54 protein-coding genes, 1 riboswitch and 1 other annotated feature (2 of these 56 cut by a window edge) are annotated in these 57671 nt (G+C 36.9%); of the genes, 11 read left to right on the forward strand and 43 right to left on the reverse strand.

The window, feature by feature from the left end:
* From AB3H93_RS08150 to AB3H93_RS08170, 5 genes are all read right to left on the reverse strand, one after another.
* Nucleotides 1-168: the 5' end (the start) of a hypothetical protein gene (locus AB3H93_RS08150; protein ID WP_034700608.1), read on the reverse strand. Its footprint begins 297 nt before the window's first position; 168 of the gene's 465 nt are visible here — the first part of the coding sequence; the start codon lies at nucleotides 166-168; its stop codon lies beyond the left edge, outside the window.
* Nucleotides 169-496: 328 nt separating this feature from the next.
* Entirely contained in the window at nucleotides 497-1387 is an 891-nt protein-coding gene (gene rsmA, locus AB3H93_RS08155) for a 16S rRNA (adenine(1518)-N(6)/adenine(1519)-N(6))-dimethyltransferase RsmA (protein WP_368020413.1), read from the reverse strand.
* Complete coding sequence (gene rnmV, locus AB3H93_RS08160; protein ID WP_010720769.1) at nucleotides 1380-1946, reverse strand: ribonuclease M5; 567 nt, start codon at nucleotides 1944-1946, stop codon at nucleotides 1380-1382. Before rnmV ends, rsmA begins: the two co-directional genes overlap by 8 nt.
* A complete protein-coding gene (locus AB3H93_RS08165; protein ID WP_010720770.1) occupies nucleotides 1939-2715 on the reverse strand; it encodes a TatD family hydrolase in 777 nt (258 codons plus the stop codon). Before AB3H93_RS08165 ends, rnmV begins: the two co-directional genes overlap by 8 nt.
* A 162-nt stretch (nucleotides 2716-2877) precedes the next feature.
* Nucleotides 2878-4197, reverse strand: a complete 1320-nt coding sequence (locus tag AB3H93_RS08170) for an APC family permease (RefSeq protein ID WP_161651994.1) — start codon at nucleotides 4195-4197, stop codon at nucleotides 2878-2880.
* A 172-nt stretch (nucleotides 4198-4369) separates the two neighbouring features.
* Between AB3H93_RS08170 and AB3H93_RS08175 the strand changes: the two genes are divergently transcribed.
* Nucleotides 4370-4957, forward strand: a complete 588-nt coding sequence (locus AB3H93_RS08175) for a hypothetical protein (protein WP_368020414.1) — start codon at nucleotides 4370-4372, stop codon at nucleotides 4955-4957.
* A gap of 178 nt (nucleotides 4958-5135) precedes the next feature.
* Here the strand turns inward: AB3H93_RS08175 and ribE (AB3H93_RS08180) are convergent, their stop codons facing one another.
* Genes ribE (AB3H93_RS08180) through ribD form a run of 4 tightly spaced genes read right to left on the reverse strand, consistent with a single transcriptional unit; the run spans nucleotide 5136 to nucleotide 8466 of the window.
* A complete protein-coding gene (ribE, locus tag AB3H93_RS08180) occupies nucleotides 5136-5597 on the reverse strand; it encodes a 6,7-dimethyl-8-ribityllumazine synthase (RefSeq protein WP_368020415.1) in 462 nt (153 codons plus the stop codon).
* An 18-nt stretch (nucleotides 5598-5615) separates the two neighbouring features.
* Nucleotides 5616-6791, reverse strand: coding sequence for a GTP cyclohydrolase II (gene ribA, locus AB3H93_RS08185; protein ID WP_368020416.1), 1176 nt, complete (start codon nucleotides 6789-6791; stop codon nucleotides 5616-5618).
* Entirely contained in the window at nucleotides 6788-7408 is a 621-nt protein-coding gene (ribE, locus tag AB3H93_RS08190; protein WP_053766321.1) for a riboflavin synthase, read from the reverse strand. The genes ribA and ribE (AB3H93_RS08190) overlap by 4 nt, the downstream gene beginning before the upstream one ends.
* On the reverse strand, nucleotides 7393-8466 hold the full coding sequence (gene ribD, locus AB3H93_RS08195; protein WP_368020417.1) for a bifunctional diaminohydroxyphosphoribosylaminopyrimidine deaminase/5-amino-6-(5-phosphoribosylamino)uracil reductase RibD: 1074 nt from the start codon (nucleotides 8464-8466) through the stop codon (nucleotides 7393-7395). The genes ribE (AB3H93_RS08190) and ribD overlap by 16 nt, the downstream gene beginning before the upstream one ends.
* Before the next feature lie 109 nt (nucleotides 8467-8575).
* A riboswitch (FMN riboswitch) is annotated at nucleotides 8576-8709 on the reverse strand.
* Between the two features lie 344 nt (nucleotides 8710-9053).
* Here ribD and AB3H93_RS08200 point away from each other — a divergent pair.
* Nucleotides 9054-9680, forward strand: coding sequence for a helix-turn-helix domain-containing protein (locus AB3H93_RS08200; RefSeq protein WP_010720777.1), 627 nt, complete (start codon nucleotides 9054-9056; stop codon nucleotides 9678-9680).
* Between the two features lie 72 nt (nucleotides 9681-9752).
* Here the strand turns inward: AB3H93_RS08200 and AB3H93_RS08205 are convergent, their stop codons facing one another.
* From AB3H93_RS08205 to metG, 4 genes are all read right to left on the reverse strand, one after another.
* On the reverse strand, nucleotides 9753-9950 hold the full coding sequence (locus AB3H93_RS08205; protein WP_368020418.1) for a P-loop NTPase fold protein: 198 nt from the start codon (nucleotides 9948-9950) through the stop codon (nucleotides 9753-9755).
* A 278-nt stretch (nucleotides 9951-10228) separates the two neighbouring features.
* Complete coding sequence (locus tag AB3H93_RS08210) at nucleotides 10229-11071, reverse strand: nucleotidyl transferase AbiEii/AbiGii toxin family protein (RefSeq protein WP_034700623.1); 843 nt, start codon at nucleotides 11069-11071, stop codon at nucleotides 10229-10231.
* Between the two features lie 12 nt (nucleotides 11072-11083).
* A complete protein-coding gene (locus AB3H93_RS08215) occupies nucleotides 11084-11677 on the reverse strand; it encodes a type IV toxin-antitoxin system AbiEi family antitoxin domain-containing protein (RefSeq protein WP_010737159.1) in 594 nt (197 codons plus the stop codon).
* 572 nt (nucleotides 11678-12249) lie between these two features.
* Nucleotides 12250-14259 (reverse strand): methionine--tRNA ligase, encoded by a 2010-nt coding sequence (metG, locus tag AB3H93_RS08220; protein ID WP_010720780.1) that lies wholly within the window; start codon nucleotides 14257-14259, stop codon nucleotides 12250-12252.
* Nucleotides 14260-14690: 431 nt separating this feature from the next.
* On the opposite strand from metG, the gene AB3H93_RS08225 reads away from it, so the two are divergent.
* Both AB3H93_RS08225 and AB3H93_RS08230 read left to right on the forward strand, forming a co-directional pair.
* Nucleotides 14691-14969, forward strand: coding sequence for a hypothetical protein (locus AB3H93_RS08225; protein ID WP_010720781.1), 279 nt, complete (start codon nucleotides 14691-14693; stop codon nucleotides 14967-14969).
* A gap of 102 nt (nucleotides 14970-15071) precedes the next feature.
* Nucleotides 15072-15893, forward strand: coding sequence for an NUDIX hydrolase (locus AB3H93_RS08230; RefSeq protein WP_010737158.1), 822 nt, complete (start codon nucleotides 15072-15074; stop codon nucleotides 15891-15893).
* Nucleotides 15894-16203: 310 nt separating this feature from the next.
* Here AB3H93_RS08230 and AB3H93_RS08235 read toward each other — a convergent pair whose 3' ends face one another.
* Genes AB3H93_RS08235 through opp3b form a run of 5 tightly spaced genes read right to left on the reverse strand, consistent with a single transcriptional unit; the run spans nucleotide 16204 to nucleotide 21223 of the window.
* Complete coding sequence (locus tag AB3H93_RS08235; RefSeq protein WP_034700625.1) at nucleotides 16204-17211, reverse strand: RNA-guided endonuclease TnpB family protein; 1008 nt, start codon at nucleotides 17209-17211, stop codon at nucleotides 16204-16206.
* A 13-nt stretch (nucleotides 17212-17224) separates the two neighbouring features.
* A complete protein-coding gene (locus AB3H93_RS08240) occupies nucleotides 17225-18181 on the reverse strand; it encodes an ABC transporter ATP-binding protein (protein ID WP_010720784.1) in 957 nt (318 codons plus the stop codon).
* A complete protein-coding gene (locus AB3H93_RS08245) occupies nucleotides 18156-19232 on the reverse strand; it encodes an ABC transporter ATP-binding protein (protein ID WP_010720785.1) in 1077 nt (358 codons plus the stop codon). Before AB3H93_RS08245 ends, AB3H93_RS08240 begins: the two co-directional genes overlap by 26 nt.
* Nucleotides 19233-19237: 5 nt before the next feature.
* A complete protein-coding gene (locus AB3H93_RS08250) occupies nucleotides 19238-20281 on the reverse strand; it encodes an ABC transporter permease (protein WP_010737155.1) in 1044 nt (347 codons plus the stop codon).
* Nucleotides 20282-21223 (reverse strand): oligopeptide ABC transporter permease, encoded by a 942-nt coding sequence (gene opp3b / locus AB3H93_RS08255; RefSeq protein ID WP_010720787.1) that lies wholly within the window; start codon nucleotides 21221-21223, stop codon nucleotides 20282-20284. It lies immediately after the preceding gene.
* A gap of 83 nt (nucleotides 21224-21306) precedes the next feature.
* Between opp3b and AB3H93_RS08260 the strand changes: the two genes are divergently transcribed.
* Nucleotides 21307-21651 (forward strand): DUF3899 domain-containing protein, encoded by a 345-nt coding sequence (locus tag AB3H93_RS08260; RefSeq protein WP_010720788.1) that lies wholly within the window; start codon nucleotides 21307-21309, stop codon nucleotides 21649-21651.
* Between the two features lie 79 nt (nucleotides 21652-21730).
* Here AB3H93_RS08260 and AB3H93_RS08265 read toward each other — a convergent pair whose 3' ends face one another.
* Together AB3H93_RS08265 and aac(6') are read right to left on the reverse strand one after the other, a co-directional pair.
* Nucleotides 21731-23395 carry a peptide ABC transporter substrate-binding protein gene (locus AB3H93_RS08265; protein WP_010720789.1) on the reverse strand — a complete coding sequence of 555 codons (1665 nt, stop codon included), beginning with the start codon at nucleotides 23393-23395 and terminating at the stop codon, nucleotides 21731-21733.
* 353 nt (nucleotides 23396-23748) lie between these two features.
* Nucleotides 23749-24297: an aminoglycoside N-acetyltransferase AAC(6')-Ii gene (aac(6'), locus tag AB3H93_RS08270; RefSeq protein ID WP_081128496.1), complete on the reverse strand. Its 549-nt coding sequence runs from the start codon at nucleotides 24295-24297 to the stop codon at nucleotides 23749-23751.
* A gap of 550 nt (nucleotides 24298-24847) precedes the next feature.
* Between aac(6') and AB3H93_RS08275 the strand changes: the two genes are divergently transcribed.
* A complete protein-coding gene (locus AB3H93_RS08275) occupies nucleotides 24848-25459 on the forward strand; it encodes a hypothetical protein (protein ID WP_179299845.1) in 612 nt (203 codons plus the stop codon).
* Nucleotides 25460-25710: 251 nt separating this feature from the next.
* Here AB3H93_RS08275 and rlmN read toward each other — a convergent pair whose 3' ends face one another.
* From rlmN to AB3H93_RS08305, 6 genes are all read right to left on the reverse strand, one after another.
* On the reverse strand, nucleotides 25711-26784 hold the full coding sequence (gene rlmN, locus AB3H93_RS08280; RefSeq protein ID WP_010720792.1) for a 23S rRNA (adenine(2503)-C(2))-methyltransferase RlmN: 1074 nt from the start codon (nucleotides 26782-26784) through the stop codon (nucleotides 25711-25713).
* 250 nt (nucleotides 26785-27034) lie between these two features.
* Nucleotides 27035-29476 (reverse strand): DNA translocase FtsK, encoded by a 2442-nt coding sequence (locus AB3H93_RS08285; protein WP_034700630.1) that lies wholly within the window; start codon nucleotides 29474-29476, stop codon nucleotides 27035-27037.
* 346 nt (nucleotides 29477-29822) lie between these two features.
* Nucleotides 29823-31259: a glycoside hydrolase family 1 protein gene (locus AB3H93_RS08290; RefSeq protein ID WP_207427188.1), complete on the reverse strand. Its 1437-nt coding sequence runs from the start codon at nucleotides 31257-31259 to the stop codon at nucleotides 29823-29825.
* A 272-nt stretch (nucleotides 31260-31531) separates the two neighbouring features.
* The gene (locus AB3H93_RS08295) at nucleotides 31532-32350 is read right to left on the reverse strand and encodes an amino acid ABC transporter substrate-binding protein (protein ID WP_010720795.1); all 819 of its coding nucleotides are present in this window, start codon (nucleotides 32348-32350) and stop codon (nucleotides 31532-31534) included.
* 16 nt (nucleotides 32351-32366) lie between these two features.
* On the reverse strand, nucleotides 32367-33002 hold the full coding sequence (locus tag AB3H93_RS08300) for an amino acid ABC transporter ATP-binding protein (RefSeq protein ID WP_010720796.1): 636 nt from the start codon (nucleotides 33000-33002) through the stop codon (nucleotides 32367-32369).
* 11 nt (nucleotides 33003-33013) lie between these two features.
* Nucleotides 33014-33655, reverse strand: a complete 642-nt coding sequence (locus tag AB3H93_RS08305) for an amino acid ABC transporter permease (protein ID WP_010720797.1) — start codon at nucleotides 33653-33655, stop codon at nucleotides 33014-33016.
* 200 nt (nucleotides 33656-33855) lie between these two features.
* Nucleotides 33856-34086, reverse strand: a binding site (T-box leader).
* Nucleotides 34087-34178: 92 nt separating this feature from the next.
* On the opposite strand from AB3H93_RS08305, the gene AB3H93_RS08310 reads away from it, so the two are divergent.
* On the forward strand, nucleotides 34179-34664 hold the full coding sequence (locus AB3H93_RS08310; RefSeq protein WP_010720798.1) for a prolyl-tRNA synthetase associated domain-containing protein: 486 nt from the start codon (nucleotides 34179-34181) through the stop codon (nucleotides 34662-34664).
* Between the two features lie 231 nt (nucleotides 34665-34895).
* Here AB3H93_RS08310 and AB3H93_RS08315 read toward each other — a convergent pair whose 3' ends face one another.
* From AB3H93_RS08315 to AB3H93_RS08325, 3 genes are all read right to left on the reverse strand, one after another.
* The gene (locus AB3H93_RS08315; RefSeq protein ID WP_126343260.1) at nucleotides 34896-36968 is read right to left on the reverse strand and encodes a DNA topoisomerase III; all 2073 of its coding nucleotides are present in this window, start codon (nucleotides 36966-36968) and stop codon (nucleotides 34896-34898) included.
* Nucleotides 36901-37278 (reverse strand): DUF1033 family protein, encoded by a 378-nt coding sequence (locus AB3H93_RS08320; RefSeq protein ID WP_010720800.1) that lies wholly within the window; start codon nucleotides 37276-37278, stop codon nucleotides 36901-36903. Before AB3H93_RS08320 ends, AB3H93_RS08315 begins: the two co-directional genes overlap by 68 nt.
* 123 nt (nucleotides 37279-37401) lie before the next feature.
* Complete coding sequence (locus tag AB3H93_RS08325) at nucleotides 37402-37968, reverse strand: TetR/AcrR family transcriptional regulator (protein ID WP_368020419.1); 567 nt, start codon at nucleotides 37966-37968, stop codon at nucleotides 37402-37404.
* Nucleotides 37969-38117: 149 nt separating this feature from the next.
* Between AB3H93_RS08325 and AB3H93_RS08330 the strand changes: the two genes are divergently transcribed.
* Nucleotides 38118-39419 (forward strand): multidrug efflux MFS transporter, encoded by a 1302-nt coding sequence (locus tag AB3H93_RS08330; RefSeq protein ID WP_368020420.1) that lies wholly within the window; start codon nucleotides 38118-38120, stop codon nucleotides 39417-39419.
* A gap of 112 nt (nucleotides 39420-39531) precedes the next feature.
* Here AB3H93_RS08330 and AB3H93_RS08335 read toward each other — a convergent pair whose 3' ends face one another.
* From AB3H93_RS08335 to AB3H93_RS08375, 9 genes are all read right to left on the reverse strand, one after another.
* Entirely contained in the window at nucleotides 39532-40659 is a 1128-nt protein-coding gene (locus tag AB3H93_RS08335; RefSeq protein WP_368020421.1) for an aminotransferase, read from the reverse strand.
* A gap of 432 nt (nucleotides 40660-41091) precedes the next feature.
* Entirely contained in the window at nucleotides 41092-42213 is a 1122-nt protein-coding gene (gene mnmA / locus AB3H93_RS08340) for a tRNA 2-thiouridine(34) synthase MnmA (RefSeq protein ID WP_010720804.1), read from the reverse strand.
* Between the two features lie 1277 nt (nucleotides 42214-43490).
* Nucleotides 43491-44102, reverse strand: a complete 612-nt coding sequence (locus AB3H93_RS08345) for a hypothetical protein (RefSeq protein WP_368020422.1) — start codon at nucleotides 44100-44102, stop codon at nucleotides 43491-43493.
* Between the two features lie 110 nt (nucleotides 44103-44212).
* Entirely contained in the window at nucleotides 44213-44491 is a 279-nt protein-coding gene (locus tag AB3H93_RS08350) for a hypothetical protein (RefSeq protein ID WP_081128482.1), read from the reverse strand.
* Nucleotides 44492-44529: 38 nt separating this feature from the next.
* Entirely contained in the window at nucleotides 44530-44814 is a 285-nt protein-coding gene (locus AB3H93_RS08355) for a hypothetical protein (RefSeq protein WP_368020423.1), read from the reverse strand.
* A 98-nt stretch (nucleotides 44815-44912) separates the two neighbouring features.
* Nucleotides 44913-45692, reverse strand: coding sequence for a hypothetical protein (locus AB3H93_RS08360; protein WP_368020424.1), 780 nt, complete (start codon nucleotides 45690-45692; stop codon nucleotides 44913-44915).
* 230 nt (nucleotides 45693-45922) lie between these two features.
* On the reverse strand, nucleotides 45923-46462 hold the full coding sequence (locus AB3H93_RS08365; RefSeq protein WP_368020425.1) for a hypothetical protein: 540 nt from the start codon (nucleotides 46460-46462) through the stop codon (nucleotides 45923-45925).
* Between the two features lie 179 nt (nucleotides 46463-46641).
* On the reverse strand, nucleotides 46642-47274 hold the full coding sequence (locus tag AB3H93_RS08370) for a hypothetical protein (RefSeq protein WP_368020426.1): 633 nt from the start codon (nucleotides 47272-47274) through the stop codon (nucleotides 46642-46644).
* 28 nt (nucleotides 47275-47302) lie between these two features.
* On the reverse strand, nucleotides 47303-47467 hold the full coding sequence (locus AB3H93_RS08375; RefSeq protein WP_185068162.1) for a hypothetical protein: 165 nt from the start codon (nucleotides 47465-47467) through the stop codon (nucleotides 47303-47305).
* A 471-nt stretch (nucleotides 47468-47938) separates the two neighbouring features.
* Between AB3H93_RS08375 and AB3H93_RS08380 the strand changes: the two genes are divergently transcribed.
* Nucleotides 47939-48100, forward strand: a complete 162-nt coding sequence (locus AB3H93_RS08380; protein WP_368020427.1) for a hypothetical protein — start codon at nucleotides 47939-47941, stop codon at nucleotides 48098-48100.
* Nucleotides 48101-48261: 161 nt separating this feature from the next.
* Here AB3H93_RS08380 and AB3H93_RS08385 read toward each other — a convergent pair whose 3' ends face one another.
* Nucleotides 48262-48873, reverse strand: coding sequence for a metallophosphoesterase (locus AB3H93_RS08385; RefSeq protein WP_368020428.1), 612 nt, complete (start codon nucleotides 48871-48873; stop codon nucleotides 48262-48264).
* 697 nt (nucleotides 48874-49570) lie between these two features.
* Between AB3H93_RS08385 and AB3H93_RS08390 the strand changes: the two genes are divergently transcribed.
* Nucleotides 49571-53431, forward strand: coding sequence for a bacterial Ig-like domain-containing protein (locus AB3H93_RS08390; protein WP_368020429.1), 3861 nt, complete (start codon nucleotides 49571-49573; stop codon nucleotides 53429-53431).
* A gap of 95 nt (nucleotides 53432-53526) precedes the next feature.
* The gene (locus AB3H93_RS08395; RefSeq protein WP_010720815.1) at nucleotides 53527-54303 is read left to right on the forward strand and encodes a hypothetical protein; all 777 of its coding nucleotides are present in this window, start codon (nucleotides 53527-53529) and stop codon (nucleotides 54301-54303) included.
* Between the two features lie 124 nt (nucleotides 54304-54427).
* Here the strand turns inward: AB3H93_RS08395 and AB3H93_RS08400 are convergent, their stop codons facing one another.
* The 4 genes from AB3H93_RS08400 to AB3H93_RS08415 form a co-directional block, all read right to left on the reverse strand.
* Nucleotides 54428-54769: a DUF1831 domain-containing protein gene (locus AB3H93_RS08400; protein ID WP_010720816.1), complete on the reverse strand. Its 342-nt coding sequence runs from the start codon at nucleotides 54767-54769 to the stop codon at nucleotides 54428-54430.
* A gap of 75 nt (nucleotides 54770-54844) precedes the next feature.
* Nucleotides 54845-55975: a cysteine desulfurase family protein gene (locus AB3H93_RS08405; RefSeq protein ID WP_368020430.1), complete on the reverse strand. Its 1131-nt coding sequence runs from the start codon at nucleotides 55973-55975 to the stop codon at nucleotides 54845-54847.
* Nucleotides 55976-56151: 176 nt separating this feature from the next.
* Nucleotides 56152-57126, reverse strand: a complete 975-nt coding sequence (locus AB3H93_RS08410; protein ID WP_010720818.1) for a ribose-phosphate diphosphokinase — start codon at nucleotides 57124-57126, stop codon at nucleotides 56152-56154.
* 81 nt (nucleotides 57127-57207) lie between these two features.
* Nucleotides 57208-57671, reverse strand: the 3' portion of a protein-coding gene (locus tag AB3H93_RS08415; protein WP_178305715.1) for a dihydrolipoamide dehydrogenase. The gene runs 385 nt beyond the window's last position; the window shows 464 of its 849 coding nt (coding positions 386-849); the start codon falls outside the window, past its right edge; its stop codon occupies nucleotides 57208-57210.

Genomic DNA, 57671 nt, shown 5'->3' on the forward strand with positions numbered 1-57671 from the left:
TTCTGCTTTCTTTTCATTTGATAAATCGTTGTAGTATTTGTCAAATTCGTTTGTGGCGGTAAAGTTTGTAGCTTTTTCTGAAGCAAATACATTGGTAACAGGGGCAATTGATCCGCCAACGGTAATCAATGTTAACCCCAAAACAATCGATTGGTTCATTTTGTTCATTACCTCACCCTTCTTTCTCCTTAGTAATCAAAATAAGTTCTAAAAATTCATCGTGTTCATTTATGATTATAGTATCGTTTTATTCTAAAAAAATTTATTTTCATAAGAAACTATTTTTCGGTCTAAACCGTTAGCCATTCTTAAATACATGAACGATTATGATCTTAAACTGAGATTACAGGAATCGGGTTACAGTAGTCATTTACTTATTTTTCAATTAGTGATGACCATCCAACTCATTTTATTGGACTTAGATAAACAAAACGCCTAAAAGCTAGCATGCTAGACTTTTAGGCGTTTTGCTTTCTTTATTGAATTAGATTAGAACTTAATTTTTCTCGCTCAGCTCTTCCATTGCATTACTTAATGCAGCAAATTCGGCTAATGAGAGGGTTTCTCCACGACGTTTAGGATCGATGTTAGCTTTTTCTAAACTAGTCGTTAACCAAGCTTTCGTTGCTTCATCTTTGCCATATGAAGATTGTAAGTTATTCCATAATGTTTTTCTTCGTTGCTGAAACGCTGCTTTTGTCAATCGGAAAAATGCCTTTTCATCAGTAACCGCTACAGCTGGTTGCTTTCTTCTGGTTAGTTTCAAGATAGCTGAATCGACATTCGGTTGCGGAACAAAAACAGTCTTAGGTACGATGAAAGCAACAGATGCTTCCATAAAATACTGTACAGCGATTGATAATGAGCCATATGCTTTTGTACCAGGCTTAGCAGAAATACGGTCAGCGACTTCTTTTTGCATCATCACAACCATTTCTTCTACTTGCAGATCTGATTCTAAGAAATGCATCATGATCGGTGTCGTAATATAATAAGGTAAATTTGCAACAACTTTGATCGGTAAATCTTGTTCAAAATAGGTTGTTGCTGCCTGATCTAAATTAGTTTTTAAAATATCTTGATGAACAATAGTCACATTAGGATAAGGAGCTAACGTATCTTTTAACACAGGAATCAAGCGATCATCGATTTCAAAGGCAACAACTTGATTGGCATTACGTGCTAGTTGTTCCGTCAACGCTCCAATACCTGGACCAACTTCGATGACATTTGTTTGTTGATCGATTTCGCCAGTTTCCACGATTTTTCTTAAGATATTTGGCTCAGTCAAAAAATTTTGACCTAAACTTTTTTTAAATGAAAATCCATGTTTCAATAAGATTTCTTTTGTTCTAGAAGGTGTCGCAATATCACGCTGTTCACTCATGTTGTTCCTCCACTTTTTTCATTGCTTGGGCAAATTCTTCTGGTGTGATCCGAAACATTTTTAAACGCTTCTCCAGTTGTTTCCCATTGGTATAACCAATTCTTAATTCGTCCCCTAATTTTTCACGTTTTTCTTTTGCTTGCGCTCCCGCTATTAAACCATGAGAAATCAGCACTTGTCTAGTAATTTCCGTTTCGTCTTCCTCAAAAGATGGGGTGATTACTTTTTTCAATGCTTCTAAGATGGCCTCGTCACTAGCATGTTCAACGCCAAGACTTCCTTGTTTTTTGGGACGTGCTTGCTGACGAGGTAAGAAAGCATGTTTTGCCTGAGGAACGACTTCCATGATCGTCTTGCGGATTTTCTCGCCCGAAAAATCAGGATCAGTAAAGATGATTACACCACGTGTTTCCTGCGCATGTTCAATCTGCATGAGTATTTCATCATTGATCGCTGAACCAATCGTTTCGATCGTGTCGACGTCGACTACTTCTTGGAGTCTTCTAGTATCGTCTTTTCCCTCAACGACTACAATTTCTTGGATTTTTAATTTAGTCATTTTCAGCGATCCTAAATAGACGATGAGCATTTTTCCAAGTTTGGAGCGCCACTTCTTCTACCGGAAGATTACGTAATTCGGCAATTTTTTCAACTGTATAACGGGTATAACCTGGCTCGTTTCGTTTCCCACGATAAGGTACTGGAGCTAAGTAAGGCGCATCCGTTTCTACTAGCAATCGATCGAGTGGAACATGAGTGGCTGCTTCTTGAACATCTTGCGCTTTTTTGAAAGTCACGACCCCACTAAATGAAATGTGCATTCCTAAATCAAGAAATCGTTTGGCCCATTCAAAATCGCCACTAAAACTGTGCATGATTCCACCAATATCACGAATATCTTCTTCTTTTAAAATTTGATAAGTATCTGCTAACGCTTCCCTGGTATGGATACTGATCGGCAGATTCATTTCTTTCGCAATCGCAATTTGTCTACGAAAAACTTCAGCTTGCACTTCTTTCGGATCTTCCATCCAGTAATAATCTAAGCCGATTTCACCTAACGCTACCACTTTCGGCATCGTTAATTGCTCTTGTAATTTTTTCTCAACGTCTTTAGTATAACTTCCTGCTTCAGTAGGATGCCAACCAATAATACTATATATGTTTGAATAATCGTGACTAAGCTGTAATGATTTTTCGATCGTTGGGGTATCGAAACCTACTACCGCCATTTTTGTCACGCCCAACTCTTTGGCCCGTTCAATAGTTTCAGGAATATCATCATTAAATTGTTCCGCATTCAAATGGGTATGAGAATCAAATATCATTTTTTATCGCTCCTTTTCTTCATTACTTTAGCATATAAGTTGCTATGGCAGAAGTAGGAAAGACGAAAATCAGGTCAAATTTATTGAAATGCAAATTTCTAGTTGTAAATAAAAGGACTTAAGCAAGTTTCCTCTCTTAAGTCCTTTTACATGACTATTAAATTAACGCTCGACTTGTTTTTTCTTGTAATAATACACTGGGATACCTAGTAATGTGACAACGATCCCGATCATTGCCAAAGCTGTTTGAGTAAATAAAGTCATCCCTAAAATAAAGACAGCGCCAAAGATTGCAATCAATGGAATCACTGGATACAAAGGTACTTTGTATGGTCTTGGTAAGTCTGGTTGTTTTTTTCTTAAAACAAATACACCGATAAATATCAATAAGCTAAACAGCCACATAACAAAAATTAGCATATCAGTTAAAAAGTCGAATGAACCTAAACTCATCATAATGCACGCAATCACTAATTGAAAAAGTGCTGGAACATATGGCACTGTGAATTTTTTTGATAATTTCGTTAACTGTTTACTAAAAGGTAACTCACCTTCCAAAGCCATCGCATAAGGAATACGGATTCCGGTCAACGTGTACCCATTCAGTGCCCCATAAACAGAAATCAAGATACCGATCGTCACGATCTTTCCACCGATATTTCCAAAAATAACCGCTGATGCATCAGATGCTGCATTAAGGTTACCTGCAATCTGATCAATTGGCAGAGTTTTTAAGAAAACAAAGTTGATCAATAAGTAAACCACTGTTACAAAACTTAACCCTAAAATAATTGCTTTAGGTAAATCTTTTTCGGGACGTTTCATTTCCCCCGCCATTGCGCCGACACCAAGCCAGCCATCATAAGCGAATAAAGTTGCTAGTAAAGCACTACTTAAGCCTTCTGCAAACGACACATCTTTCCCTGCTTCAAATGGGAATAGTTGGATCGTTCCACTACCTGGTGTCAACAGTCCCCAAATAACGATGACAGCTAATGGAATCAATTTGATAATCAGTGTCGCAGACTGGACAGTCGTACCCACTTTTGTTCCTAGTAAATTCAAACCAGTAACAGAAATAGCAGTAATAATCGCAATTAATAGAAGATAATCCGTAGATATTTGTAATAAGTTCGTCATTTGTGTCGCAAAAATAATCGAAAGCGCCGCAATATTCGCTGGAAAATAAATCAAGCTTTGGGACCAACCCAGTAAAAAGCTCGGTAATTTTCCATAAGCGGCTTCAATATATTTGACTGCACCACCCGTTTCTGGGATCGCAGTTGCCAACTCAGCTACCGTTAGACCAGCACAGATCGTTAAAAATCCTCCTAATAGCCATGCCAATAAGGTCAAACTAGTCGATTGTGTACTTGCCGTAACAGCCGCTGTTTTAAAGAAAACTCCTGCCCCAATTACAGTTCCCATAACAGTTGCTAATGCGCCAAATAAGTTGATCTCTCGTTTTAACTTGCCTTTCATTCACATTCCCCTTTTCCCCGCAGTTTTTAATATAATTTTCAGTATAACGGAGAATATTTTGTTTTACCATCATTTTTTTCAGTAAATTTATTGAAAGATACCACCTTAGACCTATGAATCCTCCATTCTCCTCACTTATAATTAATGTAGGTTAGATAAAGGAGGACCAATTATGGAATTTAATCGTTCTTACCCAAAACTGGCATCTTTCCTAAAGGATCATTTTGCCATTTCCAGAAAATCACAACAACAATCGCTTTGGCATTGGTTCACGCTGATTTTGTTCGGGACATTCATTCTTGCTACTTTCACTCAACAGTTGCTTTTGTTGTTTAGCTTGATTCTGCTCGTTGCACTGATCAAAGGTCCCGGAATGATTCTATGGGGAGCCATTTATGCTTTTTTTATCAGCCTTTTCCCTCCTCTAGGTATCATTTTATCTGCGCTTTTCTTTCTATTGAATCTCAGTACTTTCACCAAAAATTGGCGAGTCACTTTAGTTGCTGGTTTCTTTTATTTTTACCCTGCAACGATCATGTCGTTAAGAACGCTCTCACATCTCGATAATCCTTGGTTCCTTTATAGCAGTTTATTCGCTGGGTTAGTGCTACTCCATTTGATGTTGCAAAAACTTTACCAACGCTATGGGATTGGCCGAACGATTTTTTGGTACATTGTATCGATACCCTTTACTCTTTTAAGTTTCTTGTTACCAACTCGTTTAAAAGAGCGATTCAAAAAAATCCCCTCAAAAAAGTAGTGTCAATTTGTATAGCGACCACCCAAAGTTAGATTTTGGCTTTAACTTTAGGTGGTCGCTTTAATCTATCTATTCCAGGCAAAACATACTAAGATTAATATTTACGTTTGTTACATTTAGTAAACTGAAGGATGCTATTTACACAGTAAACTCATCATACTCTAAAAAATAGGAATTCTTAAATTTGTTGTGAAAGAGAAATCATCTCAATTAACCCTTGAGCAGCTTCACTGCCTTTATTTCCTGCTTTCGTCCCTGCTCGTTCAATTGCTTGCTCAATAGTTTCTGTGGTTAATACACCGAACATCACTGGAATATTGGACTCCAGGTTAATATGTGCGACTCCTTTGGCTACCTCATTGGAAACCAATTCATAATGAGTAGTTGCACCTCTGATAACTGTCCCCAACGTAATCAACCCATCGTAACTGTCCTTTTTGCTGAGCTTTTTGGTAATAAAAGGAATTTCAAAAGCTCCTGGTACCCAATAAATATCAATTTGTTCTTCTTTTACACCGTGCCTTTTTAAATTATCCAATGCTCCTTGTAATAATTTTTGATTGATAAATTCATTAAAACGCGCGACTACAATTCCGATTCGAAGATCCTTTGGAGAATAATTTCCTTCAAAAATTGTCATTTTCTTGCTCCTTTATTTTTATACTGATAAGTAATGGTGAAACTTATCTTTTTTTGTTTTTAAATAGGCTTGGTTTTCCTTTTTCGGAACGGTTTCAATTGGCACCCTATCGACAATCGTAATTCCATCTTGTTGTAACTCTATTACTTTATCGGGATTGTTTGTAAGTAAACGAATGGACGTTACACCAATTGATTTTAAAATTTCTGCTGCAAAGTGATAATCCCGTTCATCCGGAGCAAAGCCCAATTCAGTATTTGCTTCATAAGTATCCAATCCTTTTTCCTGCAATTGATACGCTTTTAACTTATTCCTCAATCCGATTCCGCGACCTTCTTGACGAAGATAAAGAATAGCTCCAGTCCCCTCTTCCTCGATCATTCTCATCGCTTCATGTAACTGTTTCCCACAATCGCAACGCTGAGACCCGAAGACATCACCAGTTAGACATTCCGAATGAACTCGGACTAATGTAGGAAACTGACTATTTTGAATATCTCCCTTTGTTAACAATAGATGCTCCCGTTTTTCTCCGTCTTCATAAATAGTCAATTTGAAATCACCATAATCTGTTGGTAAATTTACGGTTATATGACTATTTTCTTCTAAATAATTTACCAACTCATCAATCGTAATTAAGGGTAATTGCCATTCTTCAGATAAACGGGTCAGATCTTTCATTCTTGCCATCGTTCCATCTTCTTTCAGAATCTCACAAATATAAGCAGCCTCTACACTATTAGCTATTTTGGCTAAATCAATTGCAGCTTCGGTGTGTCCTCGACGTATAAGCGTTCCGCCATCTACACTAATCAAAGGAAAAATATGTCCTGGTCTAAGAAAATCACTTGTTTTCGAATGAGGATCAGCCAATGCTTTAATGGAAGTAGCTCGATCAAATACTGAAATACCAGTCTTCGTATGTTTATGATCCACACTAATTGTAAAAGCTGTACCAAACGCATCAGTATTATGAGTTGTCATTTCTCCTAAAGATAAGCGTTGCGCAATGTCATTAGAAATCGGCACACAGATTAATCCTCGTCCAAATTTGGTCATGAAATTTACTGCCTCAGGTGTCACATATTCGGCTAAACCAACCAAATCTCCTTCTGATTCTCTATCTTCATCATCAGCTACAATGATTAATCCGCCCTTTTTCAAGGTCTTTATTGCTTCAGTAATATTCCTCATAATAAGTCCTTCTCCTTGTACATCTCAAATTTATTTCTCTGTGCCTTTACATATTTCCCAACGATATCCGTTTCTATATTCACAAGATGTCCTACACCTAAATTCCCCAGATTTGTTAAGGATTTAGAATGTGGAATCAGGCTAACAGAAAAGCTTGCTGTTGTTGTTTCCGTAACCGTTAAACTTACTCCATTAATTGCAATTGATCCTTGCGGAATGATTTCACCTGCATATTTGGTTGGATAAGCAAACGTCAAAATTAATGCGTTTTGATTCTCTATTTTCTTAATCAATCTTGTAACAGTATCAATATGTCCCGAAACAAAATGTCCTTCAAAGCGTTGCGTCATCAAAACTGCTCGTTCTAGATTTACCCTCTCTCCAACTTTTACGGTGGAGAAAGTAGTCCGTTTAAAAGTTTCAGGCATTATTTCAGCTTTAAAAAATGTGCTTGAAACCTCAATAGCAGTTAAGCACACGCCATTGACTGCCATGCTATCTCCAATTTTGTAATCACTTAGTATACTGTTTGAAGCTTGGAAAGTGAGTTGGATCATTTGTTGGTTTCGTCTAATTTCTTTGACTTTTCCTTGCTCGGCGATTAATCCTGTGAACATTGCTTTCGTTTCCCCCTAACTCGAATGTCTTTTCCAAGCTGTTCAACTTCCAAAAATACTAATTGTTGTTCTTTAGAAACTAAACGTTCACTATGAAAGGACATCGGACTTTTTCCACCAAAAAGTTTGGGCGCAATATAACTGATGACTTCATCCCAGAGATTTTCTGCTAAAAAAGCATCATGAATTTTCGCTCCACCTTCTATATACAGCGACTGAACACCTCTTTTTCTCATGGTCTCAATAAAGAAGGTAAAAGAAAACTTAGGCGTATAAAAAATAGTTACATGGGGAAACAGTTCCTTTAGCTTAGGGTTTTCCGTAAATATCCAGACTGGATTTGTTGTCGTTTGAAAAAGATTGAGTTTAGGATTTTTAAGAATCCGCCCTCTACGATCCAAAACAATGCGCACTGGTGGAAAGTTAGTTACGATATCAGGCAACAAAATAGGGTTATCAACTAGAACGGTTTCGCTTCCCACTACGATTCCTTGATGTTCTCCTCGCTCTTTCCGTACTCTTGAGATTGCCTCTGTACCTGTTATTGAGTACCGCGAACCTTCCTTTAAAGAAATCTTTCCATCTAGTGTAATAGCTTGTTTTAATGTGATATAGGGACGATCCCTTTCAAAAAAATGGTTACAAAAAGGGTTCAGTGCTCTACATTTCTCTTCTTCCACACCTACAATTACTTTGATCCCATGCTTTTGTAGAAATTCTTTCCCTTTTCCTGCTACTAAAGGATTTGGGTCAAGTTGACCTATGACTACCGTTGAGATACCAGACTGAATAATAGCTTGCGTACAAGGCGGCTGTTTCCCTTGGTGGTTACAAGGTTCTAAGGTAACATATAGAGTTGAATTAAACAGTTCTTCGGGGGAATCACAATTTTGAATAGCATTTACTTCAGCGTGGGACTCGCCATATTGTAAATGGGCACCTAGTGAGAGTAGCTTTCCTTCTTTTACAATCGCTGCTCCAACTAATGGATTGGTAAAGGTATTTCCCTTTCCTTTTTTTGCCTCTTCAATCGCAGCCATCATGAAAGACTGGTGCATATCAATTCCCCCTTTCAACAAAAAAAGCCCTGCGAAATTAATCACAGGGCATAACTAAATAAACCTAAAGATAATCGATTTTAATACAAATAAAACCGATCTTCAGTCGATTTTTCTTCTCCCATCCAGACTTTAACTGTCGGTGCCAGATTCTCACTGGCTCAACCACAAAAATGTGGGTCACGGACTTCGAGTAAACTCGTCACCGTCGGTCGGGAATTACACCCTGCCCCGAAGAAATATTCAATTCGTTTAGAGTATATTCTTAAAACTTAATTGTGTCAACCTAAAAAATAGAGAGAAAATGGCGTATGGACGTCCTCGTTTATTTAATGCTAATCATATGATTAGAACAAGTATTACATATTTATAAAATAGTCTCCTAAAAATTGATTCATTTTACATAAATATCAGCTTTGTTATTTTCCGTCTTTTGAAATCGTTTACAAAAACTTAGTTATCTCGATTGTATGAAGTCACAATCTGTGACATCATGATAATAGTCATATTCCACAATTTCTGACTAATTGTACCTCTTTTTATGTTTAAATATAATTAAAAAGGAAAAAGAAATATAGGAGGTTTTTATGGAATTTGGAAAACTGTTAAAACAAGAAAGGAAGAAAATGAATTTGACCCAAGCGGATTTGGCTGAACAGTTAAATGTAAGTCGTTCAGCGATTTCAAATTGGGAAATTGGTAGAAATTATCCCGATATTCAAACAATTATTGATATATCTAATGTTTTAGGTGTATCTCTTGATTATCTTTTGAATGAAGATCAAAAAATAATGGAAGCCGTGGATAATGATTTAACAAAGAAAAAAAAGATAAAAAAGATCTCTGTTATTTTGGCTGGATTACTATTAGTGGCTATTGGGACTATCATTTTTCTTTTATATCCAAAAAAACCTACGATAATTTTTGTTAAGGATGTTCTTCCAAAAAATTCTGAAATTTCCACCTTAAAGAAACATGAAATAAAGGAAGTTTTTCTTGAAGACCATCAATTAAAAATTATTTTACATATCACAGGAAATGAAGCTGGGTATTATGTAGAAAGTGGTGCTGACGAAATGACAGTTAGCCTCTATAAAACAAAAAATAAATCTTTGAAATCAAATAAACTTATCCCATACGATGGAGTGTTTACTATCGATTTAATCGAATACCCTCGCTTAAAAAATATTTATATCGCTTATTCTCCTAATTAATTTATTATTAATTTCGTCAGTTTAAAATCAAGTTAATAAGTCCTAATTTTGATAAATACTGTCAATAGTCATTCAAAAATGTCGGTGTGTCCAAAACGACATTCTTGAATGACTATCGACAATCTCATCTTTCAACTCCCACAATTTTAAAAATATAAAATTTTTTTCTTCTGCTTGATTGCTTACCCTATTTAAAAATTCAGTTTTTCCAGATCCCCAAGTTCCATTTAAAAAAAATGTCTTTTTTTCTTTAATTAATTTTGAAAACATTTTTACTGCTTCTGTAGTATCAATTCTTTCTAACTCTATTTGCTTTATGACAATCCCCTCCTAAGAAATAAATTTCCCAAGTGTATCTTTTTTAATATATTTCAGTTCATTAGAATTATATATAGTAAAAATAGTTTGCGATTCACATAGCTGCCAAATAAGAATTTAGCACAATTTGGTACTAATACTAACTAGCAATTTATTTCCTATTGCTCAACTTAGTTATGGTACTATACGTTCTAAAGTTACATTATTTATCAGCTTAATCTCTTCGTTTCTCAATTTTCAATTTTAATCATGCTTTTCATTAGGTGCTCAATTTCGTTGACTGTATCTGTAAATGAAATGGATTTCGCAAACGTGTTAACTGAACGATATTTTTCCCACTGTTCTTCCAAGTAGTCGTTTCCTCTGATCTTTTCCATTTCTCTTTCATAATAAAAAGACAAAGATTCGGTATCTCCACGTTTTGTGAATGTATTTCGAACACTTTTATATAACTCTTTCGTATCAATATTTTCTAATTTTGGTATGGTAAATAAGTCATAGTAATCTTTTACTCTCGAATTATCTGTACCAAAGCTGAACGTAGCACTTAGCTTTTCTGCAATAATTTGTTCTGTTGGATAAGCTGGAATCTCCACTTTTTTATCTTCAAACATTAATTGGTGATAGTGTGTATCTACTTCAGGATAAATAGAATCTCCTGTTGTCACGTCCATTTTAAACGGCACACGCACTTTCTCTAAATTAGCCACCAATTTAATTTGAAATCCAGGATAAAAATCGGCTTCTCTTGTTTCCTTCATTCCTTGAATAGAGAAAACAATACCTTCTTTCGTGGGCTTCCTAATCAAATCATTAAAAATATTCTTCAATTTTTCTTCAGTTAATTTGCTATTTCTAAATGTCGTGTCGATATCAATTGTTGTCCTTCTATCGATTCCATATTTTGATCCTAATAAAAAGCCACCTTTCAAAATGAAGTCATTTTTGTACTTTGATTCAGAAATTTGTTCAATTAAACGATCCATCATAAAATGCCGTTGTACTAACTGTGCATTTAGCCCTGTACTCTTTGCTAAATTTCTGGTTTTTGATGCAAATTGTGTCGGTGTCATCTTTTCCCTCCATTAATATAAGCTTTGCATGTGGTATTTCATTTCTTTTTCTACATGTAGTTTTGTCATATAATCTCTTAATTTGCTCGGATCTCTCAATGGATCTTCCATGTACTCTTTTAATGCTGCTAATTTCATTTCGTATTCAATTTCATATCTCGGATTCCAAATATCACAAAGTGTACGCTCTTTATCATACATAGTAATAGGATTCCCTTGGAAGGAAGTTCCCTCTACTTTTCCTAGCTCATAAACTTCTTTCTTCACGAAATGAAATTGTAACTGCTGCTCTTTTGTAATTGAACGATCAACATTGTATCCATGGGGAAAAGTTAAATGAATGAATTTCGGCATATTCGTAGAAAGCTGGTAAATATCTAAAGTCGTTTCATGAGAAAAGATTCCCCTGGAAAATCGTTGCTGAAGCCAAAATAAATCATCTATTCCATGACCATCCTCTACATAATAACCACGATCAACTTTGATCAATTTTCCTTTATTCACCAATCTTTGTACAGTAGTTGCTGCGATTCCAAATTTTCTGGCTTCCTTCATAGATAAATTTCCATCGCGAATAGCCAACAATTCTTTCAATTTATCTTGCATTTACTTACCTCTTCTTTCGTTACAAATACACTACTTAAATTATATCATGGTAGTTTAATTGTAACAAGATGAACTTTGATGTCGATGAAATTCGCCAACATCTTTTTTATGATGTAAAAGGGTAAAAAAGACACCTGGAATCCTTTAGAATTAATTTGACGAATCAATTCATAGGAGGACTCAAAATGGCTTATACTCAGCTTATCGAAGGACTTTAAATATTCTAAACCTAATTATCTATTTTGAGGAAAATAATTTAACCCCAAAAAATATAATGGTAAATTTAATTGATTGGCAAAGATACTCTTCAATACACGCCCGAAGAATATCCACATTGTCATTTGTCGTCCCCTCTAGGATCTTTTGTTAGAAGTCCAGTTATTGCGACGTTTTATGATTCGTCGTGTTAAAACCAACCAAATAAAAAAGACAGAAAGAAATATTTCTTCTTTCTGTCCAAATTATTCTAAGATTATTCTTTACCAACATCATTTGACTACACTACTTTTTATGATGATTGGCTCACCATTCACGCTTACTGATTATTGACCTAAATCATATGGATGTTCATCTTACCCAATTTCTGAACCATTTGGCATTGATTTTGGCGCTTCGACTACTTGTAACGTGCCATCTGGTGCTTCTGCAGAAAGAATCATCCCTTGACTGATTTGTCCACGCATCTTACGTGGTTTCAAATTCGCTACGATCACTAGTTTTTTGCCGATCAATTCACTTGGATCAGGATAAAATTCAGCGATACCTGATAAAATTTGGCGGTCTTGGTTATCTCCCGCATCTAAACGGAATTGCAATAGCTTATCTGCTCCTTCAACTTTTTGACAGTTGATGACTTCAGCTACTTTTAATTCCACTTTTTCAAATACATCAAATTTGATTTGTTTGTCTTTAGTTGAAACAAGCTCAGTTTCTTCTGGGTCCCATTTCACTGATTCTTCATTCGTTTGGGTTCCTTCAGACATTTTCGCTTGGATATAGCTGATTTCTTCTTCCATGTCCAACCGTGGGAAAATTGGCGTACCTTTAGCAACTACTTTTGTTCCAGAAGGAAATTCGCCAAAGTGCAAGCCTTGAAGATTCATCGTTTCTGGGTCTAGTCCTAATTGATTAAAGATTTTAATTGGCGTTTCTGTCATGATCGGTTGCAATAAGATCGCAGTGATCCGTAATGATTCTGCTAGATGGATCATTACACTCGCTAATTCTTTTTTCTTGTCCTCGTCTTTGACTAAAACCCATGGCTCTGTTTCATCGATATATTTATTTGCACGAGAAATCAAGACCCAAATTTCAGCTAATGCCGTATTGAACTCCATTTTTTCCATCGCATCATGATATCGTCCAACGACATTTGCAGCTGTTGTTGATAATTCACTATCAAAAGGCGTCACTAAAGAAGCATAGTCAGGAACGATCCCATCACAATATTTATTGATCATTGCAACGGTACGATTCAATAGGTTTCCAAGATCGTTCGCCAAGTCATAGTTGACCCGAGAAACAAAATCTTCTGGTGTAAATACGCCATCTGAACCAAATGGAACAGCACGAAGTAAATAGTAACGTAACGCATCGAGACCATAACGTTCAACTAGCATCTCTGGATAAACCACGTTTCCTTTTGACTTAGACATTTTTCCGTCTTTCATCAACAACCAACCGTGACCAAAGACTTTTTTCGGTAACGGTAAATCTAATGCCATCAACATGATTGGCCAATAGATCGTATGGAAACGGACAATTTCTTTTCCAACCATATGGACATCTGCCGGCCAATATTTTTGGAATAAGCTATCATCATCAGAGCCGTAACCTAATGCAGTAATATAGTTGGATAACGCATCGATCCAAACATAAACGACATGTTTAGGGTCGTCTTTCACAGGGATCCCCCAACTAAATGTCGTTCTGGAAACAGCAAGATCTTCTAACCCTGGTTTGATAAAGTTATTGATCATTTCTTTCTTACGAGATTCTGGTTGGATAAATTCAGGATGCTCTTGGTAATACTCTAAAAGACGATCAGCATATTTGCTCATACGGAAGAAATAAGATTCTTCTTTGACTAATTCGACTTCATGCCCACTTGGAGCTTTCCCACCGATTACATTTCCTTCTTCGTCTTTATAAACTTCTGCTAATTGTGTTTCAGTGAAAAATTCTTCATCCGAAACAGAATACCAGCCTTCATATTCGCCAAGATAAATATCGCCTTGTTCAACTAGACGATCAAAGATTTTTTGAACAGCCGCTTTATGATAATCATCCGTTGTTCGAATGAATTTGTCATAACTGATATCCAGCGTTTTCCAAAGTTTTTTCACATCCGCAGCCATCTTATCGACATAGGCTTGTGGTTCAACACCTAATTCTGCTGCTTTTTTTTCTATTTTTTGACCGTGTTCATCCACCCCAGTTAGATAAAACACATCAAAGCCCATCAATCGCTTATAACGTGCAACTGCATCACAGGCAATCGTTGTATACGAATTACCAATATGCAGTTTGCCACTTGGATAATAGATTGGCGTCGTAATATAAAAAGTTTCCTTTTCTGCCATGGGGCTCTTCCTCCTTTATCGCATGATGCGAATTCATTTCCTTGCTAGTATACCATAAATCAAAAAGACTGCGACGATTTTTTCGCTACCCTCTAACAAATGCCTTTCCTCTTTATTATTTTCCTAGTAAAACATGCTATAATAATTAATAGTGTGTGAAAAGAAACCTAGGAATCAGTAAGTTTCGTTTTTAGTAAGCAGCACGTTTACATGTAGGTTATCTCTCACAATGTCACGGAATCTTGTAGCAGTCCCGTTGTTTTATTTTGACGAAACATAGCTTCGACTTAATAGTTGCTTATAGGAAGAAAACATCGTTCTCCCTTCTAAATAAACCTTTTTATAACAACCCAAAAGCAAGTGGATCTGAAATAGGCTGTTTATGTTTACGACTAATAGACAGTTCATTGTCCAAGAAAGGCTGAAATTTTATGCAAAAAAAACATCTTTATTTTACAATCAGTATTGCACTGCTTTCAGTGTTACACTGGCTGTTCAGCTATTTTTATATACGATTATATGGTTATTTTAACCTCCAAGGAAGCTTGAATCAGTTTCTTTTATTTACCCAAGTTTTTCGTTTTGTTCTCAATTTTTATATCATTTTTTGTGGGTATGTAACGCTTCGTGAAGAAAATAGAAAACTGTTACTGATCTATTTACTTTTCTTCTTGTTCAATTTACTCCTACCGTTTTTATTCCCTATCTAAGTATAGAAGTCTTTCTCCAAGGAAAACTTTGGTTTTTTTTTGGAGTCTGCTAAAATAAGATAAAAGTATATTTAAACAAGAACGTCATCAGGAGGTTAAAAGATGAAACAATTTGCTTCTAAAGAAGAGGAAAAGTTATATTATGAACATGAAGCAAGTGAAGCTGATTTTCTTGACTGGTATCAAAAGCAAGAACGCCCAGAATATGACAAACCTTCTTTGACTGTTGATATCGTGTTGATGTGTTACAACAAGGAAGAAGACCAGTTAAAAATTTTACTGATCCAAAGAAAAGGGCATCCCTACCGAAATTCATGGGCTTTACCAGGTGGTTTTGTCCAAAAGAATGAATCCACTGGTGAAAGTGTCTTACGTGAAACCAAAGAGGAAACGGGTGTCGTGATTTCTCAGGAAAATATTGAGCAGCTACACACCTTCAGCACACCGAACCGAGACCCTCGAGGCTGGGTCGTGACTGTCAGTTACTTGGCTTTTATTGGTGAAGAACCGTTGATTGCTGGTGACGATGCAGAAGAAGTCCGATGGTTTACCTTGACACGCCAAGGAAACAAAATCCATCTAACGAGTGATGAAGTTGCTATTTCTTTAGATTTACTGACAAGTGAATCTTCTGGCAAAGATACTTTAGCATTTGACCATAGTGAGATCATTACGAAAGCATTTAATCGAGTGACAAATAAAATGGAACATGAACCACAAGTCTTACAAGTATTAGGTAAAGATTTTACGATCACAGAAGCCCGAAAAGTATTTGCCAAATTTTTAGGGATCGATTTTAAAATGATTGATCATTCAAATTTCAAAAAAGCGATGCTGCAATACTTTGATGAAATTGGTGAACGACCAGTAGGAATCGGGCGTCCATCCAAGATTTATCAGTTGAAACCTGGAAACTATGAATAAGATGAAGATTTCAGAAAGCTGAAATACCAAAGATTTTTATTGGATTTTTCTGCAATCATTAATACCTGAGCAATCACCCATTAATGACCATCTGATGGATAAATACTTCTCATAAATAAGCCGAAGAATTACACAAAAGCAATGCTTTTGGTATTCTTCGGCTTATTTTAGAGGTTAGCCAGAAAGGTCATTACCTCCTTGTTTGGTTTATCATAATTAGTGAGCTTTTCTTGAGAAGAAAATTCCTAGAAACAAAAACAGCAAGTGTTTTTTATCAACAAGGCGATCCCTAGCGCTCCTACCAGTTCATTTATTCAAAAATCACTTGTTTCCCGATTTTTTCTAGTTCTAGACTTTTTTTAATCACTAAAGGATCGGTTTGTTCATTCATATTGATCAAAATCAACGTTTTATTATACCAGTTTGCTTTATACCTTAACTTAGTCACTAATTTATACCAATCTTGAAGTGAGAAGTCTGACAAGAAAGTTTCATTAGGGACAGCTTCTACAAACAAATAGTCATAATAACGAATCAATTTGCCAGATAACTGTTCCAAATAATTTTCTTTTTGAAATTTTTGTTTTAAATAAAGATCCATTACTTTACGCTTTTGTTTTTGATAGTTCTTCGATCGTTCCAAACGAGCTTTTCGTTTCTGAGCTGCCCGTCCCTTAATCCCTAATTTCCTCTTAGCCAGCTGCATTTCTTTTTCGGTTTTTTTCAACAATGGCAATGGTACATCAACTGGAGAGGATGTCTCGATTAGTTTTTGCGGATCATAAGCCACACCGATCCAACGACGAGACTCTGTTATTTCTTTCGCTGAAACCTCACAGAGTAAAGAAACATAAAAAGCTTCATTATAACGTGAGGAGATCGTCGCTGAACGAATCTCTCCTTCGATTGGTCGATGGAGGTTTACCTGAATGAGTTCTTTCTGTTTTGGCAGTTTTAGATACTTATCTTTCAAATAAATTGTGCCTTTTTGATTATTTGTTGTATAAGACTGCCACATACTTTTTTTATTTTTCAATTTTGGAAAACTGGCACGTTTTTTAAAATAATTACGAAACGCACGATCTAGATTTAGTTGTGCATTCGCAAGCGCTAAGCTGTCTGCTTTTTTTAAAAAATCATATTGCTTTTTTAAAGAAGCAGGAGTCAGTGTATAATCGATGACACCTGTTTTAGCGTAGCTTTCCTGACGGGCTTTTAGTAAGTGGTTATACGTAAAACGAACACAGCCAAAATTTTGAACAAACCATTGCTTTTGTGAAGCCGTGGGATAAATTCGGAATTTAAAGGCTTTTAGCATCAGCACGTACCTCCTAAGACGTCACAAGTAAGCTCGCTTCTTTTTGCCGTTTCAATTTTTTTGCGTAATAAGCCACTTCTTGCTCTGTCGCATAGACAAAATGCTCTGGGGCAATTTCTCTTAATGTCCGTTTTTGCCCATCTTCTGGTTCTGGTTGATACTTGATTCTTTTCCGCTGTCTTTCATGATCGGGATCTGGTAGTGGAATTGCAGATAATAAACTTTCCGTATAAGGATGAACGCCATGATGGTAAATCTCATCACTTGTTCCCATTTCCAATAAACGACCGTTGTGCATGACACCGATCCGATCACTGATATGTTTGACCATAGATAAATCATGAGCAATGAATAAGTACGTTAGTTGTTGTTGTTTTTGCAGATCCTGTAATAAATTGACCACTTGCGCTTGAATCGATACGTCTAAAGCCGAAATCGGCTCATCACAAATAATAAAACGAGGATTAACTGCTAAGGCACGTGCAATACCGATCCGTTGTCGTTGTCCTCCTGAAAATTCATGAGGGTAACGTGTACCATGGCTCGGATTCAATCCTACCGTTCGAAGAAGCTCATCTACTTTTTCTGAACGTTCTTCAGGAGACTTGACCAATCCATTGACATCGATCCCTTCTGCAATGATGTCACGAACTTTCATTCGGGGATTCAATGATGCATAAGGGTCTTGGAAGATCATCTGAACCTCACGGCGAAACTTAGCCATTTCTTGTTTTCCTTTTAGCTTGGTGACATCTTTTCCATCAAAGAAAATCTCGCCATCGGTCGGTTCATTTAAGCGAATGACTGTCCGCCCAGTGGTTGATTTACCACTACCTGATTCACCAACTAAGCCAAAGGTTTCCCCTTCATAAATATGAAAGCTAATATCATTGACTGCGTGAACTTCATTTTTCTTCCCAATATTGAAATATTGTTTTAAACCATTAACCTCTAGCAGTTTTTTTGGCATTCGTCATCCCTCCATTCGCTTTTTGCTTTTCTTCAAAAATCGCCCAACGACGTTTGATTTCTTCAGGTGGCTCTACTTTTGGTGCTTGAGGTGCTAAAAGCCAAGTTGCTGCTTGATGTGTTTTTGATAATTCAAAAAATGGTGGTTCTTCTTCTGCATCAATCTGCAAGGCATATTCATTCCGTGGATAAAAGGCATCGCCTTTAGGTGGGTTCAATAAATCAGGTGGTGAACCCGGGATCGCATAAAGCCGTTCATTTGCACTATCTAAGGTCGGCATCGAACCTAACAAGCCCCAAGTGTAAGGATGTTGCGGATGATAAAAAATTTCTTCCGAGGTACCGACTTCAATGATCTTTCCGCCATACATCACCGCTACCCGATCCGCTACATTTGCTACTACACCTAAGTCATGTGTGATGAAGATAATCGAGGTATCGATTTTCGTTTGGATTTCTTTTAGCAGTTCTAAAATCTGGGCTTGAATCGTAACATCTAATGCAGTTGTTGGTTCATCAGCGATCAAGATCTCCGGGTAGCAGATCAACGCAATCGCAATAACGATCCGTTGCCGTTGTCCTCCTGAAAATTGGTGAGGATAACTGTTGATCCGTTTTTCAGCCTCAGGAATCCCGACTAAGTTTAGTAATTCCAATGCTGCTTTTTGTCCTTCTTTTTTCGAAACTTTATTGTGTTTTCGCAAGGATTCAGCCACTTGTTTACCAATCGTCATCGTAGGATCGAGAGAAGTCATTGGATCTTGGAAAATCATTGCGATTTCTTTCCCACGAATTTTTTGCATGGCTTTTTCTGATTGATCGACAATATTTTTTCCTTTGAATAAAATCTCGCCCGAATCGATCGTAGCATTACTTGATAACAATCTCATGATACTTCTGGTAGTGACTGATTTCCCACTACCAGATTCTCCAACAATTGCTAGAGTCTCGCCTTTGTTTAAATGAAAATTGACACCACGGATCGCTCGGACTTTCCCAGCGTACGTATCAAATGAGATTTGCAAATTTTTAACTTCAAGAACTTTTGTCATATTCCTCACTCTTTCATTTTAGGGTCAAAGGCATCACGTAATCCGTCCGCTAGTAAATTGAAGCCGATCATGATAACAGATAACGTTGCCGCAGGGATCCATAATAGATATGGCAGGTACAAGAAAGTTTTATAGCCATCACTCAGCATTGTTCCCAATGAAGCAGATGGTGGCGTTAGCCCCAATCCAATGAAACTTAAAAAGGCTTCAAAGAAAATTGCCGATGGAATACTAAACATCATTTGAATAATGATTACACTGGAAATGTTCGGTAAAATATGTTTGAAGGCAATTTTCAATTTCGATTCACCTAATGTCATACCAGCTAACACATATTCTTGATCTTTCAGTTTCAGGGTTTGCGCTCGAACGATACGAGCCATCGGAATCCAGTTCGTGATCGCCATTGCTGCCACGATGGAAAAAATACCTGGTTCAAAAACAACCAACATTAAAATCATGACTACCAGATTAGGAATCCCAGATAAGATCTCTAAGAAACGTTGCATTCCGTTGTCGATTCGTCCACCTAGCAGACCAGAAATCAGCCCATAAGCAACACCGATCGTCACATCTAATAATGCAGCAATAAAAGCGATCAGTAAGGAAATTCGTGTTCCCATGAATAGACGACTTAATACATCACGTCCTAGACCATCCGTTCCTAAAAAGAAATTCACATTTGCTGGGACATTTGCTTGGGCATATTTATCGACTAACTCACCACCAACCATCGCTTTTCCATTCAATCCATCGATATTTAACCCTGGAATACGTGGGGGTAGATTGATGTAATCAATATTTTGTGCTGTTGGGTTGTGTGGCGAAACAAAGATCGTAACGATCGAGATCAAAATGATCACTGATAGTAAAATCATCGAAACGACTGCAGCTTTGTTTTTCTTTAAACGTCGCCAAGAATCTTGAATGAAATTTAGCGATGGAGCTGCAATTTGTTCTCGTTCTTCTTCAGTGTTTTTTTGTAGCGGAAGAAATTTATCTGCAGGAATATCTGCTATTGTTTCATAACGTTTTGGTATCAGTTCCATCTAGCTTCGACTCCCTTCTGAAACACGGATTCTTGGATCAACTAAACCATACAGCAGGTCAACGACTAAAATCACAAAGATCAACATAAATGAGTAAAGGATCGTTACTGCCATGATCGTTGGATAATCATTCGTCGTGATCGATTTAACGAATTGCTCACCAATACCGGGGATGGCAAAAATATTTTCAACTACTAACGAACCAGTCATCAAAGCAACTGCTAACGGTCCTAACAATGTCATTAACGGGATCAAACTATTACGAAGACCATGTTTAAAGGCGATCTCCCAACGGCTTAATCCTTTGGCTCTCGCTAATTCCACATAATCGCTGTGTAATACTTCGACCATTTCTGTTCGGATAAAACGAGCTGAATCGGCTAAAGGTGACATAGCCAATGCAATGGTTGGAAGGATCGTATAAATGAAGCCGTCCCATTTAGCAATCGGCAGTACATGCAAGCGGATCGCAAAAATATATTGTAATAAGACTGCAAAAACAAAGTTAGGGATCGAGCGACCCAAAATAGCAACCAACGTGGAAGAAGTGTCTGCCCAAGTGTTTTGCTTCATTGCTGAAATCGTTCCTAAGATCGTACCGATCACTGTTCCAAAAATAATCGCTTGTAGTCCTAGTTGTAATGAAGGTCCTACTCTACCAGCTAATAAATGAGCAACAGGCTGATTTTTAAATTGGAAAGAGATACCGAAATCTCCTTGAAGTAAATTTGACAAGTAAATACCATATTGGACGATCACAGGTTTATCCAGTCCAACTTGTTGATTCAACATAGCGATCGTTTCAGGACTCAAGCGCTCTTGGTTGGTATAAGGTGTTCCTGGTAATAATTGCATTAAGAAGAACGTGATTGTGGCAATCAACCAAAGCGTAATGGCCATAAAGAAGACACGTTTCAATACATATTTTAGATAACTATTCACTAATGTTTCCCCCTAGCTTTTGACTTCTGACAAATGTTTCGCTACATTATTAATGAATGAACCAAAGATAAAGGAGCAAACTGATGAAAAAGAAGTCTCTTCCCTACCTGATTGCTGGTGTCTTGATTCTCCTGATTATTGTAAAAAATAGTTTGAATCATCAACTAACACTCACTCAATTATCAAATGATTTATTTTTATGTGCGATGCCGTTTTTGATTATCGGCGGATTTTTATGGGTTTTTTCCTCGGGTTTCTTTGATCATTTTCAACGATCGATCTATTTAGCCCGAACAAGAAACCGCAAGAAAAAACCAGAATTTTCTTCACTCTCGTCTGCCAGCTATGGTATGTATACCTTTTGGCTGATCATTGCCGGAATCTTGCTTGCTCTTTCTATCGTGCTGGTGATTTTTTCGTTTCTATGATACGTAACCTTTAAAAAGTGGAGAGAGATTAAGACAACTGCCTTAATCTCTAGTCCGCTTTTTTTGTCTTAATGTTTGCCTATTCTTCTACATAAGTCCATTTGTAATCCCATGAAGCTCCTGCAGCGTGGTGGACAATTCCTTTGACTTTTTCATTGACTAAGTGTCCTTCTGCTTTTTGGTAAACTGGGATCACACCCATATCGTCTGACATGATTTTAGTTGCTTCTTGTAGATCCGCCCAACGTGCTTGCTCATCGCCCGCATCTTTATTCCCTGAGTCATCTACTACTTTGTCGTAGTCCGCATTACTCCATTGCCCACGGTTATAAGAGTTACCTGCAACAAATAGGTCCGTAAAGCTGCTTGGATCAGCATAGTCTGCTGCCCAACCGCCTAATACAGTATCAAAATCACCTGAAGATGAACGGTCTAAACGAACGGAGAATGGGACTGGTGTTGGTTTAACTTTTACGCCATCTAAATTTTCTTGGATTGAGTTTTGGATATACTCGATCACTTTTTTCGATGCATCATCATCTGAAGCCATCAAATTGAATTCAAGGGAATCAATGCCAAGTTCTTTTTTCGCTTTTTCCCAATATTCTTTTGCTTTGTCTTTATCGTAAGAAACAAGTTTGCCTGCTTCTTTCGCAAAATCTTCATTTGTTTCTGGATTTTTAGACATGTCCGCTGGGATCAAGCCAGTTGACACAACCGAGCCATCTCCTAGAACTTGTTTCACTAACGCATCACGATTGATTGAGTATGAAATAGCTTTTCTTAAGTTGACATTTTTAAATGGTGAATCAGCTTCACGTTGGTTCAACTCAATATAGCTCGTACGTGCTTCTTTGACTGACGTATATGCTGGATCATTCGCATTTTGTTGAGCGAGTTCCCCTGAAAGGATGACGTCATCTGCTTGTCCGTCTTTAAAGAGATTCAACGCTGTAGAAGATTCTTTGACCACGCTAACTTTGATTTCAGATAACTTCACTGCATCTTTATCCCAATAATTATCATTTTTCTTGTATGACCATTCAGTATCTGTCCCTGGTCCGTCAAAATCTGTTAAGGTAAACGGTCCATTGTATACTGCTTTATCGCTTGCTGAAGCGTAAGCATCACCGTTTTCTTCCACCACTGATTGTTTTTGCGGGAAGAATGATGGGAAAGCAAGTAAATATTGGAAGTATGGCGTTTGTTTCGTTAATGTGATTTCTAATTCATGATCGCCTACTGCTTTGATTCCTAATTCTGATTTATCTTTTTTGCCTGCTGTGATTTCTTCTGCATTCGCTACTGGAGCAAAAAGATACGCATATTCAGAAGCTGTGGCAGCATCCACTGTACGTTGCCAACCATAAACATAATCAGCCGCAACTACTGGATCACCATTGGACCATTTAGCGTCTTCACGCAATTTGATCTTGTAAGTCAACCCATCTTCACTAACTTCTGCCAGTTCACTCGCTCCTGCTGGTTGTGGTTTACTATCCTTATCTAAACGATAGATTCCCTCATACACATTATTTAATGCAGTGAAACTAATTGTATCCGTTGCTAAAGATAAATCTGCTGTTGGCATTTCTTGAGGTACGACTAAATTGAATACTCCGCCTCCATCTGTAGAGTTGCCACTCGCTGAATTACTACTTTTTGTATTTGCACTTCCGCCATAACAGCCTGCAAGTACCAGCCCACTCAAGGCTACAACACTAAATGCCCATTTCTTTTTCATTTCCCGTACCCCTTTTGTCGAAATTTTCAGAATAATTAGTTTTTTCTGAGTTGTTTAAGAGTTTAATGAATAATTATTAAAAAAGCAATACTTTTTTCTCGGTTTTTTTTTAAATAATGTCATTATAGTGAAATATTTATTGTTCTTTTCTGAAAATACACTTATTTTATAAGGTTTTATTTCTACTTGATAAAAAAATAAAATAATTTTCATCAAAAAAAAATAAATCGTAAAAACAGCTATAATGTTCGGATTTAGCTCATAAAAAGATTATAATTTTTTATTCTAACAAAAAAACACTAATACTAGAGAACAAAATGGATCGTTCATTTCTCTAATATTAGTGTCTTAATTTATTCCGTTGGCTCTCTTTTGGCCACTCGTTTTGCTAACCAAATATCAGGCTGGTTCCACCCATTCGCATCTGGGATCACACCGATGATCTGATAGCCAAGTTTCTCATAAAATGTATAGGGATGATGATTGATATTTTTGATTTCTTGTAACTTTGCAAAGGTATCTTCAAATAAATCCGTTTCAACTAAATTTGTTTGTCCTTCAACATCATCTGTCCCTAGATAGATGACCAGGCCACCATATGAAGCGACTTCTTTTTCCAGATAGGAAACCAATCGTGTCCCGATTTGTTGTTTGCGATGCGCGCTTGCTACTACCAAAGGATGTAACTCCCACCCTGTTTTGCCATATTGAGGGATCGCTCCAACAAAACCGACCAATTCCTCCCCTTCAATCGCCGATACAGCAATCCGTTCTGGAACCATCAACTGTTCGACTTCTTTCATCGGCTCTGTCCCATACTCATCAGGCCAAGTCAATCTTAAAAGATCTGCAAGCTGATCTCGCAAGACAATATTCTCACGATCAAACTCACTGATAATCATCGCTATCCCTCCCTTTTCTGCCTATTTTAGCAGTACTAGAAAGAAAAAAGAAAAGTTTATGCTTAAGGTCGTGAAAGAAGCGTTCAGCTCCGAGCAAATAAGAGAGGATTTTTTAAAATAGCTTCTCATATTTTAGAAAATCATCGCTTATTGCTGAGGAGTTGCTTCTTGAACGCCGTGAAGGAGGTCATAACAGAAACGATTTACTTTAAAATTTTGCTTTTTTAAATAGATAATAGAAAACGAAATATCAATTTTTATGTTTAACTCTCTCGAAATAAATAAAAATACATATAAGCATCTTATAATAAATAAATACCAGACCCAACATTTCAATACATTTCGTTATTTTTTATAATTATAATAAAGAAATATTGTATATAAAAGTTGACAAAAATTTAATTTAAAAATAAAAAAATTTAAAAAACAAATGATATAAATATTATATTTTAATAAAAATTAAATACTGATTTAATGTATAAATATGTATATTCTATTAAGATTATTACAACAAGTGCTTGTTACCAAAAAAATAGGAGAGTGATTATAGATGGAATTACATGTATCAAGAAATTCAAAATTTTTTTGTTTGGCAATGTCATTTTTGATGGTTTTAAGTCTACTGATTAGTACAGGTACAGTTGTTTATGCCAACGAGAGTACTTCCCCTGAAGAATTTCAAAAACAATTGAGTATGGATATCAAAAATAATCGATTACCCCTATTATCTGAGGATCAAAAGCAAATAGAAATCAACAAAATTGCTAAAGAGCTAGCGTTTATGTTTGAAAAAGCACCAATAAAAAATAGTGTTGGTGAAGTTATCGGAATTAATTTCACTAGAATTGAATCACAATTTCCTGAACAAATTAACTCAAATTCATATTATCTATTTAAGCAATTTTTCGAAAATGAACGCTCCATGCATGAAATCGATTCTATAAATGGAAGAGGCTTTACCGATTGTATGGGCAAGAGTATTAAAGAGTATGTAGGAGATACGATCTATATGAGTCTAACTGCTGGTGGATTATGGGCATTGATCCAGAAAAAAGCATGGCAAGAAATAGCTGCTCTTGTTTTTGAAGTAGCTGGTGCCGAATTTACCATCCCAGTAGTAGTTGCTGCTTTAGGCTTAATGAGTATCAAATGTTTGGTATAATGAATAATAGAAAGTTTCTGATATTTTTATCATTATCAATCATCTCAAGTCTCGCTGTCTTGAACGTGACAAAAGATATTCTGTATGCATTATCCTGTTTCGTTCTCTCATGGATATTGTATGGCATTGGGATGAACCGCAAGAACAAACAGTAATTTGAGGTTCTAAGAAAACTCAGCAAAAGACGACAAAGCATAAGGCTTTGTCGTCTTTGTTGTTTCTTCTCCATGGATGCTGGATATTAGCTAATGCTATTTAGTCGTTGCTTTTTCTTTTTTCATTTGTTTACTCCGTAATTGACCACACGCAGCGTCGATATCTGTACCGTGTTCTTTACGGATCACGCAATTGATGCCATTCTTTTTCAATACATCATAAAATTTCAGCACATCTGCTTTAGGACTGCGAGAGTATTGGTCATGTTCACTGACTGGATTATAAGGGATCAAATTCACATACGTTAATTTCTTTTTGTCTTTTAATAGATCCGCTAATTGTTGTGCATGCTCCGGACGATCATTGACTTGATTCAACATGATGTATTCAAACGTGATTCGTCGATTGGTTTTTTCAAGATATTCATCTACTGCAGCCATCAATTTCTCAATTGGGAAACTCCGATTGATCCGCATGATGGAGGTCCGAATCTCGTTATTTGGTGCATGTAATGAGATCGCTAAATTGACTTGCAACCCATTATCAGCAAATTCTTTGATCTTATTTGCCAAACCACTTGTTGAAACAGTAATGTGTCGTGCGCCAATTGCCAACCCTTTGGCATCATTGATGATGTGTAAGAAGTTCATGACATTATCATAATTGTCGAACGGTTCGCCAATGCCCATCACAACCACATGGGACACTCTTTCTCCTTCTTGTCGTTCATCAAAATAGTGTTGAACCATCATGATCTGTGCCACGATTTCTCCAGCTGTCAAATCTCGATTCTTTTTTAACAGCCCACTTGCACAAAAAGTACAACCAATATTACAGCCGACTTGTGTCGTCACACATACAGATAATCCATATTCTTGTCTCATCAAGACTGTCTCGATCATATTTTTATCTGGTAATTCAAATAGATATTTGACTGTGCCATCCGATGCTTCTTGGACTACTATTTGTTTTAACGGATTGATCACAAACTGATCCGTTAACTTTGTTATCAAGTTTTTTGACAAGTTGGTCATTTCGGAGAAGTCTTTGACACGCTTTTGATAAAGCCATTCCCACACTTGGGCGGCACGGAATTTTTTTTCGCCGTTTTCTAAAAACCAATTGGTTAATTCTTCGATTGTTAAACCATAAATGGATTGTTTTTCCAAAATCGTTTCCCTCTTTTTTTCAAAGTATCGCTACATACTATAACTGATTCTAACAACTAATGCAATAGTTCACAAAACAAAGATACCAAATCTTAGGCTGTTTATGAATGCTCCTCCTTTTTTAACTATCGTTTTTTTGATTTTTATGAATAAGTGATCAATCTCATAAAAAAACCGAAGAACACCCAAAATTACTTTTGGCGTTTCTTCGGTTTCATTGTTAGAACTGACAAGCACATACGCACTTTTTCTATGTTTCGTGATCCGTTGGCATCATATCCATTGGTTCTTCGACTTGCTCAATGAAGACTTTTCTTGGCTTACTTCCTTCTGAAGGTCCTACTACGCCATGTGCTTCTAATTCATCGACTAAGCGTGCTGCCCGATTATAACCAATTCTAAATCTTCTTTGCAATAATGAAATACTTGCTGTCTGCATTTCAATGACAAGTGCTTTAGCTTCTTCAAATAATTCATCTTGTGGTTGTTCTGCGGTACCGCCTGATTCTACTTCATCAGAAGGCATCATTTTTTCTTCATAATGTGCTTCTTGTTGATCCGTTACGAAGTTGACCACTCGTTCTACTTCGTGGTCAGAAATAAACGCACCTTGAACCCTTATCGGTTTGTTTTCACCCATTGGCAAGAAGAGCATATCCCCACGTCCGAGAAGCTTTTCCGCACCGTTGGAGTCAATGATCGTACGTGAGTCCGTCCCACTAGAGACTGCAAATGCCATACGAGAAGGAACATTCGCTTTGATGATCCCTGTGATAACATCCACACTTGGACGTTGGGTCGCTAAAATCATATGGATTCCCGCTGCCCGTGCCATTTGTGCCAAACGAATAATAGCATCTTCGACTTCATTGCTGGCAACCATCATCAAGTCAGCTAATTCATCCACGATCACCACGATAAATGGCAAGGTAGGATGTTTCGTTCCATTTTCCAAGTTTTTTTGTTGGACAAATTCATTATAACCAGTAATATTTCTAACACCAGTAGCAGCGAATTTTTCATAACGTTCTTCCATTTCTTGAACGACTTTCTGCAACGCTTGAGCAGCTTTTCTCGGGTTAGTCACAACTGGCGTCAAAAGATGAGGAATCCCATTGTACATGTTCAATTCCACCATTTTGGGGTCGATCATCATCAATTTGACTTCATGGGGTTTTGCTCGCATCAAAATGCTGGTAATGATCCCATTGATAGCTACCGATTTCCCACTACCTGTCGATCCGGCTACTAATAAGTGAGGCATTTTAGAAAGGTCTGCGGTTTGGACTCGCCCAGAAACATCTCTTCCTAATGGCACTTCTAACAGCTTATCTGGATGATTGGGTTGCGCTTCGATGATTTCTCTAAATGACACCATGCTGATCTTGCTATTCGGTACTTCGATTCCGATCAATGATTTACCTGGGATCGGTGCTTCCATCCGAACATCTTTAGCCGCTAATGCTAATGCAATGTCATCCGTTAAACTGACGATTTTACTTACTTTGACACCCACTGCTGGTTGGACTTCAAATTTTGTCACAGAGGGTCCTAAACTTGCTTTGACGACTTTCGCATCTACGCCAAAACTTTGAAAAGTTTGTTCCAAGACTCCGATATTTTTCTCGATTTTTTTATACTCGTCACTTTGATCCGTCGTTTTTACTGAATCGAGTAAATCGATTGACGGTAACTCATAATCTTGATTTTCCTGCTCTGCTTCGATTTCAAATTCTAATGCTGTCCCATCATCTTCTAAGCTCTCTGCTTCTAACGGTTCAGATGCAGTAGGCGTTGTGACCGTTGGCTCTGCTTTTGGCATATCCATTGTCGCAGATGGGACAGTTCCTTGAAAACTATCGATCGGTACAAAACTGAGTTGTTCGGGTTCATCATCTGCTATTTTTTCATAAGAAGGCGCAGACTTTGCTTGTTGTTCAGCGGAACGACGTTTTTCCAGCTCAGCAATCTCAGCTTCTGCCGCTTCTTTTGCTGCTAATTTTTTCTCTTCTCGTGCTTTCGCTCGTTGCTTTTGCCGTTCTTCTTTCGCCGCTTGTTTCTTCGCTTGCTTTGCAGGATCTCCTTCCAGCAGTTCTTGCATTCGTTCTCCCATCACTTGCAAGCTATTGACTAATTGATAGCCTTCGATATTGCTAAATAAAATTGCACCACTTATTAATAATAAAATGGCAACAAAGTAACTACCAGGTTGAGCAATCAAGAAATACGTAAAATTATAGAGTGCTGCTCCAACCATCCCACCACCAACATTACTGCTGACTCGAGCATGCTGGATGTCACTTGCTAACAGATCCCAAGTGGTTCCTAGAATGTTTGGTTCGCCACTATGGAGTTTTCCGAATAGATGGGCATGTAAAAAGAGAAGAATTCCTAAGTAAAAAAGAATGCCTCCAAACCACCGACGGCTTTTTCCGATTTTAAAATCGGTATTTTTTACAACGACCCAAAAACCTAAAATAGCTAATAATATACAGAGAAGCTGATAAGTGTTCCCTGCAATGATCCGAAAACCATTTGCCACTAAAATACCTAAAAAACCTAGTTTTAAAAAGCCAAATACGGCAAATAAGATCAATGCAAATCCGATACTGATCGCAAGAAGTTGTTCCTGCTGCTGTTGTTGCTTTTTCGTCTTTTTCTTTTTCTTTGCAGGACGTTTTTTCTTTGCCATTTTTATCCCTCATTTCATCAAGTTCCATTATACAAAAAAAAGCGAGGGAACAAAAGTTTTGTTTCTAAGTTTAAAGTTTTTCTTTTCGAACCCTGTATTTATACCAAATACTTTAAGAAACTTTTTCAAATAACCAATGGCTAGATCCTGCACCCCTAGCGAGAAACTATGATAAAAAAACCGAAATTCCACAAAAATCAAGAAAGTTTTTGGGAATTTCGGTTCATTCAATTCATTTGGTTCATTCAGTGAACTCAATGAAGCTGGAAAGTTTTATCCTCACTGCTTCTATTTTTAGAAAAAAGCGATCACGCTTTATTTCCCTGAACGTTTACTATCAAAAAGGTCAGATCGTTGAGCCATTTTCTTTGATCACTTGTTGGTACCAATAATAACTATCTTTCTTGTAGCGATCCAATGATCCTGCTTGAGTTTCATCTTGATCGACATAAACAAATCCATAACGTTTTTGGTAACCATTCAACCAACTTAACAGATCAGTGTAAGACCACGTACAATAGCCAAGGACTTCAGCACCATCTGAGATCGCTTCTTTAATCGCTTTGACATGACTTGAAAGGTAAGCGATACGATACTCATCGTGGATCTTTTTGTCCTCTGTCAATTCATCGTATTCCCCTAAACCATTTTCAGTAATCAATACAGGCATCCGGTAGCGACTCGTAATCCGTCTTAAAGCGACTCTCAATCCTTCTGGGTCAATCTCCCAATCCCAATTCGTACGTTCAACGAAAGGATTGTCGACTTTTTTGTACATCCCTGGGACGCCTGTTTCTTCAGAAGATCCTTTTTTCCCAGTGGTATTCATTTTGCCAGCTCCTACACCATCCAACGGATTAAAGGCATTAGTCGCTGTTTGATAATAGTTGATCCCCAAGAAGTCTGGTTTAGCAGATTCAAGCAGTTCTGCGTCTCCTTCAACCATTTCAGGTGCCCAGCCACGTTCTTCTAAAAATTTCATAGCGGCGATCGGGTACTTGCCCCACATGTAGACATCCATCCAGTAATGAGCCATCAAATCTTCCGCATTTTCTGCAGCTAAAATATTTTTAGGATCGCTGTTGATCGGATAATTAGGTGTGTAAGCAAAACTTGGACCGATTTTACCTGGCATTCCTAATTCATGAAACTTATTGATCACTGCTGCATTTGCTAAGTTAGCAATATGGTTCACTTGATACATCCGTTTTGGATCAGTAACACCTGGTGGATGAGCAGCTAATAAATAGCCTAGTGAAGTAAAAATATTTTGTTCATTCAAGCTGATCCAATAATGGACTTTTCCTCGAAAAGCATTAAATAATGTTTCAGCGTAATTAGTGAAATCTTCAATGATTTGGCGTGATTCCCAACCTGCATACTCATCTTGCAAGGCTTGTGGAAGATCCCAATGATACAATGTCAACATTGGTTCAATCCCGTTTTCAATCAACTCATCGATCAGCTCTTCATAAAAAGCTAACCCTGCTTGATTGATTTCCCCACGACCATTAGGAAAAATGCGAGTCCAAGCGACTGAAAAACGATACGCTTTCAATCCTTGTTCTTTCATTAAAGCAATATCTTCTTTAAAGCGATGATAGTGATCAACCGCTAGATCGCCGTTCGTTCCTTTAAAAGTTTTCCCTGGAATACGGACAAAACGATCCCAGACCGATTCTCCTTTGCCGTCTTCTTGCCAGGCTCCTTCAACTTGATAAGCCGCTGAGGCTGATCCCCAAAGAAAGTCTTGGGGAAATTCAGTTAATTTTTGGTGTTCCATCAATCTCTTCCTTTCTTGCTTCAATCCTTACTAAAAAAGGATAACACGAAACCCCTTTCAATACAAAAGGAGAAATCAATCATTGAACAATTTTATGATCATTGAAATTTTTCAGACAAAAAATAAGCAAGAATTTTTTAAAATATGTGTTTCAAAAATTCTTGCTTATTCATTTGGCGCAGGTTAATTTCATAGGTTTTATCGTGTGAACTAAGAGACACTCAAATTACCACGCTTCTTTTTAAGACACTCAATGATGTTAGATTGCCTGTTTACTTCTGAACGGGTGTCACGTCTTCACCAAACCATTTGTCTGAGATTTGTTGGAATTCTCCTGTTTTTTCTAATTCCGCAATCCCTTCATTGATTTTCTTCACTAATTCCTTGTCTTTCTTTCGGGCACCCACGACAAAATCTTCGCTTTGATAATCCCCTTTGATCATATTGAACTGATCCAACTCATTTTTTTGCTTCAAGTAATAACCAGCATATACTTTATCCATCAATAACCCATCGATCCGTCCACTCTTCAAATCGATCAATGCTTCATTAAAGCTATCATATAAAACAGCATCCTGATTTTTTACAATATCTTTTAATATTTTTGGTTGTTTGATAAAGGCATCATAACCAGAAGAACCATTTTGAGCTCCTAGGATTTTGTCCTTCATTTGAGCAAAGCTAGTGATCCCTGATTTTTTCGTAGTGATCAGGACTTGTTCGTTTTGCATATAAGGTTTTGAAAATTGGACTTTTTTGGCTCTTTCAGCTGTTTTAGTATACCCATTCCAAATGAGATCAATCGTCCCATTATTCAATTCAAACTCTTTCATGGACCAGTCAATGGGTTGGAAAACGACTTTGATGTCATATTCTCTAAAAACTGCTCTAGCAAGGTCAATATCAAAACCTGTTAGTTTTCCTTCTTTATCACGAAACCCCATCGGTACAAAGGTGTCATCTAACCCGATGATGATCTTTTTTTCTGATTGAATCGTTGACCAATTGTCTTTATCTGTCTTTTCATTCCTACAACCAGAAAGAAAGACGATCCCTGCAACTATCGCAAGTAGCAAACTGATTTTTTTCATCAAGTGTCCCTCCTTCTTACTTGTTTGGGATGACCTTCACGAGTTGATCTCCCACATTTTCCGCAAACACTAAATCATGGGTTACGATGATTTGTGTCACACCTTCTGCCTTCAATGAGACGATCAAGTTTTCTACTTGTTGTCGCAGCTCAGGGTCTAAGGCACTTGTCGGTTCATCATAAGCAAGAACTCGAGGATTCATTGCCAAGGCACGTGCGATCGCTACCCGTTGTTTTTGACCGCCAGATAATTGATAAGGATAGTTGTTGAGCAAATCACTGATCCCAAGTGAATCGGCTAATTCCTGTGCTTTTTTCGTATACGTTTCTTTCGATTGCTTCAACACCATTTTAGGCGCTAAAGTGATATTGTCAAAAATACTTAAGTGTGGAAACAGTTGAAAATCTTGGAAAACAACACCTACGACTTGCTCTTTCGTTTTCAATTCAAATGGGTCAAAGGCTACACCATCCAGATAAAATTCTCCACTGTCTGCTTTTTCCAATCCTGCTAAGATTCTCAAAAGTGTCGTTTTCCCTCCACCAGAAGGACCGACGATCGCCATGGTTTGACCATCTGGAATGACTAGATCTAACGCGTTGATTACTTTCTTTTCTCCAAATGCTTTACTTACTTTCTTTAATTCAATCATGTCCATTCCTCCTAGCGATAATAGTTTAATTTTCCTTCTACTTGTTTCATGATGATCGTTAAGATACCGGTTAGTGCTAGATAGATGAAAGCCACACCTAGTAATGGTAGCAATGTTGCATCACGTTCCATCGCAATCTTCCCTGCTCGCATAACGTCTCCTAGTCCTAAGATATAGATCAATGAAGAGTCTTTCACTAAGTTGATCACTTCGTTCCCAACCGATGGTAAAACGATTTTTGTCACTTGTGGGATAATGATTTTTGTGACGGTTTGAAAAGGACTCAACTGTAACACTTGCGCAGCTTCATATTGTCCTTGGGGAATCGATTGAATCCCCCCACGAAAAATCTCAGCAAAATAAGCGGCATAGTTTAAAACAAAAGCCAATAATGCTGCCTCAAAACGGTCAAAGACAATCCCGATCGTTGGCAATCCATAAAAAACAAAAATCAATTGTAGTAATAACGGTGTACCACGCATGACCCAGACATAGGTCTGCAAGATATAACGAATTGGTTTAAAATGTAAAGACAACCCTAATGCTAAAATGATCCCTAATGGCAATGAACCAATCAAGGTAAAAATAAATAATTTCAACGTTGTAAGAGCCCCTACTAATAGTTGTGGCATGACTTCCAGCAAATAATTCATTTCTTTCTTCCTCCTTTTAAATAAAAAAATCCCCTTGACTCTCGTCAAGAGGACGCATCACACGTGTTCCCACCTCTGTTTGTTTCTTTTTCACAAAAGAAACCTCACGCAGTCATTCCAGAAAATGAGGTAAAACAAAAGTAATTGTTGTTGGACATTTACTTCACACGAAAATAAAAAAACGTCCTTCGGTCAAATGACCAAAGGACGTAAATTACGTGGTTCCACCTTTTTTTGTTAGTCCCTCACGGAAACTAACCTTATCTGGTCATCAAACAATGACCGCAGCTGTAACGGGCTTCCCGGATTTTCCTACTGTATTTCAGAAAATCGACTCCAAGATGTGTTTCACCATTAACTGCTATCTCTTTCCACCTGCCAGAGACTCTCTTCAAACATTTAATCGCTACTCTTCTTTTCGATGTCGTTGATTTTAACTTACGTGTAATTTACACGATTATTTTTCTTTTGTCAATTATTTTTTTATAATGAATGAAAGAAAAAGAAAGGAAGCGATCAATCGATGGTTTTGGCTACTGAAAAAGAAGCCTATCAATTACTTGATTTACTAGACATTCCCTATCAAAAGGTGGATCATCCACCGATTACTTCTGTCAAAAATCTGCCTTTTACACTACCAGGACCTCAAGTGAAGAATCTCGTGTTAAAAGCAAAAAAAGGGAAACAGATTTATCTTGTTATCTTACCTGATGAAAAGCAGGCAAATTTGAAACAACTTGCAGAACAGCTGAATGAGAAGCGTTTGTCTTTTCTTTCAGAAGAACAGCTCCTTGATTTATTAGGGGTAGCTCCCGGTACTGTTACACCTTTTGCATTGATGCATGATCAAGAAAAAGCGATTCAAGTAGTCATTGACTCAGCCATTGATCAAACCTCTACCGTAGGATTTCATCCAAATGTCAACACGACAACATTGATCTTATCGTTTTTAGATTTCATCAAGATTTTAGAATACCTTGAACATCCACCTATCTACGAAGATTTATAAGCACGGCTATTTGTGATAAAAAGCCCAACATACAAAAAATGAGGTTCCTACTATAAATTGTACGTAAAAACAACAATTTATAAGAGGGACCTCGTGACTTATATCTCAGACTAAACTTCTTTCACATTCTAAACCATGTTACATAAACAGCAATCACTTGAAACCAATCACCATTTTTTAACATACAATAGTGGTCTCAAAAACCATTGCTGATTTTCAACAAACGACACGCTATTTCTTCATTGCAGCTTTTAAAGCTGCAGCAAGTGGGCTTTCTTCCGGTTCTTCTGCTTGCGTGTACTTTTTCAATAAACGACGTTCTTCGTGCTTCGTCATTTTTTTCTTTTGCTCTTTTTTATCTAACATTTTTTCGGTCGTCCCATCATATTTACAACGGAAATAAGCGCCATTTTTGCCTTCGATGATCTCCATTTTCCGATGACATTGTGGACAACGATGGTTCGAGACTTTTGGATCTTTTCTTCTACGGTAATGACAATCTTGATTCGTGCAGACATAGATTTTGCCATCTCGAGTATTTTTTTCTCTAAGATTGGAGCCGCAGTCTGGACATTTTTTCTGTGTGATCGAGAAATCTTGGTAAGATTGTTTACTTGTTTTGATTTCTTGTACCAATCGTTTTGTTTCTTTTTCAATGCCCCTTAAAAATTGGCTGGCTTGTTTTTGCCCCGCTGCAATTGCTTCTAAGTCTTTCTCCCAGCTTTCTGTTAAATCAGGGGTCACTAAGGAAGGATTGACTAATTCCAATAATTGCTTTCCTTTTGGTGAGACTTGCAAGCCTTGCGGTGTTCGTTCCATCAATTCCGATTTGATCAACTTTTCAATGATTTCAGCACGAGTTGCCGGTGTTCCTAAACTATGTTTTTCCATAAGTCCTAGTAAACTCGCCTCTGTCAAAGGCTTAGGCGGTGCCGATAGTTCTTTCTTGATCGTAAATTCTGGTTGGATACGCATTCCCTCCACCCAGTCCACTTCATTGCTCTCCTTTTGACTGACATCTTTCCAGCCAGCTTGAAGGACTTGATTTTGATGGAATACAAATTGTTCTTTGCCAAATGTCACAGTCACTTTTGTTTGACTGATTTTGTGTGGCTCAGCGAATAAACCTAAGAATCGAGTAACAATCATTTGATAGATTTTTTGTTCTTCGTTGCTAAGTTTCTCATAGCGTGGACGATTTTCAGTTGGTAATAACGCATGGTGATCAGTGACTTTACTGTCTTGGAAGACTTTTGTTTGTCGAACAACTGCCCCATTTTTTAAATACTGTTTCACTTCTGGAGAAAAATCGCTGACCGCCTGTAAACGCTCTTTCATCGTACTTTTCATATCACTCGTCAGATATTTGCTATCTGTACGAGGGTACGTCACGATTTTATGCGTTTCATATAAACTTTGGACCAGTCCCAAAGTTTTTTTAGCAGAGTAGCCATAACGTTGGTTTGCTTCTCGCTGGATCTCCGTTAGATCATAAGGTAATGGTGCCGGCTCCACTTTTACTTTTTCTTGGATGGCTGTCACAGTCCCTTTATTTTTAGCTAACTCTTTCACTAATGATTGAGCTTCTTCATGAGATTTCAATGCGAACTGATTTTTTTGAACCATCTTTGCTTGTTGTTTTTGCACATCTAATAAAATTGAAAAATAGGTTTGTGGTCTAAATGTTTCAATTTTCCGTTCTTGTGTTCTAACCAATGCGAGTGTTGGAGTTTGAACTCGACCAGCAGATAGATTATCTTGATACTTCACAGTCAGCGCCCGTGTTACGTTCAATCCTACTAACCAGTCAGCTTTTGCCCTAGCTAGCGCCGAATAATAAAGTGCATCATAGTCTTTTGCGGGCTTCAATTGTTTGAATCCTGTCTTGATTGCTTTATCTGTTTGGGAAGAAATCCAAAGACGTTTCACTGGTTTATTGAAGCGGACATATTCCAAGATCCACCGAGCAACCAATTCCCCTTCTCTTCCGGCATCCGTAGCGATCACAGCCTCTGACACATCTTTACGTTGCGCCAATTGCTTGATTGTTTTTAATTGGTGACCTGTTTTAGGCAGTGGTTTGATTCCTAAATTTTTAGGAATCATCGGCAACGTTTCCATTTGCCAACTTTGCCATTCTTTATTGAGGTCTTCAGGCATTTTCAGCCCTAACAAATGACCAAGGGCCCAAGTAACAATCACCTTGGGTCCTTCGTAATAATTTTTGTGTTTTTGATTAGCACCAAGCACCTTGCTTAGGTCTTTCGCAACGCTTGGTTTTTCCGCTAGAATTAGTTGTTTCATAAAATTCCTTTCTGCTTTCTAAAGTGATTGGCTGATGATTTTTCAATAAGGCTAACCCTTTATATTGTTGAAGATCATCATCACATTCTTCACACCAGCGCTCGTCTCCGTCATTCCAGAAGGCACTTAGAAAGTTGCTTTTTGCATGGATATATTCGTATTTATTTTTGATTGCAAGCCATTTTTGTTCATAATTAACCTGTGCTTCTTCAAAAGAATCAAATGTTTCTTCTACTTCGATATCCTCTTCCCAATTCTCAAAGAACCACCAAGGCTCATTATCTCCGAACATTGTCACTACTTGATACATACTCGTGCTCCTTCTCTACGATTTTACTAGACTCATCTTAGACACTTTTCAAGAAAGTTGCAAGAAATTTCTCTTATAAAAGGGACATTTTATGAATTTGTCTATTTTAAAGAAACGTACTACTTATTTACTTGGTAAAGTGGCAATAAAGTCATTGATCATCCAAGAATAACTCTCTTCAGGAGACACGGCTGCTTCCTTTGTGAAATAGCCTAAAAATCGTAAAGACAAATAGCCATGGATGATACTTCGCAATTCTCTGCTGCGATGCGTTTTTTCTTTTCGGGTCAAATCAAAGGCATCAAATAATTGTAGAATGATCTGGTTCGTTTCATAGATTCCTTCTAACAAAATCTCCTCATTGGTGTGAGGGACACTGATCAGCAACTCGTAAACGGCCTGGTTCGCAAAGGCAAAAGACTGATAGACTTGTGCATAGACACGCAGCGCCTCTGCCCCACTTTTTCCAACCAAAGAACGACGCAACGCTTCGTTTAACTCTTGTAATAATTTTGCAGTCAATGCGGTCTTTACATCACGCATATTTTTAAAATGATTATAGAGGGAAGGAGACTTGACGTCTAGCGCCTTAGCCAGGTGTTGAAAAGTGACTTGTTGAACATCCATCTCTTCCGCTAGTCCACGAAAGCAAGCGATGATTTTTTCTTGAGATAGATTTCTTTTTTTCATTTCGTTGTTCCTCTCGTATGTTAACTACTTAACAACTTTAGTTTACCATGAAAAACGAACTTAAAAAAGAGGCTTCCATTGATAAACTACACATTGTAGTTTATAATAAACGAATGTAAATGAAAATTTTCAGAAAGAAGGACATAACAGTGACCACACGCATCAAAGAAAAATTATTTAGGAAAAGAGAAACTTGGGAACAAAACTTATTTGTCTTATGGTTTGGAACTTTTATGGCAGGGATTGGGTTTAGCTTAGTCATGCCGTTTATGTCACTATACATAGATACGTTAGGTAACTATAGTACGTCGCAATTGAATTTTTGGAGTGGGTTGACCTTTTCTTCTACGTTTTTCGTCACCACATTGATTTCTCCTTGGTGGGGCAAATTAGCCGATCAGAAAGGCAGAAAATTGATGCTCTTGCGTGCTTCCTTAGGGATGGCTGTCGTTATTGCCTTGATGGGTTGTGTGACCAGTGTGTATCAACTCGTTGCACTGCGGTTGTTACAAGGGATCTTTTCTGGTTACATCAGTAATGCCACTGCCCTTGTCGCTACTGGTACGCCGAAAGAAAAAAGTGGTCAAGTCTTAGGAACATTGGCTACTGGTTCCGTCACAGGAACATTGCTTGGTCCTTTACTTGGGGGGATTTCAGCCTCAGCATTTGGTTATCGTCCAACTTTCTTCATCACAGGAATCATTTTATTTCTCGTCTTTTTATTGAGTCTCTTCTTTGTTCATGAAACATTTGTACCTATTAAAAAAGAAAATATGGCTTCTGCCAAACAAATATTCAAAGAATTGAAGTATCCCCATGTCGTGATTGGTATGTTCGTCACAACAATGATTATTCAAGCTTCGAATAATTCTATTAGCCCAATCATTAGTTTATATATTCGTCAATTACTAAATGGACATGGCAGTGTCACGCTGATTAGTGGGATCATTGCTTCGATCCCAGGAATTGCCACATTGATCGCCGCTCCTCGTTTTGGTCGCTTAGGCGATAAAATCGGGAGTGAACGTATTTTAGCCATTGGCTTAGGATTTGCAATTTTAGTTTATATCCCAATGGCCTTTGTGACGAATGTCTGGGAACTGGCTGCGTTGCGTTTTTTGATCGGTATTTCAGATGCTTGTTTGCTTCCAGCTGTCCAAGCTTTGATCACCAAATATTCCCCACATCACGCCGCCGGTCGGATTTTTAGCTACAATCAATCCTTCCAAGCAACTGGGAATGTCGTTGGTCCAATGATTGGTTCGAGCGTTTCAAGCTTGTTTGGTTACCGAGGAGTCTTTCTTTCCACTTCTTTACTTGTTTTAGTGAACTTCTTACTAGTACGTCGTAACACACAAGAAATCCATGACAATGAGCTTGTTGACTCATCAGGAACATCCGATACACCTGTCCTTTCTTCAGACAAACACACACAACCTCATGGACATTGATTGCTTACTAATAGTCAATCTGGATAAACAAGAACCATCGTCATATTCCAGATTGAAGAGGCCCCCAAAAGTTAGATTTTTTAGTCTAGCTTTTGGGGGTCTCTTCAATTTCTCAAGCTTTGTTATTTCCACGTTCTTTTAGATATTCTGAAAGTAACGCTAACCCTTTTTCTAATGTTTCTTTCTTGCAACAATACCCTAAGCGCGCATGCTGAGGCACCCCATAGGCACTACCAGGGACCAGTAGGACACCAGTTTCTCTCAGAAGATCAATACAAAATTGCTCATCGTCTTCTGTTATGTTCAAGCGAATGAATGACGTTGACACGTGATTCGGTAACACTAATTGGACATTTGGTTCATCAGCCAGCCATTTTTCAACGATGGCTAAATTCTCCGAAACGATTTTTTTATTTCGTGCAAGGATCTTTTCTTTATTCCTCAGTGCGTGAACCGCTAATGCATCTGACAAAACACCACCGCTAAGTACTAAATAGGTATGGTATTTCCTTAAACGCTCAATGATTTCTTGATTCGCTGCTACCCAGCCGATGCGTATACCAGGAACAGAATAAGTCTTTGACAATGAATTAGTCGTGATCCCCTTGTCATACAGATCCACGATTGAGACAAAATCTCCCCCTGCTAATGGGGCATACACCTCATCCATCAAAATATACGCATCGACTTTTTCGGCAATTTCGATAATTTCTTCCAATGTTTGGCGATCCAACAATGTACCTGTTGGATTATTGGCACTGTTTAAACAAATCATTTTAGTATTTGGTTGGATCACATCAACTAATTTCACACTATCAAAACGCCATTCCTCTTCTTCTGTGAGTGGTACGAAATCAACAGTTGCACCTAAAGATTTGGGTAAGTCATACAATTGCTGATAGGTTGGCAACATGGAGACCACATGATCTCCTGGTTCAACCAATCCATACAGCGCCAAAAGGTTCGCACCAGTCGCCCCATTGGTTTGAATAATGTTTTCTGAAGAAAGCGATTGATACAAAGAAGCGACTTCTTGTTTGAAAGTTGCCGTCCCCTCGCTCCACCCATAATCCAACGACGTTTTACTCAAAGATTGAAAAAAATCAGTAACTGTCGTTCCGTCTAACCCAATCAGTTCTTCTAACGTCAGTGCTTCGATGGAACTTTGTGCAAGGTCATATACTGCTTCTTTTTCCCACTTATTCAACCATTCTTCCAGTCCAAAATGTGTGATTTCCATCTTTTTCGCTCCTTTTGCTTTCTTCAATATTTTTGATTCACTACTTTCTATTCATCGATACTCAAACAAACCAAGAAACACTCGTCGCCCCTAGATGCCATGTAAATGAGATAAACGGTCGGTTTCCGATTTTATTATACTCTCTTTTTAAAAATAACGCTTTCAAATAGATAGAACCGCCTGTTGAAAAAGTCGCCTGACACTGTTTTCTTCAGAAAAAATTATTAGACAAAAATCTGAAAACTCTTTGCTTCAAAAACACCTAACGGATATTTCAGAAGACACTCTAGCAAAAAAAGCCGAGGAATACCAAAAATAGGCGAAACTATTTTCGGATTCTTCGGCTTATTTCTCAGAACTAAACTTGTCTTAACTCTTTTCTTGTTCTTCTAACAAAAGAAAGTTGTTCAAAGAGCTGTTCGCAAGCAAGATTTACACATATTGCAAGACTTTTTCTTTATTGTAGGCATGATCAATCAAGCCACCACCAAGGCACTCCATTCCATCATAAAAGACGACAGCTTGACCTGGTGTGATCGCCCGTACAGGTTCATCAAAAATCACTTCGGCACGATCGCCTTCTAATAACCGAACCGTTACCGGCACATCTTGTTGGCGGTAGCGGAATTTAGCTGTACATTTAAATTCCTTTGGCATTGGTTCATTCGTTGTAAAATGGATTTCGCTCGCATCAAGGCTTGTTGCATATAAGGCAGGATGATGAAATCCTTGTCCTACATATAACGTATTCGTTGCAAGATCTTTTCCAACTACAAACCAAGGTTCTTGTGATGCACCGCCACCACCAATCCCTAGGCCTTGTCTTTGACCGATCGTGTAATACATCAATCCAGCATGTTGACCTTTGACTTCTCCATCAAGTGTCACCATATTTCCTTTTTTAGCTGGTAAATAATTACTTAAAAATTGTTTAAAATTCTTTTCGCCTATAAAACAAATCCCAGTGGAATCTTTCTTTTTAGCAGTTGCTAAACCTGCACGTTCCGCAATTTCACGTACTTGTGTTTTTTCCATACCACCTAGTGGGAACATTGTTTTCGCTAATTGTTCTTGTGACAATTGGCTTAAGAAATAAGTTTGATCTTTGTTGTTATCTACACCGCGAAGCATATGTGCTACGCCATTTTCGTCACGCACTACTTGCGCATAATGCCCAGTCGCTACGTATTCAGCACCTAGATCCATCGCATAATCTAAAAATGCTTTAAATTTGATTTCTTTATTACACATCACATCTGGATTAGGTGTCCGTCCTGCTCGGTATTCAGCTAAGAAATATTCAAATACACGATCCCAATATTCTTTTTCAAAATTGACAGAATAATAAGGAATCCCGATTTGTGAAGCAACTTTCGCTACATCCTTATAATCTTCCGTAGCTGTACATACACCATTTTCATCCGTGTCATCCCAGTTTTTCATAAAGATCCCAATGACGTCGTAGCCTTGTTCCTTTAGTAAAAGTGCTGTTACAGATGAGTCGACACCGCCACTCATCCCAACGACAACGCGTGTCTTGCTGTTGTCTTTCATGGTATCACCATCATTTCAATTAGATTTTCTGAAATCATCTACGAGTTGAAGGTCGCAACTTTTCAGTGCTTTACATTATACGATATATTTTTGAAAATTTCATCCCTTATTTATCAAAGTATTAGTATAGCCTTTTAATCACTTTTAAAAAAAGAAAATTGGAATCGTCTTTCTATCATTTGCTTTTGTTCAGACGATTGATCATAGTTAAAGACTATCCACATGAAGAAAATAAGCGTAAGGAAAGAATATAAGTAGCAAACAAATAATTGAGGATTAATAGCACCATCTTTGTTAAAAGATATACCTGATACGTTAAATAAAATGATTTTTCTTCTTTTCAATTTGTATCATTTTTTTCACCCCCCAAAAAAAAGCCAGCCCAAAATACAGATTAGGTTAAGGAAAATAATGATTCTTTTTAAGAATTTGGATTCAATTTTTGTGGATAAAAACAAGTTAACCCCTCCGATGATCCAACAACTCATCATCACGAATATAAAAAAGACGTAATGATAGTTGTTGATACGTGGAATGAAGTACAAACTAGTCAAAACAATCGGACTAAGTAACAAAAACGATGTTAGCATTGTAGCTTTTTTTAATTTTAATGACGGCATCTTTTTTCTCCTTTGAAATAAAAGTGATGTTTTTTGTTTATTTGTTTTGTAAAAAGTTAAGTAAATAACCTATAATTTCCCTAAGTTGCATAAAATTGAAATATGTAAAAAATAGATAGTTGGTAAAAAGTAAGATCCCTCTTATTTTTTGATGGCTAACCTTGGTGGAGCAGTAGAGCCCAATTATTCCAGGTATAATCATACTCATGATTAAAAACAGTCCTTGGGGGCTATTTACTCCATAATAAAAATGCACACATACTAAGCTACTAATTGACCAAAACATAGACAAACCTAGACATATTAAATAAAATTTTTTATTCACTTTTTCCCTCCTTTCATCCGCTATGACAATAAAGCCAAATCCAACCATAGATACAAATAAGATTAAGTATAATCACTAATCTTTTTAATCCTTGAGAAGCAATACTTTCAAAAAAAGCAAGCTCCCTCTACTGCATCTCCAACAAGAAACAATCGATCGCATAAGAAAATCAACGTTGTATCTTGTACAATAAGCATAATAAAACCAAGGGATATTCCTAAAAAATATAGCCTTCTATTAATAAATAAATTGCTTAAAGTAGGTGGTGAAGAACTAATTACTACCTGTTAGCCAATTAATTTTTTGCTTTTCCCCCACTCTTAACTTATTCTTTATAGCCAAGAAATTTCGTTAATCAAAAGAACCACGTGAAAATAAGTAGCAAAGAAGTAATTGATCCCTAGTAATACCCACTTAATTTTTCCATCCTCGAGTTGTGCGGAAAGAATAAGTCCAATCAAGCCAAAGTAAGTCAGTAAAATCAACGCCCCAATTATCACCCAAGAAAAATGTCCAGCTAATAAGTAATTCCCCCAAATAAAACAGGCAAGTGAAAATAGCAATGGTAAACTAACTATAACCATTTTTCCCCATTTTTTTTGTGAACTAAAAAATAGCATCGTTGATACAAATAAATAGCACAATCCTACCATAATTATTAACCAACCAGAGGGTTCAAAAATAAAAAGTCCTAAAACGATAAAAATGGCAAGTCCATGGACACAAAGAAAATGGACAATCACGACGAATCCTCTTAAGAACTTAGACCGGCTACCTCTCGAAAAAATCAAGCTGACTCCACTCAACACGCAACAAGAATAATAGGATAAGAGCAACCACGCTGCTTGTTCCTTTATAACGAATGGCACAACACCTAAAGCGATACAACTACCTAACAACCCCAACGAAACAATCGTACAGGTTTTACTATTTTTTGAAATCATCCACACAGCTCCTTTTTTATAGACTGGATCTAATTTCAATAGAAACATTTCTCTCACCGTTCATTGCTTGGTTCTTACTCATTTAAGTTCGTTTACTCTTATTTTTACGCTCATTGCCAAAAAAATTTCACAAAGGTATTGAAAACGACAAGTATTTGCAAGTGGGTAGCCAAAAAATAATTGATCCCTAATAAGAACCATCGCCAACGTGTCTGTCGGATCTTCATTGATAAGTAAATTCCTGTAATACCAAGAATAATCATCAATAATTCTAAAAATAACCCTTCGATATCTAAGTAAAAATCATAAATATAGTACAGCGTTAGGAAACAACTAATCGATAGAATCATAGCAAGACATAGCCCTTTATGGTCAACTATTTTTTTCATCTTTTCTCCCTCAATAATTTTAAAAATGCCAAACCGATTCAATTAAATCTTCGCCAAATATCAAACCAATTATCAAGCCAGCTATACAGCCAATTATAGAGACTGATAAAATTTAGAAGGATCACTACTATTTTTAGATAATTAGATTTGATCTTGGTAGCAAAGAAAAGGCTAACGCCACCTAATAACCAACACGTAATCCTCACTAACAATAGAAACTTAAGCTCATCTGTTTGGACATAGCCAACATAAGCAACACTAAAAGATAACGCTAACAAAACAAATGAAATGATGGTACAGGTTTTACTTTTTAATGGGATCATTTTCTTCTCTCCTTTTCATTCTTCAAACACATTTTTTAGTATTTTTAATAAGAATACTCATCTCTCCTAAACACTTGCCTTTGTCAAATACCTGATAGTTATAGACCAAAAATCCAAACGACGATATGGAAATAGGTTGCAAAAAAATAATTGCTCCCTAAGAGAACCCACTTGACTTTTCTATTCTCGTTCTTGAGGTTCGCCGCAAGAATAAGACCAACCACCCCAGACAAACTTAGTAAAATCAAAAATCCAAGCGTACGCAAATAATCCCCAGAGGTAAGGTAACTGTAGTGGACCCTGATAAAAAAGCCAGCTGACAAGATCATTGGTAATCCTAAACAAATGATCGCTACTCGTTTCTGATCTTTTGTTTTCAGTAACCAGATAGATAGTAGAAAATAAGCAATTAGCGCAATAAACCAATCAAATCTTGCAATACTAACAAAGCCGATAAAAATAAATACAACTCCAAAAATACAAGCAAAATGAATGAAAGCTGCCCATCTTTTTAAAAGTTTTGAATGCACACCAGTAGAAAAAAGCAAACTGAGTCCACTGAGTAAACAACAAAGATAATAGATGAACACTAGATTGATCTCTATAAAAAGTCCGACTGACAAAGCCATTGGCAATCCCAAACAAATGATCGCCTCGCGTTTCTGATCCTTTTTTTTCAGTAGCCAAATTGTTAGTAGCAAATAGGCAATTAAATCATATCTTTGAATGCCAATAAAACCGGTAAAAATATATAAAACCCAATAAAGACAGCCAAAATGAACGATAGCTGTCCATTTTTTTAAAGGGGTGGCATACACTCCGGTAGAAAACAACAAACTAAGTCCACTGAGTAAAAAGCAAAGACAATAGATTAACACTAAACTTACTTCTGAAAGGTTGTGAAAAGATTTCACAATTATCCCAACAGAGCCCCTCATTACCAATAATGTACCTAGAAAAATGCTACAGACGAAGAAAATCATGGAATACTTCGTACAGGTCTTACTTGTTAGCGACAACATCCACACTACTCCTTTCTAACAAAAAACCTTTTTATATTCTAGCAAGCCACTTCCCTTTCCAGTACTCGATATGTATGTAAGACGTCTCACTGAAGAAAGGTGAAGATATGGAAATACATTGCAAAAATATAATTCAACCCTAAGAGTATCCATTTGACTTTTCTGTTCTCGTTATTGATGTTTACTGAGAGAATGAGTCCAATTAATCCAGACAAACTCAGTAGAATCACATAACCAGTCCATTCCCAGCTAGCTCCAGAAGTTAGTAGCTCGTAATTGATTTTGAGAAAGAGCCCTATTGAAAACAACATCGGTATCCCCAAGCAAACGATTGCTACTCGTTTCTGACTTTTTGTTTTCAATAACCGGATGGACACGAATAAATAGGCCATTATCGCAAGGATAAAAATGAAACCTTGAATGATCATTAAACCTATCCAAAATAGACCAATGAAATAAACACAACTAAAATGACTAATTCTAATCAACCATTTTAACTCTTTTGAACGTACACCGGTCGAAAAAATCAAACTGATGCCACTAAATAAACAGCAAAGATAATAGAAAAAAAAGCCACTTACTTCTTGATAATGACTAAATGGAGCAAATCCATGCTCCCCTGCCATCCTACTCACTACTAGTAAAAAAATGGAGGAAATACTACAGATTAAGAAAATCACTGTAAACTTGGTACATACCTTACTTGATAACGGCAACATTTACACTACTCCTTTCTAACAAAAAACCTTTTTATATTATAGCAAGCCACTTCCCTTTCTAATACTCAATATGTATGTAAGACGTCTCACTGAAGAAAGATGTAGATATGGTAATAAGTTGCAAATAAATAATTAATACCCAAAAGTATCCACTTGGCTTTTCCCTTATCGAGTTGCGTTGAAAGAATCAGACCACTTAAACCTGATAAATGAAGAATGACTATGTATACAATGGCGTCCCATGACCATTCCCCCCCATAAAGGATTAGTTCGTAATTGAGCTTGATAAAAAAGCCAATTGAAATAATCATCGGTATCCCGAAGAAAGTGATCGCTAGCCATTTCTGCTTGCTTGCTGTCAGTAAAACGATAGCTAGGAACAAATAAAGAACGATTAAAAAAAGTACATGGAATACTTCAACAAAAAGAAAACCGAAAATAAAGAGAGAAAACCAATAAACACTACTAAAATGGACAATCGCAGCTGTCCGTTTTAAAATTTTTGAATGCGTACCTGTAGAAAAAATCAAACTGAGCCCACTGAGCAAACAGCTAAGATAATAGAAAATCATCAGACTTCCTTCTGGAAGATCACTTAACGGAATAAATCCATAAACTTTACCAAACAAACCAACAATCATCAACATCATTAAGAAAAAACTACCGATTAAGAAATTTCTTGAAACTTTCGTACACGTCTTATTATTTAGCGATAACATTTGCACCACTCCTTTTTTATTTTCCTAACTAATTTTTTAAAAATGTAGCAAAAAATAGACCGATCAATCCTGACACCATGATAAGAAAGAACGGAACCAAAGTTTTAAGAACAAGATAATACATGTAAAGCGCTGTCACACACCTAAGAGACACCGCCATGGATAGCACCAAACCAACTAGATAAGCCTTCATTCTCATCTTCTCCTTTTATATTAATGAACAGATTGTCATAATCTGTGAAGAAAACAATCAAGTATTTATTTTAAAAAAAACTACCCTTTTACCATTTTTTCTAGAAATAATCGATTACAAAATCTAGATTCAGCAAAAAGGTTAAACTTATTTTTTAAAAAATGTTATCTTAAATTAAATAAAACCTAAAATTTAATAACAAATAATCATTATACACATTAACTAGGTTACATTCTTTTTTATTACCCCTTCTATAAAACCCTAAATAAAAGCTAAAAAAACAACAAAAACACTCTGTATTTATCATAAAAAACAAAATAACAACGCTTACAATCTTATTTTAATTTATTCCATTCTAGCTGTTATGTCTCGTATTTCACGTCAATAAAAAACATAATCAACAAGTGTTTATAGATGCTTGATTATTTTTTATATGTTATTATTTTATCATAAAACTTAGGAGGAATACCCGTGAAATTTAAATTCTTTTTTATTGTCACCTTTTTATGGACACTTTTGTTTGCTGTCTCTGTCACTAATGACCATGTAGATACAACGACTAATGATCAGCTGACTCAATACAATTATTTTTCCAAAAATGAATATGCTCCCTTTGATCAAACTTTTGAATAAAAGCCAAATTACGATATCTGATTAACGGCAAAGAAAAAAACTTTCGTTACATTCGAACGATAGAAGTAACTCCAACAGAATTTAAAAAGCCTCTTAAGTTCGCTTTAATAGCGAACTTAAGAGGATTATTTTTTCTAGACTAGCAGAAATGTTTTACGTCCTTATTTTTGTTGAAGACGTGCTAATTCTTGTTGTTTAGCTTCGTAAATTTCTTCAATGTCATCTTCTGACAACGGTGTGCCAAAGGGTTGTTGCACTTTCAATAGTTCTCTTTCTGGCGCATCTACACCGACATTCACATCATTACCGATCGGTACACTATAATGATGGATATGTCCGTGAAGATTACGGATACTATCGTTTGATCCCAACAACATCGGATAATGAGTCAAATAATATTGCTGATGATTGAATTTGATGATGGTTCCGACATCATAAAAATAAAACTTTTTTGAACCAACCTTGTTTCCTGGATCATGTTTTTCTAAATACCTGAAAAAAGCACGACTGTCATGATTTCCCTTGATTAAATGGATTGTCCCATTGAGTTGTTGCACCAGCTCCAGTATGTCTTGGCTACCTTTTTCATATTGTGGGTGCATCGCCAGATCGCCTAAGTGATACACGTGATCGGTTTCTTTGACAACTTTATTCCAACTATCTATTAGCTGCTGATTCATTTCCTCCACACTAGCAAATAAACGAGGGGCAAAATCATTATTGCCTAATAAGTTTTTATGAAAAAAGTGCATATCACTAATAAAAAAATTCATATTGACCCCTTCTTACTTCCTTTTCTTTTAGGGTAAACAATCTAAGACAAAGTTACAACTGTTTAGATTCCCACAGTCTCTCTCAAATCATGCCAAACTAAACGATGTCTCTTACCGTATTTCCACTTCCCCCTCCACATTTTTTCAAAACGAATATTATTTCACCATCAAAACCTAATTATATAAAAGTTATTTTTAAATATTTATAAAATAACAAATAAATATAATAATCGCTCTATATAAAAGCCATTGTTAATTATTGTCAAAAAACAATGTCACAATCACAATACATTCAAAAACGCCTTTTAAAAACCTTAAATTTTGATATAACTATGTTCGATCTAACTATTTATTTATTCTTGTTATGCATAACAACCGACAGAATAAAAAACATTTGTAACTATAAAATATAAGTAATTAAATCATTTTTGTATGTTATTATATTGTTGAAATACCAAAGGAGGGGTGCTCTTGAATGTTTAGTGCGATAACCTTATAAAATCTTTCCCTATTGTCCTTGCAAGTTTAGTATTAAACGCTTATTTCTTTTTTAGACAACACCATTTTTCAACCAAAATCCAAGCGAAGGTACCATGTTTACTTTCTGTTTTTAGGACTAGAGTATGTTTTTTATAAGGTATCAATGATCAAAGAATAAAAATAAATAATACTTAATTGAGTATAAGGAGGAAAATTCATGAAAAAGTTACTCTTATCTTTACTGCCGCTTACGATGCTATTGAATCCTGCCAGCTCCGTCATTACACACGAGATGAATGAAGTCACTCTACCGCTTATTTCATATACCCAAAACAACAAACAGACACTTCAAGAAGTCAAAGACTCGAACAATCTAGAAACCAAAGTAGATGCGTTAAATTTAGCTAATGATTCTAAAGCAGCATTAGCTTGGAGCAATCGTCATTTTCCAACAGTTTTTAATGAAGACATTAAATTTATAACCGGTATCAACAAAAAATTACGAATAAAATACCTGAACAGATCTGAGTACTACCAACCACAGCAAAATATAAAACTTCTTGACGATCTGTTTCTCACACAAGCATCAGAAGATATTAATTTATACGCAAACTTTACACCGGATGATTTCGGAATCAATTCAGAGTATTTTATTAGCAATCCCGATAAAATCTATCAATCCATGTTAAAAAATAGCCGTTATGGTATTGACCATGGTTACCTTCTGGGCAGTTTGACTAAAAATAAACTGAATCTTGAAAATAATGAGTATATCCAGATGAAAATTACTGTACCTAAAGGAACGAAGATGATGAGGGTTGGAACGCTCTTAGACTCAAAATACGTATTACCAAGAGAAAGCACTTTGCATTATACCCTGTCCAATTTTAATCAAAAAGATAAGACTATCACCATCAATGCACTGTTGGTCGATCGAAGTGAACTTGAACATGAGACAACCGAGTTAGAAAATAAATTGAACCACGAAATGAAATCGCTTTACAATACTCCTTCTAACCTTGTTAAGTTGACTCCACTAGGCTTAAATGCCGGACTCGTCCTTACAAACAGCATTCGCGTCATTTCACACACCTTGGATTCTTTAAGCTCGAATCATATTCTTACTGAGAATTTACTAGAAAAGGAAAAACTTCATTTTACAAATGGTTTATTCGTTCATACAGAAGCATTAGAGAAGTTAAACCAGTACTATCCAGCGGAACAATGGCAACAAGTTTTTGAACAGAACTATGACCTAAAACATTTGGGACTTACACAATCATGGGACGACGATAAAGGTTATTTTAGTGACAGTGACAGCGTGATTACTTTTTCTCATTACGAACCAACCGATAACTTACCTCAACTAGATGTAAATAAAACCTTATCATCTACAGTCATACACGAAATTTTTCATTACCTTATTGATTTAAAAGATAGATTTAAACATAAAGAACTTTTCAAAGATGATCCCATTGCTTTTGAGACTAAAATAAAACAGCTGAAAGAAGCTGAAATAAATGAATTAGTAGCATTGTTAAATAGTTCTTATGCAAAAAGTAATTGGGAAGAATTTATTTGTGAAGCTTTCGCAGCAAAGTTCAATCCTGACAAGGAAATAAGTAATCGTTTTAAACAGGAAGTTCCGAAAACAAATCGAATGTTAGATATTTTATTTGATGAAGCACCACCATCAGCGCCTAATCATTTAAAAACAATCGAAGTCGGTGGTAATTCTGCCACTTTAACCTTTGATCATTCTACAGATAATACTGGTGTTGAAAAGTATCAGATCTATAAAAATGGAGAACTTACTAAAACTGTACTTGCTCCAAAAGATGCAAATGATCTTTCCTATCCTGATCCTGGAAAACACTCACAAAATTTAAAAGTAACATTTGATGATCTTGAACAAGCAAAAGAATATGAGTTTTATGTTGTCGCAGTTGATGATGCGTGGAATGAATCTGAAAAAAGTTCTATACTAAAAGTAACAACACGTGACGTTGAACCACCAAAACTAACTGGACCTTTAACAGGGCAACCTTTAGTAAGCAGTGCCGCAAGGTTTAGCTGGCCTCCTCCAACAGATAATCAAAAAGTAAAAGAAGTACGGTTATACCGAAGACACTCCTCTTCATTACTAGTCGAATATACTCCGTCTTTCTTAACAACAAATGAAACATTTTTTATTGTTCCCGAAGGCACCAATTACTATACAGATTTCACCGTTGAAAAAGGGCAATCTTACACCTACTATATGACTGCTATTGATGAAGCTGGAAATGAGTCAGAACAAAGTAATCAAGTTATCATTCGAACAGAGGATAAGCATGATGAAAAGCAAAATGAAGATAGAGCAGAAAATATCACATCTTCTCAAGCAACACTTAATTGGTCTGGCCTTTTCGGCGGACTCAACGTATCAGGTTTTAATATCTTTGGTTGGTTTTCTGGTGGCGGAGGTTGGCTATTCGGTGGCATGACATCTGTCGCTGGGTCAGTAACGTCTTCTCTAGTCAATTTAACTTTAGGCATGTCGCATCACTTTGTTATCGTTCCTATAGATAGTCAAGGTAATCCGATCCATGCGGGAATACAGATCAGTGTAGACTCAGTTGATCGTTCCTCTATCCAAACCAAAAACAGTATCTTATATCAGGGGCAAGAATGGCGTAAAGAAGATAATTTCGTTCACGCAACAGATGAAGATGGTAAAGATATCCCATTCAAAGATGGGCGTATCACAACAAATGGAGCTCGTATTGATACCAGCAAGCCTGGAGTTTATGAGTTAACTTATACGTTTAAAGGAATTGCCAAAAGAACGGATTCCACTTTTACAGTTACGGTCAAAGAAGACAACTCCTCTATCCAAACTAAAAATAGTATCTTATATCAGGGACAAAAATGGCACCAAGAAGATAATTTCGTTCACGCAACGGATGAAGATGGAAATGAGATTTCCTTTGAAGACGAGCGGATTGTAACGAACAATGCTAGTGTTGATACAAATAAGCCAGGTATTTATGACTTAACCTACACATTTAAAGGAATTGCCAAAAATACGGATTCTCCTTTTTCAGTTACGGTCAAAGAAAATAAAACTTCCATCCATACGAAAGATACTGTCTTATACGTTGGGGAAGCTTGGACTAAAAAAGTCAATTTCCTTTCTGCTACTGATGCGGATGGAAAAACTGTTTCTTTCGATGACCCTAGGATTTCAGTAAACGGCACAGTCGATACTCACAAACCGGGTGACTACACCATTGTCTATCAATTTACTGATAAAGGTAAAACTGTAACTTCTACCACAAATGTTACAGTCAAGGAAGACTTGACTTCGATTAAAACAAAAGACAGTCGTCTCTACACTTTACAACAATGGACTAAAGCAGATAATCTTCTATACGCTACCGATGCTGACGGAAATGAAATTCCTGCAGATGATGAAAGAATTTTCATAAGCAGAGCCGCTAACACTGCTAAACCAGGCGTTTATGAAGTCATCTATTCGTTGCAAGGAAAATCAAAAACGTTCAAAGATACAGCGATAATCACAGTAGTAGAAGACCAAACGACCTTGGACTTAAAAGATGTGACACTATACACAGGTCAAACATTCGATCCAAATTCTCCATTTAAAAACGTGACAGATAAAGATGGACAAAAGCTTGAAGCAAAAGATGTGGAAGAATACTATATTGATGAAATCAAAACAAAAGAGCTTGATACGTCTAAACCTGGGACACACACGATTAGAATCGCTTATTATGATGCAACAAATAATTGGAAATACAGTACCCGACAGCAAATCACGATTAAAGAAGACTTGTCTTCTATCGTTACAAAAGATAATGTCGTATTCGTAGGCGAAAAATGGAATAAACAAGATGCTTTTGTGAGCGCGACAGATGAAGACGGGAAATCAGTTCCTTACTCAAATGGACGCATCACAACGAATGGCGCTAAAATCGATACAAGCAAACCAGGCGTCTATCAATTGACTTACACCTTTAAAGGGCTCGTCAAAAGAACGGATTCTACTTTTACAGTTACTGTGAAAGAAAAGTAAACAAGCAAAGGAATCCAAACTTCATTATTAGTTAGTCAAAACCGACAGCGCGTGTGAATCATGGTAAACTTAAGGAAAAACAGGAGGTATTGATTATGCCTATCAGCTTTCATACTACTCTGACTCCTTCAGCAATCGAGATTACGTTACCAAATGAACATGGGAAGATGACTATCACAAAAGAAAAACCAGCTCTACCTGATCATTCACTTTATCTATTTTTCAAAAACAAACAATGTATCGCAATCGGTCAAACCGTGGTACCTAAAAGTTGGGATCACATCGTATTGGTTCAACTTCCTTGGGATCTTGAAGCCAGTCATCTAAGCTACCTACTTCAAGAACAGGCAGAATCAACGGGATTGACAGTAGAAATCGATGATTCCGCAAAAGAAACGATCCCTCAAGTACAAGTCAAAAAGTTAGCGGAACCAGTCGAAGAAATCACAAAAATCTTAGCAGTATTTGGTTACTCTTTAGAAAAAAGCAGTCCTCAAAAGAAAAAGCCGGCAAAAGCAAGACATCGTTGGACAAAGGAAGTTAGTGAGATCCCTTTTACCGTTAATTTTAGAAACAGTCAGGCAACACTTTATTGGATCAGTCGAAATGAACTGTTGATCAAAAAGGGGGCTATACTATTAGCGGAAGCTCCTTTAAATAAAGACGGTTCCGTCAGTTATGCGGCAAAATATGGGGATAAATTACGTGATGATTATAAAGATAGCATTGTAGGAAATAAAACGAGCAAAGATATTATCGTCAAAAGCGTCAATGAAGCAAGTCTGTTACTCTACTTCGGTGGAACAAACAGCTGGTTAGAAATCATTGATGAAAATGGTAAATCCTTAGATGAGTGGACAAAAGTAGAATAGAGGAATGGTTATTCTCTAGCGATTGTCCCGTTTCAATAGATAGTAAAAAAGCAAAGAAATCAGCTTTACTAGCTGTTCTCTTTGCTTTTTTTACTGGCAACAATGATAGATACGTTCGACTTCCTTAGACTTTTTCAAATAATCCTCGGCTGATCATACCATCCATCAAAAAATAAAATTTATCTTGACTCATTTTTTGTCGGTCGTCTTTAAAAATATTGACTGCTTTCAATCCGTTAGCTGTCGTAATAGACATTTTTAGTGTTTGGATATCCTTTGAAACAGTGATTTTTAGTTTAAACCCTTCTTTGCTTTGTGGGGTTGCATCTAGCGGACGGATCAACTGATAGTTGCCGCCATTTGTTTCGGTAAATCCATTGTCTCTCAAAGTGTAGCGTTTTGCATCTGGATGTAAACGATAACTTGTTTTTGCTCCTAAAACTGTGGCTGTTTTTTCAAATGCCATGATTTTCACCTCGGTAAATTGATTTCTACTTTTATTATAAAAGTTTCTTGCATCATTTACTAGGTTTTTTCCAACTTAGATTGATTGGATCAATACATCAAGAAAACGTTGGACTTCTTCTTTGATATTGCCGTAACCAAAACTGATTCGTATGGATTCTTTAAGGATTGGTGTATCTTTCCCATACATTGCCTCCAGCACATGCGAAGGTTCGATATTACCAGCTGTACATGCTGACCCAGTAGATATCGCAATCCCATTAAGATCCAACTTCATCAAAAGTAAGTCATTCGCAACACCAGGTAATCGAAGGTTTAACACATGTGGTAATTTGTTGTTTAAATCACCATTGACTTGATAAGAAATTCCTTCTTTTTTCAAGGTATTCAAAATCAATTCTTGGAATCCAGCATATTTTTCACTTCGAGCTTCACGTTCTTCAGCGGTTAGAAGCTTGACCGCTTGCGCCATTCCCCAGATACCTGCGAGATTTTCAGTACCTGCTCGCCGCTTCTCTTCCTGTTCTCCACCTAAAAGTAGTGAAGGAATATTTATGCCATCTTTTTTATATAAAAATCCTACGCCTTTTGGTCCATTGATTTTATGGGCAGAGATGCTAAGTAAATCCACACCTAACTCCCTTGGATGAATCGTCTGATTCCCATAAGCTTGAACTGCATCGGTATGAAAATAAGCAGGATGTTCCCGCAACCGTTCGCCGATTTCTTTGATTGGCATCAAATTCCCGATTTCATTATTCCCAAACATGATCGAGACTAAAATCGTTTCATCACTTAATGCTTCATCAAAGTCAGTTAGTGAAATATTGCCTTTTTCATCTACTGGTAAATACGTGACTTCAAAGCCTTGTGTTTCCAGATATTTCATTGTATTCAAGACAGCAGGATGTTCGATAGCGGTAGTGATCAAATGATTCCCGTCTTTTTTTCGTGAAAAAGCCGTTTCAAGGATCGCTGTATTATCGCCTTCTGTCCCTCCACTATTAAAAATGATTTCATGATCATTGACTTTTAAACTATCAGCAATAAGTTGTCTTGCTGTTTCTAACTTTTCATGGGCAATTCGGCCGAAGCCATGGATACTCGAAGGATTCCCAAAGGTTTCTTGCATCATTGTGGTCATTTCTTGAATGACGTAGGGATGCATGGGCGTCGTCGCTGCATGATCCAAATAGATTTTTTCCAACTTCTTTCATCCCTTCCAAATAGAACTAGGCACATTCTAGCATAAAATAAGCAAGTTACCAAAGAAACAATCGCTAAACCAGGATAGTTTCCCAACTTTTAGAAAAAAATTCGTTCCACAATTCGTGCTACCACGATTGTCGAACGAATTTTATTTCATCACATAACAAAAAATGATTAATCAAATACTTTTTCTTCTAGACGGAACAATGGACTCATTGGTGTATTTTCATGAATTCGTTTAACCGCTTCTCCCATCAACTCTGAACAAGTAACAATCGTTAAATTGTTAGGATGACGTTCTTCTTGAGTAAATACAGAATCAGTGATGCAGATATCTTTAATCGGTGCATCATCTAAAATTTGTTTTGCAGGAACAGACAACAAGCCGTGTGAAGCACAAGCATAAACCTCTTTTGCTCCGTTTTCTTTCAAAACATTAGCAGCTCGAGCAAGCGTTGCACCAGTATTCAAGATGTCATCGACCATGATACATGTTTTTCCTTGGACATCACCAATCACATATCCACTATTTTCATCTGCATCATCGGCGTGATCCACGATCGCCAATGTACTATTCAAATATTCAGAAAGACTTCTTGCACGTTGGACACCACTATTTTTTGGTGAAACGACAACAATATCGTCACCTGTTAAACCAAGTTCTCGGTAATAGTGAGCAAACAATGGCATTGTGAATAAGTTATCTACAGGGATATCAAAGAATCCTTGGACTTGAACTGTATGCAAATCCAATGTCAGCACACGAGTTGCGCCAGCTTCTTGGATCAAATTAGCAATCAATTTAGCTGTGATCGGTTCATGTGGTTTTGCTGTACGGTCTTGTCTGGCATAACCGTAATAAGGTAACACAACATTGATTGTTTTTGCACTGGCACGTTTCATCGCATCGATCATGATCAATAATTCCATATAATAATCATTAACTGGCTGATTGGTTGATTGCACGATATAAACATGATCCCCACGAATACTTTCTTCGATATTGATCGAGATCTCTCCATCACTAAATTGTTTTACGACACTTTTTCCTAGCTCCGTTCCAAACACCTTGGCAATTTTTTCTGCCAGTGGTCGATTTCCATTCAAGCTAAAGATTTTCAATGTGTCATCCTGATACTTTTTACTCATGTTGTCCTCCCTATTGTTCTCTCTTCTTCGATAGTTTAACATATTTTTTCCAGTTTTTCTGGTAATTTCTGTAAATAATTTTTAAGGCAGCGAAACAGTTCCATTACACCAACTAGCAGGAATCAATTGATCCGTGTTGCCCCAGTTGTCATGAACTTTGTAAAAGCGTTCTCCAGAAGAGGATTGATAATATGCATATGCAGTGACCCAATGATTGCCATAGGTGCTCCCTAATACTTTCAACACCCCTAAGATCACAGGTTTTCCTTGGCGAATCCGTTTAGTCGCTCGCTGCCAAGAACCAAGCATCGTACTTCTAGCAGACACTCGATTTCCTGTATGTTTTAAAAACTTCGTGATACCATGACTGACTTGACCGGGAACCGTCGGAAGTCCTAGCGGCTGGATCGCTTGGCGTAATGCTTCACTTAGTTGCGCATGGTCTTTCGTTCCTTTTTCACGTAACGTTGGAGAGAAAAACAATTCGTTTTGAAAATCTTGGTAATAAGCAATAAGGACAGTTGCAGCATAGGTCCCACAAAGAT

Source organism: Enterococcus sp. C74, assembly GCF_040887125.1.
Taxonomy (GTDB): Bacteria; Bacillota; Bacilli; order Lactobacillales; family Enterococcaceae; genus Enterococcus_B; species Enterococcus_B hirae.

What these genes read in the sequence shown, in the direction of transcription:
- rsmA (WP_368020413.1), bottom strand. Translation starts at nt 1,387, where the DNA reads ATGAGTGAACAGCGTGATATTGCGACACCTTCTAGAACAAAAGAAATC.
- rnmV (WP_010720769.1), bottom strand. Translation starts at nt 1,946, where the DNA reads ATGACTAAATTAAAAATCCAAGAAATTGTAGTCGTTGAGGGAAAAGAC.
- AB3H93_RS08165 (WP_010720770.1), bottom strand. Translation starts at nt 2,715, where the DNA reads ATGATATTTGATTCTCATACCCATTTGAATGCGGAACAATTTAATGAT.
- AB3H93_RS08170 (WP_161651994.1), bottom strand. Translation starts at nt 4,197, where the DNA reads ATGAAAGGCAAGTTAAAACGAGAGATCAACTTATTTGGCGCATTAGCA.
- AB3H93_RS08175 (WP_368020414.1), top strand. Translation starts at nt 4,370, where the DNA reads ATGGAATTTAATCGTTCTTACCCAAAACTGGCATCTTTCCTAAAGGAT.
- ribE (WP_368020415.1), bottom strand. Translation starts at nt 5,597, where the DNA reads ATGACAATTTTTGAAGGAAATTATTCTCCAAAGGATCTTCGAATCGGA.
- ribA (WP_368020416.1), bottom strand. Translation starts at nt 6,791, where the DNA reads ATGAGGAATATTACTGAAGCAATAAAGACCTTGAAAAAGGGCGGATTA.
- ribE (WP_053766321.1), bottom strand. Translation starts at nt 7,408, where the DNA reads ATGTTCACAGGATTAATCGCCGAGCAAGGAAAAGTCAAAGAAATTAGA.
- ribD (WP_368020417.1), bottom strand. Translation starts at nt 8,466, where the DNA reads ATGCACCAGTCTTTCATGATGGCTGCGATTGAAGAGGCAAAAAAAGGA.
- AB3H93_RS08200 (WP_010720777.1), top strand. Translation starts at nt 9,054, where the DNA reads ATGGAATTTGGAAAACTGTTAAAACAAGAAAGGAAGAAAATGAATTTG.
- AB3H93_RS08205 (WP_368020418.1), bottom strand. Translation starts at nt 9,950, where the DNA reads ATGTTTTCAAAATTAATTAAAGAAAAAAAGACATTTTTTTTAAATGGA.
- AB3H93_RS08210 (WP_034700623.1), bottom strand. Translation starts at nt 11,071, where the DNA reads ATGACACCGACACAATTTGCATCAAAAACCAGAAATTTAGCAAAGAGT.
- AB3H93_RS08215 (WP_010737159.1), bottom strand. Translation starts at nt 11,677, where the DNA reads ATGCAAGATAAATTGAAAGAATTGTTGGCTATTCGCGATGGAAATTTA.
- metG (WP_010720780.1), bottom strand. Translation starts at nt 14,259, where the DNA reads ATGGCAGAAAAGGAAACTTTTTATATTACGACGCCAATCTATTATCCA.
- AB3H93_RS08225 (WP_010720781.1), top strand. Translation starts at nt 14,691, where the DNA reads ATGCAAAAAAAACATCTTTATTTTACAATCAGTATTGCACTGCTTTCA.
- AB3H93_RS08230 (WP_010737158.1), top strand. Translation starts at nt 15,072, where the DNA reads ATGAAACAATTTGCTTCTAAAGAAGAGGAAAAGTTATATTATGAACAT.
- AB3H93_RS08235 (WP_034700625.1), bottom strand. Translation starts at nt 17,211, where the DNA reads ATGCTAAAAGCCTTTAAATTCCGAATTTATCCCACGGCTTCACAAAAG.
- AB3H93_RS08240 (WP_010720784.1), bottom strand. Translation starts at nt 18,181, where the DNA reads ATGCCAAAAAAACTGCTAGAGGTTAATGGTTTAAAACAATATTTCAAT.
- AB3H93_RS08245 (WP_010720785.1), bottom strand. Translation starts at nt 19,232, where the DNA reads ATGACAAAAGTTCTTGAAGTTAAAAATTTGCAAATCTCATTTGATACG.
- AB3H93_RS08250 (WP_010737155.1), bottom strand. Translation starts at nt 20,281, where the DNA reads ATGGAACTGATACCAAAACGTTATGAAACAATAGCAGATATTCCTGCA.
- AB3H93_RS08260 (WP_010720788.1), top strand. Translation starts at nt 21,307, where the DNA reads ATGAAAAAGAAGTCTCTTCCCTACCTGATTGCTGGTGTCTTGATTCTC.
- AB3H93_RS08265 (WP_010720789.1), bottom strand. Translation starts at nt 23,395, where the DNA reads ATGAAAAAGAAATGGGCATTTAGTGTTGTAGCCTTGAGTGGGCTGGTA.
- AB3H93_RS08275 (WP_179299845.1), top strand. Translation starts at nt 24,848, where the DNA reads ATGGAATTACATGTATCAAGAAATTCAAAATTTTTTTGTTTGGCAATG.
- AB3H93_RS08285 (WP_034700630.1), bottom strand. Translation starts at nt 29,476, where the DNA reads ATGGCAAAGAAAAAACGTCCTGCAAAGAAAAAGAAAAAGACGAAAAAG.
- AB3H93_RS08290 (WP_207427188.1), bottom strand. Translation starts at nt 31,259, where the DNA reads ATGGAACACCAAAAATTAACTGAATTTCCCCAAGACTTTCTTTGGGGA.
- AB3H93_RS08295 (WP_010720795.1), bottom strand. Translation starts at nt 32,350, where the DNA reads ATGAAAAAAATCAGTTTGCTACTTGCGATAGTTGCAGGGATCGTCTTT.
- AB3H93_RS08300 (WP_010720796.1), bottom strand. Translation starts at nt 33,002, where the DNA reads ATGATTGAATTAAAGAAAGTAAGTAAAGCATTTGGAGAAAAGAAAGTA.
- AB3H93_RS08305 (WP_010720797.1), bottom strand. Translation starts at nt 33,655, where the DNA reads ATGAATTATTTGCTGGAAGTCATGCCACAACTATTAGTAGGGGCTCTT.
- AB3H93_RS08310 (WP_010720798.1), top strand. Translation starts at nt 34,179, where the DNA reads ATGGTTTTGGCTACTGAAAAAGAAGCCTATCAATTACTTGATTTACTA.
- AB3H93_RS08315 (WP_126343260.1), bottom strand. Translation starts at nt 36,968, where the DNA reads ATGAAACAACTAATTCTAGCGGAAAAACCAAGCGTTGCGAAAGACCTA.
- AB3H93_RS08320 (WP_010720800.1), bottom strand. Translation starts at nt 37,278, where the DNA reads ATGTATCAAGTAGTGACAATGTTCGGAGATAATGAGCCTTGGTGGTTC.
- AB3H93_RS08325 (WP_368020419.1), bottom strand. Translation starts at nt 37,968, where the DNA reads ATGAAAAAAAGAAATCTATCTCAAGAAAAAATCATCGCTTGCTTTCGT.
- AB3H93_RS08335 (WP_368020421.1), bottom strand. Translation starts at nt 40,659, where the DNA reads ATGGAAATCACACATTTTGGACTGGAAGAATGGTTGAATAAGTGGGAA.
- mnmA (WP_010720804.1), bottom strand. Translation starts at nt 42,213, where the DNA reads ATGAAAGACAACAGCAAGACACGCGTTGTCGTTGGGATGAGTGGCGGT.
- AB3H93_RS08345 (WP_368020422.1), bottom strand. Translation starts at nt 44,102, where the DNA reads ATGATTTCAAAAAATAGTAAAACCTGTACGATTGTTTCGTTGGGGTTG.
- AB3H93_RS08350 (WP_081128482.1), bottom strand. Translation starts at nt 44,491, where the DNA reads ATGAAAAAAATAGTTGACCATAAAGGGCTATGTCTTGCTATGATTCTA.
- AB3H93_RS08355 (WP_368020423.1), bottom strand. Translation starts at nt 44,814, where the DNA reads ATGATCCCATTAAAAAGTAAAACCTGTACCATCATTTCATTTGTTTTG.
- AB3H93_RS08365 (WP_368020425.1), bottom strand. Translation starts at nt 46,462, where the DNA reads ATGGCAGGGGAGCATGGATTTGCTCCATTTAGTCATTATCAAGAAGTA.
- AB3H93_RS08370 (WP_368020426.1), bottom strand. Translation starts at nt 47,274, where the DNA reads ATGTTATCGCTAAATAATAAGACGTGTACGAAAGTTTCAAGAAATTTC.
- AB3H93_RS08375 (WP_185068162.1), bottom strand. Translation starts at nt 47,467, where the DNA reads ATGAAGGCTTATCTAGTTGGTTTGGTGCTATCCATGGCGGTGTCTCTT.
- AB3H93_RS08385 (WP_368020428.1), bottom strand. Translation starts at nt 48,873, where the DNA reads ATGAATTTTTTTATTAGTGATATGCACTTTTTTCATAAAAACTTATTA.
- AB3H93_RS08390 (WP_368020429.1), top strand. Translation starts at nt 49,571, where the DNA reads ATGAAAAAGTTACTCTTATCTTTACTGCCGCTTACGATGCTATTGAAT.
- AB3H93_RS08395 (WP_010720815.1), top strand. Translation starts at nt 53,527, where the DNA reads ATGCCTATCAGCTTTCATACTACTCTGACTCCTTCAGCAATCGAGATT.
- AB3H93_RS08400 (WP_010720816.1), bottom strand. Translation starts at nt 54,769, where the DNA reads ATGGCATTTGAAAAAACAGCCACAGTTTTAGGAGCAAAAACAAGTTAT.
- AB3H93_RS08410 (WP_010720818.1), bottom strand. Translation starts at nt 57,126, where the DNA reads ATGAGTAAAAAGTATCAGGATGACACATTGAAAATCTTTAGCTTGAAT.